Source organism: Paenirhizobium daejeonense (assembly GCF_014280875.1).
Lineage (GTDB): Bacteria > Pseudomonadota > Alphaproteobacteria > Rhizobiales > Rhizobiaceae > Allorhizobium > Allorhizobium daejeonense.
In genome coordinates this window covers 336,863-394,195 of record NZ_JACLAL010000005.1, presented here as the reverse complement: position 1 = coordinate 394,195, position 57,333 = coordinate 336,863, and the positions used below count along the sequence as shown (strand labels likewise).

Here is a 57,333-nt window from a genome sequence, read left to right as displayed (position 1 = left end):
ACGGGCTGGAGACTGCCGATGCGCATTGAACTCGAAAAGCGCGCCCGCATGTCGGGTCTGTTTGCCGTCGTTTCGCCACTTCTGGCGCTGGCGCTGACGGTGTTCTTCGGAGGCGTGATGTTCGCGCTGCTCGGCAAGGACCCGGTATCGGCGCTCTACAGCTTCTTCATCGAGCCGCTGCTCGAGGTCTGGTCGCTGCACGAGCTTGCGATCAAGGCCGGCCCGCTGATCCTGATCGCGGTCGGGCTGTCGATCTGTTATCGCTCGAACAACTGGAACATCGGTGCAGAGGGGCAGTTCACCATCGGTGCGATCACCGGTTCGTTCCTGCCGGTCGTCTTCTACGAATGGCATTCGCCGCTGCTTCTGCCGCTGATGATGGTGATGGGTGCGCTTGGCGGCGCACTTTACGCGGCCATTCCAGCGCTGCTCAAGACCCGCTTCAACACCAACGAGATCCTGACCAGTCTGATGCTGGTCTATATCGCGCAGCTCTTCCTTGACGGGCTGGTGCGCGGCGCATGGCGCGACCCGCAGGGCTATAACTTTCCCCAGAGCCGGAGCTTCGTGACGGAAGGCGTCCTGCCGGAAATGCTGGCGTCCGGCCGTGCCCACTGGGGCTTTGCCTTCGCCATCATCGCCGCCGTCGGCATCTGGTTCATGATGCGCTACACGCTGAAGGGTTTTCAGGTCGTCGTGCTCGGCCAGTCGGAACGGGCAGGGCGGTTCGCCGGGTTCTCGTCCCGTGGCATGGTGTGGTTCTCGATGCTGCTTTCGGGCGCCTTGGCCGGACTTGCCGGGATTTCAGAGGTTTCGGGCTCCATCGGCCATCTGCAGCCGTCGATTTCTCCGGGCTACGGCTTCACGGCAATCATCGTCGCCTTCCTCGGCAGGCTCAATCCGCTCGGCATCATCGCTGCCGGCCTCGTGTTGGCGCTGACCTATCTCGGGGGCGAGGCGGCGCAGCTTTCCATCGGGGTGTCCGACAAGGTGACCCGCGTCTTCCAGGGACTGCTGCTGTTCTTCGTGCTCTCCTGTGACACGCTGATCCACTACAAGATCCGGATCGTGGCCTCCAAGGTCCGGTCCGTGCTCGGCAAAGGTGCATGATGATCCTGGAAGCCATACTTCTCACCGTCATCACCGCCTCCACGCCGCTGGTCATCGCCGCGCTCGGCGAACTGGTGACCGAACGCTCCGGTGTCCTCAACCTCGGCGTCGAGGGCATGATGATCATCGGCGCTGTCTGTGCTTTCGCAGCCGCCCATACGACCGGCTCGCCGTTTCTCGGTATCCTTGCCGGCATCGTTTCGGGCGCCGCCTTTTCGCTGCTGTTCGGCTTCCTGACGCTTACGCTGGTCGCCAATCAGGTTGCGACCGGTCTCGCGCTGACCATTCTGGGCCTCGGCGTATCGGGTATGCTGGGCGAAAGCTTCGTCGGCGTGCCGGGCATCAAGCTGCAGCCAATCACCATTCCGCTGCTTTCCGACATTCCATTTCTCGGGCCGCTGCTGTTCAAGCAGGATCTGATTTTCTACCTGTCGATCCTTCTGGTCATCGGGGTCAACTGGTTCCTGTTTGCATCGCGGGCAGGGCTGAAGCTGCGGGCAATCGGCGACAATCATGCCTCGGCGCATACGCTCGGCATCCATGTCATCCGTACCCGCTATCTCGCCGTCATGTTCGGCGGCGCCTGCGCGGGTCTGGCGGGCGCACAGCTGTCACTCGTCTACACCCCGCAATGGGTAGAGAACATGTCGGCTGGACGCGGCTGGATCGCGCTGGCGCTGGTCGTTTTTGCGTCGTGGCGTCCGTGGCGGGTGCTGGCAGGCGGCTACCTCTTCGGGGCTGTCACGATCGGGCAATTGCATGCGCAGGCATTCGGCATTGGTTTACCCTCGCAATTTCTCTCCGCGCTGCCCTATGTCGCGACCATTGTCGTCCTGATCATAATTTCCCATAATCGGCGCACGACGCTGATCAACACACCGGCCTCGCTGGGCAAGCCCTTCGTGCCGGATAGGTAAAGCTCAACAAAATCAACACACAAGGATAGGGGTTATTATGAAGAAACTGTTTTTGGCACTGGCTGCAACGACAGCCGCGCTCGGCGGTCTCGCCGGCACTGCCTCGGCAGAAGACAAGACCAAGGTCTGCTTCGTCTATGTCGGCACCAAGACCGACGGCGGCTGGACACAGGCGCATGACATCGCCCGGCAGGAGCTGCAGGCTCACTTCGGCGACAAGATCGATACGCCTTTCCTCGAAAGCGTGCCGGAAGGACCGGATGCCGAGCGCGCTATCGAGCGTCTCGCCCGTTCGGACTGCAAGCTGATCTTGACCACCTCCTTCGGCTTCATGGACGCAACCATCAAGGTTGCCGCGAAGTTCCCCGACGTGAAGTTCGAGCATGCAACCGGCTTCAAGGCCGCCGACAATGTCGCGACCTACAACTCGCGCTTCTATGAAGGCCGCTACATTCAGGGCGTGATCGCCGGCAAGATGTCCGAGAAGGGCCTCGCAGGCTACATCGCCTCCTTCCCTATCCCGGAAGTGGTCATGGGCATCAACGCGTTTGAACTCGGCGCGAAGTCGGTCAACCCGAACTTCAAGATGAAGGTCATCTGGGCCAATACCTGGTTCGACCCGGGCAAGGAAGCAGACGCCGCCAAAGCTCTTATCGACCAGGGCGTCGACATCCTGACCCAGCATACCGACACCACCGCTCCGATGCAGGTTGCTCAGGAGCGCGGCATCAAGGCTTTCGGTCAGGCTTCCGACATGATCGCCGCCGGCCCGAACACCCAGCTGACGGCGATCAAGGATACCTGGGCCGCCTATTACATCAAGCGCACGCAGGCTCTTCTCGACGGCACCTGGAAGTCGCAGCAGAGCTGGGACGGTCTGAAGGACGGCATCCTGACCATGGCGCCCTACACCAACATGCCTGACGACGTGAAGGCGCTTGCCGAAGCGACCGAAGCCAAGATCAAGTCCGGCGAACTGCACCCGTTCACCGGCCCGGTCAACAAGCAGGACGGCTCGGCGTGGCTGAAGGAAGGCGAGAAGGCTGACGACGGCACGCTGCTCGGCATGAACTTCTACGTCGAAGGCGTAGACGACAAGCTGCCGCAATAATTTCAGGCCGCAATGATTTTTGAAAAGGGCGCCGTCCTGCGGCGCCCTTTTTGTTCTTTGTTCCGGTGAAGCGTTGCTGCTATGTACCGGGCCGAACAATAGTTTCCTGAATCGGAACCACGCCGGAGCAATCATGAGCCGCAGCTGTCTCGCCGTCATCCTCGCCGCAGGCGAAAGCACTCGCATGAAGTCCTCGATGTCGAAGGTGCTGCATCCTGTCGCCGGACGGCCGATGATCGCCCATGTAATGGCCACCATCGCGACTTCGGGCATATCGGATGTCGCCCTTGTGGTCGGCCGTGACGCCGACAAGGTCACAAAGGCGGCCAGCATCGAAGGTCTCGAGGTCACTCCCTTCGTACAGACGGAACGGCTCGGCACCGGTCACGCGGTTCTCGCGGCGCGCGAGGCGATTGCCCGCGGCTATGATGAAATCCTTGTTGCCTACGGCGATGTGCCGCTGATCACCGCTGGACCGCTGATCGCGGCGCGGGAAGCGCTGGCGAAGGGCAACGACATCGCCGTCATCGGCTTCCACACCGACAAGCCGACCGGCTACGGACGTCTGCTTGTCGAGAATGGCGAACTCGTCGCCATCCGTGAAGAAAAGGATGCGAGCGACGAAGAGCGCGCCGTCACCTGGTGCAATAGCGGCCTGATGGCGATCGACGGCCGTAAGGCGCTCGATCTGCTCTCCCGCATCGGCAACGCCAACGTCAAGGGCGAGTATTACCTGACCGACCTCGTGGAGATCGCCCGCTCGCTCGGCGGTCGCGCCGTCGCTGTCGATGCGCCGGAAGAAGAGCTAACCGGCTGCAACAATCGCGCGGAACTCGCAGCCATCGAACGCCTGTGGCAGGATCGCCGCCGTCACGAACTGATGATCTCCGGCGTCTCGATGATTGCGCCGGAAACCGTTTTCTTCTCCCACGACACGGTGATCGGGCAGGATGCCCTGATCGAGCCCAATGTCGTCTTCGGCCCCGGCGTGGTGATCGAAGGGGGCGCTGTGATCCATGCCTTTTCGCACATTGAGGGCGCCCATGTGGCGGCCGGCGCCACCGTCGGTCCGTTTGCGCGGCTACGGCCGGGCGCCAATCTGGCGGAAGGCTCCAAGGTCGGCAATTTCTGTGAAGTGAAGAAGGCCGAGATCGGCAAGGGCGCCAAGGTCAACCACCTGACCTATATCGGCGACGCGACGATTGGCGCGGACGCCAATATCGGGGCAGGTACGATTACCTGCAATTACGACGGCATCAACAAGCACGAGACCCATATCGGGGAACGTGCCTTCATCGGCTCCAACTCGGCGCTGGTCGCCCCCGTATCCATTGGTGAGGGCGCGTTTGTCGCCTCCGGCAGTGTCATTACCGAGGATGTTCCCGCCGATGCGCTGGCGCTCGGTCGCGCTCGGCAGGAAATCAAACCGGAACGCGCCAAAGTCATCCGCGAGCGCAATCAGGCACTGAAGGCAGCCCGCGCCGGTAAATCCTGAATGCTGCGGTTGCGTAACGCAGCGAAACCGAATGTGACCGCCGGTCCGATTGCGGAAATCTCGAAAAGCGATAGGACTGGCGCACGAATTCACCCAGACGGAGAAATCTATGTGCGGTATTGTCGGTATTGTCGGTAACCAGCCGGTTGCGGAGCGTCTGGTTGATGCGCTGAAGCGGCTCGAATATCGCGGCTACGATTCAGCCGGCGTCGCAACCATCGACAACGGCGTGATGGATCGTCGGCGTGCCGAGGGCAAGCTTTTCAACCTCGAAAAGAAGCTCGACGGAGAACCGCTCGCAGGTACCATCGGCATTGCCCATACCCGCTGGGCAACCCATGGCGTGCCGAACGAGACCAATGCCCACCCACATTTCGTCGGTGGCGTCGCGGTCGTGCATAACGGTATCATCGAGAATTTCTCCGAACTCAAGGACGAACTGATCGCTGATGGCGCGGTTTTCACGACCCAGACCGACACGGAGGTCGTCGCCCAGCTGATCGCGAAGTATCGCCGCCAGGGCCTCGACAACCGCGCCGCGATGCTCGCCATGCTGAACCATGTGAAGGGTGCCTATGCGCTGGTGGTGATGTTCGCCGACGATCCCGATACAATCATGGCTGCCCGCTTCGGGCCTCCGCTTGCGATCGGCTTCGGCAAGGGCGAAATGTTCCTCGGCTCGGACGCCATCGCGCTCGCTCCGTTCACCAATGAGATCGCCTATCTGGTCGATGGCGACTGTGCGATCCTGCACAAGGACAGCGCCGAGATCATCGACTTCGCCGGCAATCCGGTCGAGCGCCCGCACCAGATCTCTCAGGCGACCGCCTTCGTCGTCGACAAGGGCAATCACCGCCATTTCATGGAAAAGGAAATCTACGAACAGCCGGAAGTGATCTCCCACGCGCTCTCGAACTATGTCGATTTCCACGGCCACACCGTAAAGCCTGTCGATGCGGCCATCGACTTCAAGTCGTTGCGCGGGCTAGCCGTTTCCGCCTGCGGTACGGCCTATCTCTCCGGCCTTGTCGGCAAGTACTGGTTCGAGCGTTATGCCCGGTTGCCGGTCGAGATCGATGTCGCCTCGGAATTCCGCTACCGGGAGATGCCGCTCTACAAGGATCAGGCAGCGCTGTTCATCTCGCAGTCCGGCGAGACCGCGGATACGCTGGCTTCGCTGCGCTACTGCCATGAGCAGGGCCTGAAGATCGGCGCGATCGTCAACGTCAAGGAATCGACCATCGCCCGGGAATCCGATGCGATCTTCCCGATTCTCGCCGGCCCGGAAATCGGCGTTGCCTCCACCAAGGCCTTCACTTGCCAGCTCGCCGTGCTCGCCTCGCTTGCGATCGCCGCCGGCAAGGCGCGCGGCACCGTATCGCCCGAGGAAGAGAAGCAACTGGTCAAGAGCCTCGCGGAGATGCCGCGCATCATGAGCCAGGTGCTGAACAGCATCCAGCAGCAGATGGAAAGCCTCGCTCGCGACCTGTCGAAGTTCAAGGACGTGCTTTATCTCGGCCGTGGCACGAGCTTCCCGCTTGCCATGGAAGGCGCGCTGAAGCTCAAGGAAATCTCCTACATCCACGCCGAGGGCTATGCGGCCGGCGAACTGAAGCATGGTCCGATCGCACTGATCGATGAAAACATGCCGGTGATCGTGATTGCGCCTTACGACCGCTTCTTCGAGAAGACGGTTTCGAACATGCAGGAAGTGGCGGCCCGCGGCGGCCGGATCATCTTCATCACCGACGAGAAGGGAGCTGCCGCCTCCAAGCTCGATACCATGGCGACCATCGTGCTGCCCAACGTCGCGGAAATCATCTCGCCAATGGTGTTTGCTCTGCCGATCCAGTTGCTCGCCTATCACACGGCGGTCTTCATGGGCACGGACGTCGACCAGCCGCGCAACCTCGCCAAGTCGGTCACGGTGGAATGATCATCGGGGCGAGGCGGAAGGTGGTGAAATCGTGATAGGGGCCGTCACCGCTGCTGCCTTTGCCGGCATGCCTTTTTGCCCATGAAAGTGAAGGTGCGCGCCGGAATATTTACCGGCATTGCCCTTGCATGGTCCGGTACCCTCCGGCATTGTCGCCTTCCATCCGGGGTTTTACGGCGACGCAACATAGACGCAAGCGAGCGATGAACGAGATTTCCGACCGTATATCCGTCGCAACGCGGCTCAGAAACAATTTCCTGACCGGCCTCATCATCTGCGCGCCGGTGACCATTACCATCTGGCTGACATGGACCTTCATTCACTGGGCTGACAGCTGGGTGAAGCCGTATATTCCCACGCGCTACAATCCGGAAAGCTACCTGAAGTTTGCAGTGCCGGGGCTTGGCCTGCTGATCGCGCTGGTGGTCATCACGCTGATCGGCTTTCTCGGCAAGAACCTGATTGGCCGATCCATCGTCGATTTCGGGGAGCAGATCTTCCATCGCACTCCGCTGGTGCGCACGGTCTACAGGAGTGTAAAGCAGATCTTCGAGAGTGTGCTGAAGGACCAGTCCTCGTCCTTCAAGAGGGTCGGGCTAATCGAGTTTCCGAGTCCCGGCATGTGGGCGCTCGTATTTATCGCGACGGATGCCCAGGGGGAAATCGCCGCGAAGCTGAACGAGGACGGTGTGGAGATGGTCGCCGTCTTCCTACCGCCGACGCCGGTGCCGACCGCCGGATTCCTGATGTTCGTGCCGCGCGACAAGATCAAGATGCTCGACATGACGCCAGAGGAAGGGGCCAAGCTGCTGATTTCCGGCGGTCTTGTGATACCCGACTGGCCGGCCCCGCTTAACTCAAAAGCCGGGACCGATGCGGCTCCAAAGCTCAATTCCTGATATAGGTAGCCCGCCACTTTTCGACATCGATTGCGACGCCACTCCAGGCACAGACATCTTCGACTGCGTGGAGATATTTCATCTCCGGACTGCTGATGTAGATGTCCATTCTGGCAACTTCATCGCGATATGAATAGGCGATGTTATACAGGTTATCGATATCTACGGCCGTCCGGTAGATTTTGATGAAGTCGGCTTTGTCGTATTCGTAGATTGTCGCCTTGTTGTCGCGAATATCCGCAACAATCGCGTTGCTGAAACGTGGGAAAAGGGCGATACGGATCTGTCCCCGCCACTCCTCGATGTCTTTTCCCCAGCGCTCCAACTGCTCGGAAAACGTCTCGCATTCCTGCTTGAGAACACCGATCAGGAATTCCACCTCAACATCGGCCTTGCCACATTTCACCGTGACGTTGCCGCCTGTGCGCTCGATGACAGGACTGCAATTGCCTTTGGTCTCCTGCGATTGAGCCCTTGTCAGCGATGGCGGCGCCCCGGCGAGAAGAAGCAATATGCTGGCTTGCAGCGGGATCGTATATCGCATCATTTGCCGCCGATGTTCACGTCGCCGCCTGCGCCAACGACAACAGGGCTATCGCTCCCGGCGGTACTGATCCGATACTCGCTTCCGTTGTTGTTATTCGAGAATATCGCGGTGTAATCCACCACAACCGATGCGACTGCGGCAATCGCCCCAATAACGCCCGCGACAGCACTTGCCGTCTTAAACTTTTCCATGGCGGCTCTATCTCCTCAGCCGGAACGCCTTGAATAAAAGCAAAAGCGCTGAGAGGAATCGAGTTGCCACAAAGTGGTAGCGCGATCACCCCGCCCTGAGGAACCTTATCGCCTCGTCCCTGCGATGGAGGTAGAGAAGCACCCGGATCGCCCGACCTCGCGGGCCTTCCAAATCTGGATCGCGTTCCAGAAGATAGCTCGCATCCTTGCGGGCGATCTCCAGAAGATCGGCATGAGCCTCGAGGCTGGCGATCTTGAATCCGGGTGTGCCGGACTGCCTTGTACCCAGTAACTCGCCTTCGCCGCGCAGCTTCAGGTCTTCCTCCGCAATCAAAAAGCCGTCCTCGCTGTCGCGCAGCACGGAAAGGCGAGCGCGGCCGTTTTCCGAAAGCGGTCCTTTGTAGAGCAGGATACAAGTCGATGCCTCGTCGCCGCGGCCGACGCGGCCGCGAAGCTGATGCAACTGCGCAAGGCCGAACCGCTCGGCATGCTCTATCACCATGATCGTCGCATCGGGAACGTCGACGCCCACCTCCACGACCGTTGTCGCGACCAGAAGGCGGGTCTCGCCCGACTTGAAGGCGAGCATCGCCGAGTCCTTTTCCGGGCCGGTCATGCGGCCATGAACGAGGCCGATGGGCGCGCCGATGGCTTTCGACAGGACCGCATGGCGCTCCTCGGCCGACATCAGGTCGGAAACGTCCGATTCCTCGACCAGTGGGCAGATCCAGTAGGCTTTTTTGCCATCTGCAATGGCGGCGCGCAGACGGTCGATGATCTCGCCAGTGCGCTCGCTCGATACGGTCACCGTCTGGATCGGCTTGCGGCCGGCAGGTTTTTCCGTGAGCTTGGAAACGTCCATGTCGCCGAAGGCGGCCAGCACCAGTGTGCGTGGGATGGGCGTTGCCGTCATCACCAGCATGTGGGGCGAGATGCCCTTGGCGGTCAGCCGCAGGCGCTGGTGCACACCAAAGCGATGTTGTTCGTCCACGACCGCCAGCATGAGGTTCTTGTAACTTACCGTATCCTGAAAGAGCGCATGGGTGCCAATGACGATCTGGGCCTCACCCGAGGCGATGCGTTCGGTGATCGCGTCGCGTTCGCGGCCTTTGGTGCGACCTGTCAGAACTTCGATGCGCAGACCCGCGGCCGCGCCGAATTTCGAGATCGTCGCATAATGCTGGCGGGCAAGGATTTCCGTCGGCGCCATCAACACCGCCTGTCCGCCGCTCTCGACCACAGCCGCCATGGCAAGCAGGGCAACCAGCGTCTTTCCGGCGCCGACATCGCCCTGCAGGAGACGCAGCATGCGGGTATCGGATCCCATGTCCTTCAGCACATCGGCGATCGCTTCCGTCTGGCTGCGGGTCGGAGAAAAGGGCAGCGAGGACAAGATCTTCGACGAAAGTTCTCCGTTTGGACGGACCGGCGTGCCGGGTACCTTGCGCAGGCGCTGGCGGACGAGCGCCAGCGATACCTGACCTGCGAGGAACTCATCATAGGCAAGCCTGCGGCGGGCAGGAGCCTGCGGATCGACATCGGCCGCATCGCGCGGATGATGCAGCTGCTGGAAGCTTTCCCTCGGCGTCGGGAAGGACTGTTTGACTGTCAAAGCGGGATCCACCCATTCCGGCAGGTCGGGGACGCGGTCCAGCGCATGCTCCACCGCCTTGCGCAGCACCTTGGGCGACAGGCCGGCCGTCAGCGGATAGACCGGCTCGACGAGCGGCAGGTTCTCCGCCTCGCTCGCTTTCATCATCACGTCAGGGTGCACCATGGAGGGGCGACCGTTGAACCAGTCGATCTTGCCAGAGACGATGACGTCCTCGTCGATCGGCAGCGCCTTTTCCAGCCAGTTGCCCTTGGCGCGGAAGAAGGTCAGCGCCAGTTCGCCTGTCGGATCGTGCAGGAACACGCGGTAAGGCATGTTCGACTTGCCGGGAGGCGGCGGCTGGTGGCGATCGACGCGGCCGGTGACGGTGACGATCGCGCCTTGCGGCGCAAGCGCGATGCCGGGCTGGTTGCGACGGTCGATCAGCCGATGGGGCGCAAGGAACAGCAGATCCACGACGCGCGCGTCCTCGGCATCCTCCCTGCCAAGCAGGCTCGCCAGCAATTGCGCAAGCTTGGGCCCAACGCCGGAAAGCGAAGCAACGGAGGAGAACAGGGGATCGAGAATAGCCGGCCGCATGATGGGCGCCAAAATGGCCCGAGAATTACCGCCTTGGCAAGGCTGACATTTCCCGATCGAGCGGCTATAGAGGCGCATCAACAGGAAGGTGTTTCGACATGACAGGATTGATCCTCAGCAGTGCCGATCTCGATCCGCGCCGCCGGCGCATTCTGTTTCGCTGCTGGCATCGCGGCATTCGCGAGATGGACCTGATGCTCGGACAGTTCGCGGAAGCGGAAATCGGCACGATGGACGAGGCGACGCTCGACGAGCTGGAACGCATCATGGCCGAGGAAGATCAGGACCTGATCAAGTGGATCACCGAGGCCGCGCCGGTTCCCGATCACCTGAAGACCCCGCTCTTCGAACGAATCATGGCCTGTCGCCCGGATTTCTCGCCAGTCACCATGGATACCGCCGGACGCTCGTAATGATCTCGCTTCTCGATGCCAAGACGATCGCCGCCGCCAAGTCCGGGCTGACGATCTCGCATGTGCCGGATGGCATGGTCGCGTTTCTGATCGCCGAGATCGCGCGGCAGGGACAGCCGGTCGCCTACGTTTTGTCGGACGGCCAGCGCATGGCCGATATCGAGCAGATGCTGGGCTTTGCCGCGCCGGATATTCCGGTTCTGACGCTGCCCGCCTGGGACTGCCTGCCCTATGACCGCGTATCGCCGTCGGCCGATGTCTCGGCCCGCCGTCTCGCCGCACTGTCCGGGCTGATCGCGCATGCGAAGAAACCGCATCCGGCCATCGTTCTGGTCACCGTCAACGCCATGCTGCAAAAGCTTGCGCCGGCGGATGTGATCGAGAACCTCGCCTTTTCGGCCAGACCCGGCAATCAGGTGCGGATGGACGATATCGCCGCGAGGCTCGAGCGCAATGGCTTCGACCGGGTGCCGACCGTGCGCGAGGTCGGCGAATTCGCCGTCCGCGGCGGTATTCTTGACGTTTTCGTACCGGGCTCGGAGGAGCCGGTCCGCCTCGATTTCTTCGGAGATACGCTCGAGAGCATCCGCTTTTTCGATCCGGCCAGCCAACGCACCACGGGGCAGGCGCGTTCCCTCGATCTCAACCCGATGAGCGAAGTGACGCTGACGCCGGAAAGCATCAGCCGTTTCCGCAAGAACTACCTTTCGCTGTTTGGCGCGGCCACCCGCGACGATGCGCTTTATTCGGCGGTATCCGAAGGGCGCCGCTACGCCGGCATGGAACACTGGCTGCCGCTGTTCCACGATCATCTGGAAACGGTATTCGACTATCTCCGCGGCTTCCGCATGGTCACGGACCATACGGTGAAGGAAGCGGCGGAGGAACGCGCCAAGCTGATCCGCGACTATTATGAGGCGCGGTTGAATTCCGGCACGCCCGGCAAGGGGCATCTGGGGCAGGGCACGCCCTACAAGCCCGTACCGCCCGAAAGGCTCTATCTCGGTGCCGGCGAATTCGCCCGCACGCTGGATGCTCACGAACCGCTGCGGCTGACGCCCTTTGCCGAACACGATGGCGAATCCCGCCGGGTGATCGAGCTGCCGGCGCGGCCGGGTCCGCGATGGGCGAAGAATGCGGTCGAGGCCGGAGAGGGCGACGGGCAGACGCGCACCAACGTGTTCGATCAGGCGGTCAAATACATCGCCGACAAGCGGGCATCAGGCTCCAAAGTGCTGATCACGGGCTGGTCCGAAGGCTCGCTCGACCGCCTGCTGCAGGTGCTTGCTGAACATGGGCTTGCCAATCTCAAGCAGATCACAGCCCTCAAGGACATCGACGGCCTGAAAAAGGGCGAGGCGGCAACGGCCGTTCTCAGCCTGGAAGGCGGCTTCGAGGCCGGTGATCTCGTCGTCGTCGGCGAGCAGGATATTCTCGGCGACCGCATGGTGCGCCGTTCCAAGCGGCGCAAGCGCGCCGCCGACTTCATCTCGGAAGTGGCGGGCCTCGACGAAGGCTCCATCGTGGTTCACGCCGAGCACGGCATCGGCCGCTTCGTCGGCCTTCGCACCATCGAGGCCGTCGGCGCTCCTCATGCCTGCCTTGAACTGCAATATGCCGACGACGCCAAGCTGTTCCTGCCGGTCGAAAACATCGATCTTCTGTCGCGATACGGCTCCGAGGCGAGTGACGCGCAGCTCGACAAGCTGGGCGGCGGCGCATGGCAGATGCGCAAAGCCAAACTCAAGAAGCGGCTGCTCGACATGGCGGGTGCGCTGATCCGGGTCGCCGCCGAACGCATGACGCGAACCGCCCCGGTGCTGACGACGCAGGAAGGCCTTTACGACGAGTTTGCCGCCCGTTTCCCTTATGACGAGACGGAAGACCAGCTGAACGCCATCGAGGCAGTGCGCAGCGATCTCGGCGCGGGCCGGCCGATGGACCGGCTGGTCTGCGGTGACGTCGGCTTCGGCAAGACGGAAGTTGCGTTGCGCGCCGCCTTCGTCGCCGCCATGAACGGCATTCAGGTCGCCGTCGTGGTGCCCACAACGCTTCTTGCCCGCCAACATTTCAAGACCTTTTCCGAGCGCTTCCGCGGCTTGCCGATCCGAGTGCAGCAGGCATCCCGCCTAGTCGGCACGAAAGAGCTTAACCTCGTCAAGAAAGAGGTTGCGGAAGGCAAGACCGACGTCGTGGTCGGCACCCATGCGCTGCTGGGCGCGGGCATTCAGTTCGCCAATCTCGGCCTGCTCATCATCGACGAGGAGCAGCACTTCGGCGTTAAGCACAAGGAACGGCTGAAGGAACTGAAGTCCGACGTGCATGTGCTGACGCTGTCTGCAACGCCGATCCCACGCACCCTGCAGCTTGCCATGACCGGCGTTCGCGAACTTTCGCTGATCACCACGCCGCCGGTCGATCGCATGGCGGTGCGCACCTTCATCTCGCCCTTTGACCCGCTCGTCATCCGCGAGACACTGATGCGCGAGCATTATCGCGGTGGCCAGAGCTTCTATGTTTGCCCGCGGCTTGCCGATCTTGCCGATATTCAGGCGTTCCTGCAGTCCGACGTGCCGGAACTGAAGGTCGCCATCGCCCATGGCCAGATGCCGGCGAGCGAACTCGAAGACATCATGAATGCCTTCTATGACGGCAAGTACGATGTGCTGCTATCAACCACCATCGTCGAATCCGGTCTCGACGTCCCGACTGCCAATACACTGATCGTACACCGCGCCGACATGTTCGGGCTGGCGCAGCTCTATCAGCTGCGCGGTCGCGTTGGACGCTCCAAGGTACGTGCCTTCGCGTTGCTCACGCTACCGGTCAACAAGGTGCTGACGACGACGGCCGAGAGACGCCTCAAGGTGCTTCAGTCGCTCGACACGCTCGGTGCCGGTTTCCAGCTTGCAAGCCACGACCTCGACATCCGCGGTGCGGGCAACCTGCTTGGCGAGGAACAGTCAGGCCATATCAAGGAAGTCGGCTTCGAGCTTTACCAGCAGATGCTGGAGGAGGCCGTCGCGGAAGTGAAGGGCGTGGACGAAGTGGCCGATACCGGCTGGTCGCCGCAGATCTCCGTCGGCACCTCGGTCATGATACCGGACGACTATGTGCCGGATCTTCATCTGCGTCTCGGTCTTTATCGTCGTCTCGGCGAGCTCAACGAACTCGGCGATATCGATGCCTTCGGCGCGGAAATGATCGACCGCTTCGGGCCGCTGCCTGCCGAAGTCCAGAGCCTGCTCAAGGTGGTCTACATCAAGGCGCTCTGCCGCAAGGCCAATGTCGAGAAGCTGGAAGCTGGTCCGAAGGGCGTGGTCGTGCAGTTCCGCAACAAGGAATTCCCGAACCCCGCCGCATTGGTCGGCTTCATCGCCAAGCAGGGCACCATGGCGAAGATCCGCCCGGATCAGAGCGTGTTCCTGACGCGCGACCTGCCGACGCCGGAGAAGCGGCTGGCAGGGGCGGCCATGGTCATGACCCAGTTCGCGCAGCTCGCGGCCGCAAGCTGACACCCATCAAGACAGGCAAAGGGGAGAGGGCCGTGTAACGCCGCGGCTTTCCAGACGCATGGTGCTAGAGAATTTTCGCTTTTATCCGAAGCGCGAAGATTCTCTATCTCTTTGTTTTTACCTATTTCCGGACGCAAAACCGCGGCACACTTTTGCTGGAAATGCTCTATTCGTGGCGGAGTGCCTCGATGGGATTCATCTGCGCTGCTCGCCTTGCCGGGAAATAGCCGAACACCATTCCAATCGCAGCCGAGAAGGCGAAGGCGAGCAGGATGACCGAGGGACTGGCGACGAAGGGTACGCTCATGTAGCTCACCGCAGCATAGGCAAGGCCGAGACCGAGCAGAATGCCGATGATCCCGCCGGCGAGCGAGAGCGTCACCGCCTCGACGAGGAACTGCATGAGCACCTGCTTTTCCAGTGCGCCGATAGCAAGGCGGATGCCGATTTCTCGCGTTCGCTCCGTCACCGAGACCAGCATGATGTTCATGATGCCGATGCCGCCGACTAGCAGGCTGACGGCAGCGACTGCGCCGAGCAGGCCGGTCATCAGCGTCGTCGTACCGGTGAGCGTCGCGGCCATCTGGGTCATGTCGTTGACGGAAAAATCGTCCTGACGGCCGGCAATGATCTTGCGCCGCTCTCGCAGCAGGCGCTCGACATCGGCCTGAACCTTGGAGGTCGACACGCCATCGCGGGCAGACAGGATCATGCTCGAAACGTCACTTGAACCGCTGATGCGGCGCTGGAAGACCTTGAGCGGCATGACGATGACATCATCCTGGTCGTTGCCCATGCCACTCTGGCCCTTGCGTGCCAGAACACCGATCACCTGACAGGAGATCGCGCCGACGCGGATGTTCTTTTCAAGCGGCGGCGTGGAACCGAAGAGTTCGCGCCGGATCGTTTCGCCGATGACGCAGACCGCCTGACCGCCGCGCTCTTCCGACACGAGGAAGGTGCGGCCGCTGGCGAGATCCCAGTCCTGCGCAACGAAATAATCGCCGGTGGTGCCGGTGACCGAGGTCGAGTGATTTTCCCCGCCATAGATCGCCGTCTGGGTCGACTGGTTGACGCCGGCAACCGCGCGAAGGCCAGCGATCTGGTCGCCGATCGCCTGCACGTCGCGCTCGTTGAACTTCTTGGCTTCGGCGCTTGCCCGACCGGGTCCGAACTGGCCCGGCCGCACGAACAGAAGGTTCGTGCCAAGCTTCGAGATTTCCGCCGTGACCTGCGCAGTCGTGCCGTTGCCGATGGTCACCATGGCGATGACCGCAGCAACGCCGATGACGACGCCGAGAACCGTCAGGAAGGAGCGCAGCATGTTGCGGAATATCGCTCGCGAGGCGAGTTTTACCGTTTCAAGGAACATCGGAATGCACTCCGTTCAGGCTGTCGCTGTGGAGATGTCCGTCGACGAAACGCAGGTTGCGCCTAGCGTAGGCCGCAATATCATCCTCATGGGTCACCATGATGACCGTGATGCCCTGATCGCGGTTGAGGCCGGTAATCAGTTCCATGATCTCGCGGCTGGTCTTGGTGTCGAGATTGCCGGTCGGTTCGTCGGCCAAAAGCACGGCAGGGCTAGTGACGATCGCCCTAGCGATCGCGACGCGCTGCTGCTGGCCGCCGGAGAGTTCCTGAGTGGTGTGATGCTCGCGTCCCGAAAGTCCGACCTTCGCCAGCGCGCTTTCGGCAAGGCGTCGGCGCTCGCGTGCTTCCATGCCGCGATAGACCAAAGGCAGTTCGACATTTTCCACCGCCGAGGTCCGGGCTAGCAGGTTGAAGCCCTGGAACACGAAACCCAGCATGTGGCGGCGCAGAAGCGTATGCTGGCTGCGGTCCAGACCCGACGTCGAGATGCCCTGGAACAAATATTCGCCGGATGTCGGCACATCCAGCCAGCCGAGGATGTTCATGGCCGTCGACTTGCCTGAACCCGATGGGCCCATGATCGCCACGAATTCATGCTTCTCGATGGTCAGGTCGATGCGATCCAGCGCCCGGATCGTCGCCTCTCCGCGACCATAGGTCTTCGAAATCTGCTTGAACTGGATGAGGGGAGGGGTTGCCATCGGCCGCCCTCAACCGCTCTTCGCCGTGGCGTCGATGATCAGCTGGTCGCCCTCGGAAATATCGCCCTTGGTTACGACCGTGTTTTGGCCGTCGCTCGCGCCAATCTCGATATTGACCGCGGTCGGCACGTTGTTGCGCATCACCCACACGGTGCGTTCGCCACCTGCCGGTTCCGGCGCGGTGATCGATCCCATGCGGGGCGGACGAAACAGGCTGAACATGCCGCTGCTCCTGCGCTGTGCGCCAAGGCTTTCCGGCGGCGTATAGCGTAGAGCCGCATTCGGCACCAGAAGCGAATCCTTGATCGCCTGCACCACGATGTCGGCCGTGGCGGTCATGCCCTGGCGCAACAGTAGATCGTCGTTGCGCACCGTCAGGATGCCCATGTAGGTGACGACGTCGTTGATCGTTTCGGAGGCATAGCGGATCTGGGTGATTTCCGCGGGAAACCGCTTGTCGGGGAAAGCATCCACGGTGAAGGTCGCCTGCTGGCCGACGGCCACGTGACCGACATCGGCCTCATCGATATCGACCTGCAGCTCCATCTGGCGAAGGTCACCGGCGATCTTGAAAAGCGTCGGCGCCTGCAGGGAGGCGGCGACCGTTGCGCCCGGATCGACATCGCGCGACAGCACGATGCCGTCGATCGGCGACATGATCGTCGCCTTGGCAAGGGTCACCTTCGACTGTTCGAGCGAAGCCTCGGCCGCCTGCACATTGGCTTCGGCGCTCTCCTTCGTCGCAACCGCCGCCTCGTAGTTATAGCGCGCAGAATCGAGATCCTGCTGGGTGGAAACGCGATTACCGACGAGGGTCCTCTGTCGCTCCATGGAAACCCGCGCGGAATTCATGTCGGCTTCCGCCTTGGCAACGGCCGCATTGGCTGCGAGAAGGGCGGCTTCAGCGCTTTTAACGTCCGCCTCGAAACGGGCGGTATCGAGACGGGCGATTACCTCGCCCTTCCTGACCGTGCTGTTATAATCGACCAGCACCTCTCGCACAGTGCCGGACTGTTCGCTCGACACATCCACCTGAACGGTCGGCTCGACCGAACCCGTCGCCGTTACAAGAACGGTCAGGTCTCCCTTCTTGGCCGGCGAGGTAGCGTAAGTATAGGCCGTCGCCTCGCTGCTGTAGACGTAATAGCCATAGCCCGCGCCGGCGAGGACGATAATCGCGGCCGCCCTCCAGAGCCAGCGACTGCTCTTCTTCCGCGCGCCACCGGAAGCAAGAATGGCTGCGAGGTCGCTGCTGTCGCCAGAGGATTGATTGGCCTTGTTGCTGTTATCGTCGCTGCTCATTTCCGATCCGTCTTCGTTGTCTCGCGTGCTGGTATCAATTGAAACCGCGTCGCCGGTATTGACCCGTGTCAATTCCTCGCAGAAATCGTCGTCGGTCAACTACAGATCAGCATGCCATCACTGCTTCGCGCGTCTTACGCTGTGTCCCACAGTCGCCTGCGAGATTGAAGTGAATTCTTGGTAATGCGCGAAAGCAGCGCCAGTTTCCATCTACGGATACTTGCGCGGGGACAGCGCCGTCTTTCAAAACATGCTGCAACGGCCCAGGAGCTGTTAGACGGCTGCCTTGGGATAGGCCCGCTCGAGACCACCCGAGCGGGTCAGGCCGGTGCGGAAAGCCACGTAAGCCGGGTGCTGGCTTGACCGCGACGCTTCCATCAGCCGGATCTGCAGCCGCGCCGGCGCATTGAGGCCGGTCCATTCACCCGAGCGCTCGAGCTTCAGGCTATTCAGAAAACGGGCTTCGGCCGCCTGTTCGAGATAGAGCTGCATGCCCTCAAGCAGGCATTCGTCCTGTTGCGGGTTCTCGAAAAGCAATGCAAGAAAGCTCTGGTCAGCCTCGTTCAAGGTCGAAAACTTGTCGGCAACGGTCTCGCGATCCGGGAAGGGCGTGTGCTGGGCGGACATGGACCTGTCTCCCTCTTTGCTGGCAGGTTGAAGGCAATACTGATTGCCTGAAGACCATCCGAAGATTGCCCGAGCCTTGCCGCATGCCCATCCCGCGGCACAATGACGCCGGCCGAACCGGCGTCATTGCAGTCTATGATTTATCCGCGGCGGCGATTGCGCCGACTGCCTTCCTGTTCACCCGACTGGGAAGCCGTCTTGTTGCGCAGAGGCCCGATGCGCTCGACAATGGTCTCGATGGTCGGGCGGGGACCCGGCGTGTAGCTGTCAAGAGCCGCCCGCATGGCCGCAAGGTGGTTGCAGGACGTGCCGCAGCAGCCACCGATGATCTTTGCACCGGCGTCGCGGGCCAGCGTCGCATAGTCGGCCATCAGCGGTGGTGTACCGGAATAGTAGATCTCGGAACCTCGGAATTCGGGGATGCCGCAATTGCCCTTGACGATGACCGTCGCGGACGGATCTGCCGCCGTCATGTCCAGCAGGCTTGCCAGAATATCGGAAGCGCCGACGCCGCAATTGGCACCGACAGCCAGCGGGCCACCGCCAATATCCTTAGCCACGCCGTGAATATCCTTGGGATCGAGGCCCATCATCGTACGGCCCGCCGTATCGAAGGAGCCGGTGTAGATGTAGGGCAGGCCAACCTTGACGGCCGCTTCGGCAGCCGCGCGGATTTCCTCCGGCGAAGACATGGTTTCGATCCACGCGACATCGATGCCACCGGCTTTGAGGCCTTCCATCTGCTCGGCAAAGGCCGCCACGGCATCGTCATAAGTCAGCGCACCGAGCGGCTGCAGCAGTTCGCCCGTCGGTCCGACGGAGCCGCCGACTATGACCTTGCGCTGCGCCTTGTCAGCGACGGAACGAGCGATTTCAGCGGCCTTTTTGTTGAGCTCGAAGACCCGATCCTCGGCCTTGTGCAGTTTCAGGCGATGACGCGTCCCACCGAAGGAATTGGTGAGGATGATGTCCGCGCCCGCGTCGACAAAATCCTGATGCAGCTTGACGATCTTCCCCGGCTGGCTCTCGTTCCACAGCTCCGGCGCTTCACCTGCTTCAAGCCCCATGGCGAAGAGGTTGGTGCCAGTCGCGCCGTCGGCGAGCAGGACGCCCTTTTCGGCAAGGAGTGCGGAAAGCGGATTGGTGGCGGTCGCCATGGTTTTGTCCTCTGATCGTAGCTTCATTTTCATATAAAGAAATCTTTATATCACTTCAATGGCCTCGCCGAAAAAGCCCCGCCCGCGCGGAGCGGACGGGGCCTGCGATTTGCCAATTACCGCGCCGACGACTACTCGGCGGCGATAGGCTGATCGAGATGGCTGCTCGGTGTCACCATCGATGCGATGATCGCCTGCAGGTCGATCGATCCGATCGGCTGCCCAGACGTATCGACGACATGGGCGACGGACTGGCCGGCGGCCGTCATCGTCTGCGCGGCAGACTCCAGCACAGCAGTTGCCTCCAAAGCGGGACCTTGGGGCGGACCAGCCAGCGGCGACATGATGGTCGCCACCCGGATGACGCGGCCACGGTTCACTTCCTTCACGAAGGCGGTGATGTAGTCATCGGCCGGCGACAGCACAATCTCCTGTCCGCTGCCCTGTTGAACGACCTCGCCATCGCGCAGGATGGCGATCTTATCTCCGAGCCTGAGCGCCTCATCGAGATCGTGGGTGATGAAGACGACCGTCTTCTTAAGTTCCTTCTGCAAGTCGAGCAGAACCGTCTGCATGTCGACACGGATCAGCGGGTCTAGAGCCGAATACGCCTCATCCATCAAGAGAATGTCTGCATCATTGGTCAAAGCACGTGCAAGCCCGACGCGCTGCTGCATGCCACCTGAAAGCTGGTTGGGATAATGCCGTTCGAAGCCGGACAGGCCGACGCGATCGATCCAGTGGCGAGCGGTCTTTTCACTGACGGAGCGGTCGATGCCCTGGATATCGAGACCGTATAGTGTGTTCTCCAGAACCGTCCGGTGTGGTAGTAGAGCAAACTTCTGGAACACCATGGCCGTCTTGTGGCGGCGGAATTCCCTGAGTTCCTGCTGGTTCATCCGGCAGATATCGACACCGTCATAAAGCACCTCGCCTGCCGTCGGATCGATCAGGCGATTGATGTGGCGGATCAGGGTCGACTTGCCCGAACCGGAAAGGCCCATCACGACGGTGATACCACCGGCTGGCATCGAAATGTTGATGTCCTTGAGGCCGAGGACATGTCCGTGCGTGCCGTTCAGCTCGGTCTTGCTCATGCCGCGATAGACGGCCTCGATATAGTCCCGGCCACGAGGACCGAAAATCTTGTAGAGGCCGCGGATTTCAATGCCCTGACTAGCCATGGATGACCTCCGTATGCTTCTGGAGCCGCTTGCCGTAGGCCTGGCTCGTCCGGTCGAAGATGATGGCGATAGCAACCAGCGAGAAACCATTCAGGAAACCGACGGTGAAGAACTGGTTGGCGATGGCCTGGAGGACATTCTTGCCGAGACCGCCCACACCGATCATCGATGCGACCACGACCATGGCGAGCGACATCATGATCGTCTGGTTGATGCCCGCCATGATGGTCGGAAGCGCCAGCGGGATCTGTACGTTCCTGAGCTTCTGTCCGGGGGAGGAGCCGAACGCATCGGCGGCTTCCAGCACCTCCTTGTCGACCAACCGGATACCGAGATTGGTCAGGCGGATCATCGGCGGAACCGCGTAAATCACCACCGCGATCAGGCCCGGCACCTTACCGATGCCGAAGATCATGACGACCGGGATCAGGTAAACGAAGGTCGGCATGGTCTGCATGACGTCCAGTACCGGATTGACGATGCCCTGGATCCGGTCAGAACGCGCCATCAGGATGCCGACCGGAATGCCGATCACGATAGAGATCAGCGTACAGACGGTGACCATCGACAGCGTCACCATCGTATCCTGCCACAGGCCGACGAGGCCGATCGCCATCATCGACAGGGCTGCGCCGATGGTGATCTTGATGTTTCGGCTGGCGAGCCAGACGATCGCAACCATCAGGACAAGGATGATGAACCACGGCGTGTTGACGAAGAAGGATTCCAGCGAGTTCAGGAACCACTGAAGCGGCTGTTTCACCACGTCGATGAAATTGGTGTAGTTGCGCACGAAAGCCTTGAAGCCGATATCGACCGTCTTCTTGAACTCGCGCATGAGGTTTTCGTCTATCGACGGAAATTTACAGAGCAGTTCCGGGAGGTAACTGCAAATAGCTGAAGCCATCTTGTTCCCCTTTTTTACCCCATCCAAGCGACGGGTGGTTCCACGTATCGGGAACCTTACCGCCTTTTCGCGACCGCCGCGAAAAACGGGAAAGACCACAGACAATTGCTTAGAGGATTCCACAGCGGGAATTCGTGCTGTCTGCGACCTTGCAGGCGCCTGAATGGCGGTAAGCGGCATATGCGCCTGCGAAGCAAGACTGGACGGGCGCACCTCGCGCCCGTCACAATTACCTTAAAGATCAGAGGCCGGCCTTGACCTTTGCAGCGACCTCGGGGCTCACCCAAGTCGTCCACATGTCACCGTAGTTTTCGAGGAAATACTTTGCAGCATCCTCGTTGGTGCCCTGGTTCTCGTCCATCCAGGCGAGAACCTTGCCGACCGTCTGGTTGTCCCACTTACGGGTCTTCAGGTAGTCGACGGCAATGGCATTGGTTTCGGCGAACTTCTTGGTCACGACTGTGAACACGTCGGAGACCGGGTAGGCGTTGACCTTCGGATCGGCGCAATCCGGAACGGCGGTGCACCTGTCCCACTCGGCCTTGTCATTTTCGACGCCGAAGGACAGTTTCACCATCTCATACTTGCCGAGGATGGCGGTCGGTGCCCAGTAATAGCCGAGCCAGCCGGTCTTCTTTTCGAAGGCGTTGGCAATCGAGCCATCAAGACCTGCAGCGGAACCCGTATCGATCAGCTCGAAACCCTTTTCCTTGGCACCGAGCGCCTTGTAGAGGTTGGCAGTCGAGATCTGGCAGTTCCAGCCCGACGGGCAGTTCGTGACAGCGGCCTTGGACGGATCTTCCGGTGCCGGGAAGAGTTCCGGATGGCCCAGCGCATCCTGCACGGTCTTGATGTCAGGATGCGCATCGGAAAGGAACTTAGGAATCCACCAGCCTTCTACGCCACCGTCGCTAAGCAGCGGGGCAAGCTGCAGCAGGCGACCCTCCTTGATTGCCGCATCGAGCGGCGTGCGCACGGCATTGACCCAGAGTTCGGGAGCGATATCCGGCTCGCCCTTCTCATTCATCGAGGTGAAAGTCGGCATGGTGTCGCCAGTGACGACGGTCACGTTGCAGCCATAGCCGTTTTCAAGGATCATCTTGTCGACATAGGCGGCAACGCCCGCCGATGCCCAGTTCATTTCCGCGATGGAAACATCGCCGCACTCGGCAGCCTGAGCGGATCCGGCCGCGGCGTAAAGGCCGGCAGCGAGGATGGTGGAGGCAAGGAGCTTCTTCATGATTTAAGACCTCCCAGTCTTAATCTCTTGCAGCGTTCTGGACGGGCATGTCGGGCTACTGCGGATCCCGATCAGGCCAATAGCGAGAGGGCCGGTCGCACAGCCGGGTCAAGAACGGCAGGGCTTCCGCATAGCGGCCTCGGCGATTATCGTTGGGGCGCGCAACCTTGTGGGTGCAGCCCGTTCAAGCCGTAGGACAACTGCAGGCAGCCTACGGGTTCCCGAAAAGAAATCAACCTCCCGCAATGGAGTCCCGGACATGACATGCCCGTCGCAACCCATTGTAACGCCTCATTTTGCTTCAAATTGCCGTCACAAAACACTACCGGCCGCACAATGGATAGGCGGCGACCTGCCGGAGAACGGAGCCCCCTGGAAATGCCCTGCAAAATGAGACCTTATCTGTCCCACAAACGGCATTTTTGCCGCGCTCTGGCGTTCAACGCGCGGCTGTAAAAAAAGAGAAAAAAACAGAGAGGATTCTCAAAAAATAACGCTTGGGTAACCTGCTGCCGGTATTTCTGACCACACGCGGTGCGTTTCAGCCGCCTGCGTCCCGGATCTGGTTTTGCGTACCGGGGCGCCAAAGTTTTTGAAAAAGCGGCACCAACCATTCGGTTGCGCCGCTTTTTTTCATTCATACCATCCCAATAAGGCAGACCGGCGATCGCCTATTTGGAGTCTCGGCTTGCAGACTTCGTGATCCGCGGAAAAAGTTCTTCCCAATGGAGAAGCGAAGGTTTCTTCGGAGCGCGACCGTTCCAGGCGATATTCAGGCCCTTGCCGTTCTGCAGGATATAAAGCATTGGATGTCCTCCGGACGCGTGGCCTTTCGGCCTTGTGTTGTCTTTTCGCTCTGGCTCATAATCCTCTTTGAACGCGCCACTGTGACTATGACCGTCATCCCGTGTCGCAAAAAGAAAAGTGGACAACCATCCTCGGCGGCAAGCTGTCGCAGCGCCGTCATAGCATTAACATTCGGCGCAGACGCGCGGCTAAAACATGGCAAAACAATGACTTTGCGATTTGCGAAACACGAGCGAAGGGCGCGATGAGCAAGACCGTCATGCTACAGGGAACCGGCTCCGATGTCGGAAAGACGATACTGGTGGCGGGACTTTGCCGGCTTGCCGCGAACCGAGGTCTGAAAGTGCGGCCGTTCAAGCCGCAGAACATGTCCAACAACGCCGCCGTTTCCGATGATGGCGGGGAGATCGGACGGGCACAATGGCTGCAGGCGATGGCCGCCCGGGTGCCGTCATCCGTCCACATGAACCCGGTTCTCCTTAAGCCGCAGTCCGAAACCGGCAGCCAGATTATCGTGCAGGGCAGAGTGTTCGGGCAGGCAAAGGGCAGGGATTACCAGCGGCTCAAGCCACAACTCCTCGACGCTGTGATGGAAAGCTACGAGAATGTGCGGCTTGGCGCGGACCTCGTAATCGTCGAGGGCGCAGGCTCTCCTGCGGAAATCAACCTCAGGGCAGGCGACATCGCCAATATGGGTTTTGCCCGGCGTGCGAATGTGCCGGTGGTGCTGGTCGGCGATATAGACCGCGGCGGCGTGATCGCCTCTCTGGTCGGTACGCATACGATCCTTCCGGAGGAGGACCGGCAGCAGATTGCCGGATACATCATCAACAAGTTCAGGGGCGACATATCCCTGTTTTCCGAAGGGATAGAGGCGATCGGCCGGTTCACGGGTTGGCCGTGCTTCGGCGTTATTCCATGGTTGAAGGCCGCGGGACGGCTGCCGGCGGAGGATTCGGTCGTTCTCGAACGGTTGACGGGAGGCAAGACTGGCGCATTGAAAGTTGCCGTACCGGTTCTGTCCCGTATCGCCAATTTCGATGACTTTGACCCCTTAGCCTCGGAACAGCAGGTGGAACTGGTCTTCGTGAAGCCCGGAGAGCCTCTGCCTGCCGACGCCGGCCTTGTTATTCTGCCCGGATCAAAGGCGACCATAGGGGATCTGGAGGATTTTCGTGCACAAGGCTGGGAGAACGATCTTGCGGCACATGTGCGCCGTGGCGGACGCGTGATCGGCATTTGCGGCGGCTATCAGATGCTGGGCCGCATCGTATCCGATCCACTGGGACTGGAAGGAGAGAGCCGGTCGGTACCGGGGCTTGGCCTTCTCGACATAGAAACGGAAATGGCACCGGAAAAGACGGTGCGAAATAGCAGTGCTCGCTCGATTGAATATGATGCGCCGCTTTCGGGTTACGAGATTCATCTCGGCGTTACCCGCGGACCGGATTGCTCTCGCCCCGCCGTTGCCATCGACGGACGACCTGACGGTGCGGTGTCCTCAGACGGTCGGATCAGCGGAACCTATCTTCACGGATTGTTTTCGAGCGACGTTTATCGTGCCCGCCTGCTCGCGAGTTTCGGAATCGATGGCGGAGGGCATGACTATCGAGAAGGGGTCGAAATGGCACTCGACGCCGTTGCGAGCGAACTGGAGCAAAGGCTTTCCCCAGAATGGCTCAAGACCTTCCTGGGGTAACAATACGCAGGCTCTGAGCGCTCAGGAACGCCCGGCGACCCCGAGCGGCGATGCCATCAACTCACCGGTTCCAAGCGAATTGTCGGAATATTTGAAGATCAGGATGCTGAGAACCGAAGCAATCAGCACGATAAAGATGGCTCTCATTTTGCATTGACCCCGCAGACCGAGCAATATGTTGATTACTCCGCGCCGGTTCCCGCACGGCTAAATCACTCGCTAAAATGCGAAACAATCGTTCTTTCTCTCGCAGAACGCCGCTGTCCCGCGAAATAATGCTCTTGGGCAACAAACCTAGTGGGGGCCGGCCGTCTCGATTGGGGAGGCAAGAAGCTCCGACCGTCCGATCTGGTTGTTGGAATACTTGATCACCAGGATGCTGAGCACCGAAGCAATAATGACGATGACGATGGCACGCATCTGCCCTGACCCTCGGCTATGGACAACACTCCTTCAGGCTGCGTCATCTTCGCGCAAGACCTGTCGTGAGCGACCGGCGACTGTTCCTGACAGCATTTGGTGTCTCCCTCATGCAAGCACCAGTGGAGCGGACATCTCATCAACACGATTTCGACATTATCTTAGCGAAACAGCTGATAAGATCACAGTGCAAAACACTCGTTTCGGAGACCGCCGCCATGCCGATCAGCCGCCGTTCCCTCCTGGCCGGAGCCGGGGGGCTTCTTGTTGCAAATGGCATCAGCACCCCACTCGCAATGGCACAATCTGCTGGCGGACTGTCTTTTCTCGTGGTTGGCGACTGGGGCGAGCCCGATAATCATGCGGGTGCGCTTAAGGTAGCGAACGCGATGGCAAAGGTTGCCGAACAGGAGAGTATCTCTTTCGTTATTTCAACAGGCGACAATTTCTACGAACGGGGTGTGAAGGACGTAGCCGATGCTCTCTGGCAGGATACCTTCGAAAAGATCTATTCCGCCCCTTCGCTACAATGTCCCTGGTATGTGGTGCTCGGCAATCACGACCACACCGGCAGTATTCAGGCTCAGATCGACTATAGCGCCCAGAGCGAGCGCTGGCGCATGCCGGCCGTCTATTACAGCGTCAGCAAACCAGTGACGCCGACGGCGACTGTCGACTTCTTCTTTCTCGACACAGAACCGCTCAGGGAAGAATCCTGGTGGGAACGGATGACAGGCCTGGAACGAGACCCGGCAAAACAGCTTGCCTGGCTGGAGTCCTCCCTCGCCAAGAGTACGGCGAAATGGAAAATACTCGTGGGGCACCATCCGATCTTTTCAGGCGGCGAGCATGGCGATACCTCGATCATGGTCGAGCGTGTCAAACCTCTGATGGAGCAATACGGCGCGCAAATCTACATGAGCGGCCATGATCATGACCTCGAAGCCATCAGGCAGGGACCTGTGACCTATCTTGTCTCAGGTGCGGGTTCTCGAACGAGACCCATTGGAAGGCACTCCGGCGATACGTTTTCTGCATCGCAACTCGGTTTCATGCTGATGGAGCTCGGTGACGACAAGGCCACTGCCACGTTTCTCGACGAAGACGCGAACATTCTTCACAAGGAAGAGATAGCAGCAACGGGGAAGGCATAGGCAATCCGGCCTCGTTCGTATGCAAATGAGCCGACATCTAGGTCGGCGAATGCGGAAAACGGCGCCCCGACTGGCGGGGCAGGGCGCCGGTCTCGTCATTTTGTGGTGTAGCCACCGTTAACGAGAATGGTCTGGCCGGTCATCCACCAACCCTCAGTAACAAGGAATCGAATATAGGGGGCTATGTCCTCAATATCGGTCAGACCTGTCTTCGAGAACTTCGATAGAGCTGCTGCGCTCTTGTGGTAAGCCTGAGCATCGGTGCTTTCCTGGCCATAGAAGAACGCGGTGTCCATCGGTCCGGGACCGATTGCAGTTACAGAAATACCCCGGTCACCAAACTCCTTGGCGGCTGCACGGGTGAAGTGCTCAACTGGGGCCTTGGTGCCGGCATAGCTTGAGTAGAAGGGGGTAAAGGCCCCAAGCAGCGACGTCACCAACGTAACGATAGCACCGTTGTCATTGAGATGGCGTCCGGCTTCCTTGAGGAAGAAGAAGGCTGTCTTGGCATTCACCGCACTCATCTCGTCATATTCAGCCTCGGAGATATCGAGGATGGGCTTCTTCAGCACCTTGCCGACGGTGTTGATCGCGATGTCGGGCCTGCCGAAGGCGGCGACCACATCTGCAAACAGCTTTTCCATTGCTCCAGCGGTGGTGAGATCTGCCTGAAACGCAGCCGCCTCGGCCCCGGCCGCCTTAACCGCAGCGACCGTTGCATCCGCATCGGCCTTCGTCGCCGAACTATTGTAATGAAGGGCGATTGCTTTCGCTCCGTTTGCCGCGAAATCGCGGGCGATCAGGCCGCCGAGGTTTTTCGCGCCGCCGCCGATGATGATGGTCTTTCCCTTAATGCTATGGGTAGCCATGGAACGCTTTCCTTTGCTTTTCACGGTTCGAAATGACCGCTTTCGTCGAGGAAAGATATCGTCTAGAAAATCCCGATAAAGCGACGCACTTCGACATCACTTGTCAGAAAAATCGACCAATCGGAGCATGGAATCGTGGATCGCATTGACCTGTTTCGCATTTTTATGCGCGTCGTCGACTGCGCGAGTTTCACCCGTGCCGCAGACACAATCGGCATACCCCGCTCCTCTGTCTCGGCAGCCATTCAGGAGTTGGAGGGCCGTGTGGGGGCGAGCCTGCTCCATCGTACCACCCGCAAGGTCTCGCCAACGCAGGACGGGCTCGTCTTCTATGACAGGTGCCAACGAGTCGTGTCCGATGTCGAGGATACGGAAAACCTTTTCAAGCAGACGGCCGCGCAACCGTCCGGCAGGCTCCGGATCGACGTGCCGGGCAGGATAGGGCGGCTGATCATTGCACCTGCGCTGCCGGGTTTCCTCAAGCGCTACCCGCAGATCCATGTGGATCTCGGGGTCACCGATCGTTCCGTGAACTTGGTCGAGGACGGCCTCGACTGCGTACTACGGGTAGGGCCGCTCGACGATTCAGGCCTGATCGCAAGACCGATCGGCAAGCTGCCGCTGCTCAACGTCGCGAGCCCTGACTATCTGGCACGGCACGGTGTCCCGAACTCGCCGGAAGATCTCTCTAGCCACTTCGCCGTCAACTACGCGTCGCCGTCTACCGGTAGGGTGGAGGACTGGGAATGGCGCGAGCATGGAGCCCTGCGGACGATGCCCTTGCATGGTCGCGTTACCGTCAACAGTGCCGAAGCCTATATCGCATGTTGTCTGGCCGGTCTCGGCCTCATACAAATCCCGGCCTATGACGTTAAGGGACACCTTGGCGCCGGCGAACTCGTGGAAGTCATGCCCCATCATCGGGCAGACCCCATGCCCATGACGCTGCTCTATCCGCACCGACGGCATCTCTCCCGCAGACTGCAGGTATTTGCCGACTGGCTGGAGTCCCTGCTGAGACGGGAGCTTCTCTGAGGAATCCGATCGAAGAAGGATGGAAGGACGGGAAGGCGTTCAAAAAGGCCGCAGACGATCGGAACTATGACGAATGCAGGACATAGCCGCAGGCCATGACGTCATGAACACCCTCCAGTCCATATGGCAATCGGCTGTCTCGGCGCCGATTACCCAGGCGAGGCGATCAAATCGATGTTGGAGCGGAAGTGCGGTGCCCGAAAGCCACGGCAATGGCAACCAGCATCATCCCGCCGGCGGAAAGGAAGGTCAGCCGCATCCCGGCGCCGATGGCTGAAGCGGAGGCGGTGGTGAACTCCCCGGTCCCGACACCAAGAGCGAAAATGCCCCCCATCAACGATGCACCCGCGATCAGGCCGATGTTGCGCGACAGGTTGAGGATGCCGGAAACCGTGCCGCGGCGGTCCTTGGATACATCCGCCAGTGCGGCGGTATTGTTGGCGGACTGAAACAGCTGATAGCCCGGAGTGAGGACAACGATAGACAATATATAGCCAACGATGCCTATCAGGTTCGGCAAGAATGCCAGGAGGAAGGCTCCGACAGCCAACAGAATAAGCCCGATGACAAGCACGCGGTCGCTTCCCAAGACGTCGACGATCCGGCCAGACGGAACGCCGCTTAGAATTGAAACGACCGGACCGACTGCCATGATGAACCCGACATGGCTTGCCTCCAGTCCCAGCCCGAGGCTGAGGTAGAATGGGCCGACCACAAGCGTGGTCATCATGACCGCAGCGACTAATACGTTAATGAAAAGGTTGGGCAGGAGGCTCCGATTCATCGCCGACCACAGGCTTGCAGACGGCGTCTTTCCTTTTTCCCCGTCACCCGGCAGCATCTTGACGGCGAGGATCAGCGCCAAAAGGGCCAACGGTATCTGCACCCAGAAGATTCCGCGCCACCCGGTGACGGGGATCAATAGGCCGCCGAGTGCAGGACCAAGTGCTGTTCCCAATGCAGACACAGTGCCGAGCAGGCCCATGGCCTGCCCCATGCGCGCATCCTTTGCCGTCTGACGCGTCAGAGCCATGGCGAGCGTCATGAGAAAAGCGGCACCGACGCCCTGTATGAGACGTGAGCCTATCAACAGCCACAGGCTCGGCGAGAGCGCGCAGAGCAGAGATCCTACAGTGAAAAGGATCAGACCTGAAACAAGCATGGATTTCAGTCCGTAACGGTCGCCAAGCCGCCCGGCGATAACAACGGAAACCGTCAGGGCCGCGAGATAGGCGACGACCACCGCCTGCACCTGAGCAAAAGGCGCGGAGAACGCTATCGCCAGCATGGGCAAGGCGATATTGGCAATGCTGGTGCCGAGCGCCGCCAGCAGCATGGCGAGTGTCAGCGTGATCGTGATACCTGCGTGCGAATTCGTTGATAAGCGCGGTTTAGTCTGTTCCATCATAATGACCTCTTGCTTGAAATTCGGTTCGAGAGCAGGCTGCCACTTCAAGCCAACTTGAGGTCAAGCATGAAATTTCTGGATATCGGAGAGGTTGCGGCACGAAGCGGGATGAAGCCTTCCGCGCTGCGCTATTACGAGGAAGAAGGTTTGATTTCGTCGGTTTCCCGGCATGGACTGCGACGGCAGTTTCCGCCCGAAGTGCTGTTGCAACTCAAGCTCATAGCGATGGGAAGATCGGCGGGCTTCTCGCTTGATCAAATTGCCGGCATGTTCGGCCGAAACGGCATGCCGGAACTGTCACGCGACGTGTTTCGCGAGAAGGCCGACGAGGTCGACCGACAGATCCACGAACTGACCGCGCTGCGCGAAACACTCCGCCACATCGCCAACTGCCGCGCGCCCTCACATATGGAATGCCCAAGCTTCCGGCGATTGCTGGATGAGGCAGGTCAATCCGTTGGGAAACGCACTAACGCGGCAAAGCTGAAATGATTTAAAGCTGGAGGCTGGCAGACTTTACCCAGCCACGAACGTCACGGATCAGCCCCGCCGAGATCGCGGATCTCGAAATGCTTCCGAAAAGCTGGGGTAAGAGGCAAGCGACGACAGTCGCTCACAGATATGAACTATTGAACCCGAATGGCGGAGAGGGTGGGATTCGAACCCACGGTAGGCTCTCACCTACGCCGGTTTTCAAGACCGGTGCCTTAAACCGCTCGGCCACCTCTCCAGCAATTCGCGTTATGCGCAAAGCCACAGCACTTGGCAAGCAGGATTTCTGTCCTGGTCAAATGAACAGAGACGGTGTCCCGTTGATAGCCGCCGCGAACCCGTAGCGAGGAGGCAGCAAGTAACAGTCCATTGTGACGGAGTATTCGATTTACCGCTTATTAACCATGAACAAACAATGGCGACGGTGTGCACAGATTTTTCTCAATTCCGCCACGTTGTCAAAGCTTTCTTCTTACCATTGCAGTTAGCCAGTCGGGTGGAAACGTCGTTTCTTTCCGGCAGCGGTCGGGGACGCCGCGGCAAGACTTATGGAATAAGTGGGACACATGAAAATCAAGACAGGCAGCGGATCTCTGGTCATCGGAGCCAAATGGCTCGCTTTGTCACTTCTTTGTGTTTCCGTTGCCTCATGCTCCACGACCAGCAACGAGAAAAAGCCGAAAAAACACGGCAAGGAATACTTCTCCGAATCGGAATACGGCGTGAAGGCAAGCCCGCGCCTCGTCGCCGGCGGCCCGGTGCCAAAGGGCGGTGGCCGCTACATGGTCGGCAAACCCTATACCGTGAAGGGCAAGGTCTATGTTCCCGACGACAATCCGAATTACGACAAGGTCGGTATGGCGTCCTGGTACGGTTCAGCCTTTCACGGCCGCCTAACAGCGAATGGCGAACTCTACGACCAGTATTACCTCTCAGCTGCGCATCCCACGCTGCCACTGCCAAGCTATGCCCGCGTAACCAATATCGATAACGGCACGTCAGTCATCGTGCGAATCAACGACCGCGGTCCGTTCCATTCGGATCGCATCATCGACCTGTCCAACAAGACTGCCGACATGCTGGACATGGCCCATAGCGGCACCGGCAAGGTCCGCGTGCAATATGTCGGCCCGGCACGCATGGACGGCAACGACATGCCCTACCTGATGGCCTCCTACAGCAAGAAGGGCGATCGCTTCCCGGCCATCAATCCGCAGGGCCAGATTGCCAGCGGCGTGATGGTTGCTTCCGCCCAGAACACCATGCCGCAGAGCATGACGCTTCAGGCGCCCGCGATCCAGACAAGCCTTGCCGGACCGACCCCGTCCAGCAGGCCGGTTCCGGTCGCTCAGGCGGCTGCTCCAGCCGTGGCAGCCTTCGACCAGTTTGTCCTCCTGCCTGAATTCGGCCCCACGCCCTATCCGCGTCCGCTCGACGGCCATTACCTGCGTCTGCCGGCCGGTGTTCCCGCGTCTGCCTATGCGGAAGGCGCCACCGTTCCTCGCTCCGCGCTTGCCTTCGACGCCATTATGGTGCGCAATGACGGTCTGACAGAGGCATCGATTCTCGCATCGGTCAGACGCGGCGCCACCAAGCTTTCTGGCAGTCGCTAAGCGCTATCGTCGAGTATGCCTGTCGCTGATGCAGGCAGGAGCAGCAGAAGAGGACCATGCGACAGAGCCTTGCCCTTGCCGTCCTCATCTTGGGCTTTCTCTTCCCGATAGGCGCCATGGCGCAGAAAGCGCCTAGCCCGACTTTCGAGACGAAGGCGGCTCAGGTTCTGCTGATCGAGGCATCGACCGGCACAATCCTGCTTTCCAAGGGAGAGGAGACGCCTTTCCCTCCCGCGTCGCTTGCCAAGATGATGACACTCGAAGTGGTGTTCGATGCGCTGAAGCGCGGCGAAATCAGCCTCGATACAGTCTATCGTGTTTCGGAATATGCGTGGCGCACTGGCGGCGCACCTTCGCGCACCTCGACGATGTTTGCCGCGCTGAAATCGGACATCCGCGTCGAGGATCTCGTGAAGGGCATCGCCGTGCAGATGGCCAATGACGGTTGCATCATTCTTGCCGAAGGCATGACGGGTAGCGAAGCGAAGTTTACCGAACGCATGAATGAGCGGGCGAAGGCTCTCGGTCTGACGGGCAGCCATTTCGCCAATTCCACCGGTCTGCCTCATCCGGATAACAAAACAACGCTAACCGACATGGTGCGGCTGGCGCGCCATCTGCAGGCGACCTATCCGGATTTCTACCGGTTGCTTTCGCAGCCTGAATTCGAGTGGAACAAGATCCTCCAGCGCAACCGCAACCCGATGTTGGCATCCGGCGCAGACGGCCTCGCGACCGGCTTTGCCGAGGGGTCCGGCTATTCCATCGTGACATCTGCGGAACGGCAGGGCAGGCGGCTTTTCCTGGCGATGAACGGCGTCGCCAGCGACAAGGAGCGAACGGAGGAAGCCAATCGGTTGCTCGACTGGGGCTTCACGACCTTCGAGATGCGCAGCCTGTTCAAGGCCGGGGAAACGGTCGGCGAGGCAAGCGTCTATGGCGGAGACAAGGGCAAGGTGGCGCTGGTGACACCGCTTCCTGTTGATGTCTACGTGCCGATCAACAACCCCGAACGGCTGCAGGCGAAGATCGTCTATCACTGGCCGCTCAAGGCACCGGTGGCCAAAGGCGCGGATGTCGGCAACCTGACGATCTATTCGGGCGAACGGCCGTTGCGTGAACTGGCGCTAAAGAGTGCAGAACCAGTGGGTGAGGGCACATTGCGTCAGAAAGCCTTCGACGCGATATTCGAACTTCTGTTCTTCTGGCTTTGACCGGACAGAAAATTTTCCAGAACGGTTTATAGTTTAACTAAGATGGCGATTACGCTATTGACGCATGGACCACCTATATTAGCTTTTATTCGCAAAGGTCGGAGCAGATAGTGTCGAGCGGTAAGGGATTGTTCGTGAGTTTCGAGGGCGGAGAGGGGGCAGGCAAGTCCACCCAGATCCGCCGGCTCGCAGACGCGCTTAGACGCCGCGGTCTCGATGTGATCACCACGCGCGAGCCCGGCGGATCGGCCGGCGCGGAAGCATTGCGCCATGTGCTGCTGTCCGGTGCGGCCGAATCCTATGGCGTGCGCATGGAAGCCCTGCTTTTCGCAGCCGCCCGCAACGACCATGTCGAGACGGTCATTCGACCGGCGCTCTCCAAAGGCTTCGTCGTGCTCTGCGACCGCTTCATGGATTCCTCGCGCGTCTACCAGGGTGTCACAGGTAATCTCCAGCCGGACTTCATCGACGCGCTGGAACGCGTCGCCGTCGATGGCATCGTGCCGGACCTGACGCTGATCTTCGATCTGCCGGCATCCGTTGGCCTCGAACGTGCGCGCGGCCGATTGCAGCCGCATCTCGGCAATGCCGCCGAACCGGACCGCTTCGAGAAAGAAGAGGTCGAGACCCATGAAAAGCGGCGTCAGGCCTTTCTCGATATCGCCGCCGCCCAGCCCGAACGCTGCCGCGTTGTCGATGCCCAACGCCCCGTCGCCGAGATCGGCGAATATGTTCTCGGGCTGATCGAACCACTTCTGACCTTGAAGGCGCGGGCCGTCACAGAGCAGGTCGGTGCACAATGAGCGAAGAACGCTATGGGGTGCTGGAAGGGGCAATCGCGCCGGCCCTGAACACGAAGCTCTTCGGCCACGAGGAGGCGGAGAGCTTTCTCGCCGGAACATACAGGTCGGGCAAGGGGCATCATGCAATACTGATCGAAGGCCCGGAAGGGATCGGCAAGGCGACGCTCGCCTTCCGCTTCGCCAATCACGTTCTCTCCAATCCCGATCCATTGAACGCGCCGGAGCGGATCGCCGATCCTGATCCGCAGTCATCGATCAGCCGGCAGATCGCAGGCGGGGCAAGCCACAACCTCCTGCATCTGACGCGGCCGGTAGACGAGAAGACGGGACGCGCCAAGAGCGCGATCACGGTGGACGAAGTCCGGAGGGCAGGCCACTTCTTCTCGCAGACATCAGGCACCGGCAACTGGCGCATCGTCATCATAGACCCCGCCGACGATCTCAACCGCAACGCGGCGAACGCCATTCTCAAGATCCTGGAGGAACCGCCGAAGCGGGCGATGTTCCTGGTGCTTTCGCACGCGCCGGGCCGCCTGCTGCCGACGATCCGTTCCCGCTGCCTTCCACTGAAACTTGACGCTCTTCCGGAGAATGCGATGCGGCAGGCGCTCGGGCAGCTCGGTCTTTCGATCGGCGAAGCGCAGGCCGGAGCGGTCCTATCCCTTGCCAAGGGAAGCGTTGCGCAGGCGCTCAAGATCGTCAATTACGGCGGGGCCGACATCATAGAGGCCTTCGAAAAGGTTCTGACCACAGAAGGCCCGACGGCGCGCAAGACGATGTACCAGCTTGCAGACGCACTGAGCGGCAAGGACCGCGAGGTCGCCTTTGGCTTCTTCTCGGAACACCTGAGCGAATATCTGGTGGAAACTGCCCGGCGGCTGGCGCTCGGCGGCGATCTTGGCCGGGCGGAGCGCTATGCGCGCCTTTCGACCTCGATCAACGAACAGTTTGCGACGGCCGGCGCCTACAATCTGGATCGCAAACAAACCATTCTCGAAGCCCTGACGGCCATATCGCAGGCCTGAATGGCGGCAGTACACCGGGACTTATGCGCCTGCGCCACGTCTGCCGTTCACAAAACTTGCTGTTTCTAAAGGCGCAAGAATGCTCTAAGAGCGGCATGATTTCATAAAAGCGCAATCGACGCGGACAACAAGATCAGCCATGACCGAAAAGTTCTACATCACCACCGCTATCGCCTATCCGAACGGCAAGCCGCATATCGGCCACGCCTACGAACTGATTGCGACCGACGCCATGGCGCGGTTCCAGCGGCTCGACGGGAAGGACGTCTTCTTCCTGACCGGAACGGACGAACATGGCCAGAAGATGCAGCAGACGGCGCGGGCAGAAGGTATCTCTACTGAAGAACTGGCCGAGCGGAATTCCAATGAATTCCGGGCGATGGGAAAGATGCTGAACGCGTCCAACGACGACTTCATCCGCACGACCGAGTCCCGCCACCACGAGGCATCGCAGGAGATCTGGAAGCGGATGGCCGCCAATGGCGACATCTACAAGGACAGCTATGCCGGCTGGTACTCCGTGCGCGACGAGGCTTACTATGCCGAGGACGAAACCCAGCTGCGCGCCGACGGCGTTCGCTACGGACCACAGGGCACGCCGGTCGAATGGGTAGAAGAGGAGAGCTACTTCTTCAAGCTTTCCGCCTATGAGGATAAGCTGCTGAAGCTCTATGAAGACCAGCCCGATTTCATCGGTCCGGTCGAGCGCAAGAACGAGGTCGCTTCCTTCGTGAAGTCGGGCCTCAAGGACCTTTCGATCTCGCGCACGACGTTCGACTGGGGTATCAAGGTGCCGGATGATCCGAAGCACGTCATGTATGTCTGGGTCGATGCCCTGACCAACTACATCACGGCGACCGGCTACCTGACCGACCAGAACGGCCCTCGGGCGAAATACTGGCCGGCCGACGTTCATGTCATCGGCAAGGACATCATCCGCTTCCACGCCGTCTACTGGCCGGCCTTCCTGATGTCCGCCGGCCTGCCGCTGCCGAAGAAGGTCTTTGCCCATGGCTTCCTGCTCAACAAGGGCGAGAAGATGTCGAAGTCTCTCGGCAATGTGGTCGATCCGGCAAATCTGGTGAACCATTTCGGCCTCGACCAGGTGCGTTACTTCCTGCTGCGCGAGGTCTCCTTCGGGCAGGATGGCAGCTATAGCGAGGAAGCGATCGCGACCCGCATCAATGCGGACCTTGCCAACGGCATCGGCAATCTTGCCAGCCGTTCACTGTCGATGATCGTCAAGAACTGCGATGCGAAAATCCCGGAACCGGGCGAACTGACGGATGCCGACAAGGCCATGCTGGCGACCGCCGATGCGATGATCGCCACCTGCCGAGAAGAGATGAGCCGTCTGGCGATCCACAAGATCGTTGCGACCATCATCGGCACGGTGAACGAGGCCGACCGCTATTTCGCCGCTCAGGAGCCCTGGGTTCTGCGCAAGACCGATACGGCCCGCATGGCGACCGTGCTCTACGTCACGGCCGAAGTCGTGCGCCAGATCTCCATCCTGTTCCAGCCGATCATGCCGGCGTCCTCGGCCAAGCTGCTGGATCTCGTCGCGGTACCGGAAGACAAGCGCAGCTTCGCCTTCCTCGGCGAGGCTGGCCGGCTGACGCCCGGAACCTTGCTCGAGACCCCGACGCCGGTCTTCCCGCGCTATGTGGCGCCCGAAACGGACGTGAAGGCCTGACCGCCATGCTGATCGATACTCATTGCCACCTCGACTTTGCCGACTTCGAAGCCGAGCGCGACGAACTGGTCGCGCGGGCGCACGCAGCCGGCGTATCGCAGATGGTAACGATCTCGACCCGTGTCAGAAAACTCGACGCGCTGCTGGCGTTGACCGAGCGTTTTCCGACCGTGTTCTGCTCGGTCGGAACCCATCCGAACAATGCGGACGAGGAACTGGATATCACCACCGAGGATCTGGTGCGGCTGGCCGCCCATCCGAAGGTCGTGGCGATCGGTGAAGCGGGTCTCGATTATTTTTACGACACCCAGAAGCCCGAGGATCAGAAGACCGGGCTTCTGCGCCACATCGCGGCTGCGCGCGAAACCGGGCTGCCGCTGGTGATCCACAGCCGCAGCGCCGACGACGACATGGCGGCCATCCTGACAGAAGAAACAGGGAAGGGGGCCTTCCCTTTCATCCTGCATTGCTTTTCCTCCGGCGAAGCGCTGGCGAAGACCGGCATTGAACTTGGCGGTTACGTCTCGTTCTCTGGCATCCTGACCTTCCCGAAATCGACGGAACTGCGCGATATCGCCAAGGTCCTGCCACTCGACCGGTTGCTGGTCGAAACCGACGCGCCGTACCTTGCGCCGAAGCGCTGGCGCGGAAAGCGTAACGAGCCCTCATACGTGGTCAATACCGCCGAAGTGCTGGCTGAAACCATGGGCGTCAGCTTCGAAGAGATGGCCCGGATCACGACCGACAATGCATTCCGCATCTTCTCCAAGATGCCGAGGCTTGCATGAGTTATCGGCAGCGCTTCACCATCCTTGGCTGCTCGTCGTCTCCGGGCGTACCACGCATCAATGGAGACTGGGGCGCATGCGATCCGAACAACCTGCGCAACCGGCGCACCCGCGCGTCCTTCCTGATCCAGCAGATCGGTCCTGACGGTGGTATGACGACGGTGGTGGTCGATACCGGACCGGATTTCCGCGAGCAGATGATTGCCGCACAGGTCCAGCATATCGACGCCGTCTTCTACACCCACGCCCATGCGGATCATTTGCACGGGATCGACGATCTGCGCGGATATTTCGTCTCGCACAACAGACGCATTCCGATCCATGCCGAACCAGAAGCCATGCGGCGCATTCGCATGGGTTTCGGCTATTGCCTCGAAACACCTGCAGGCAGCAACTATCCACCGATCGTCGAACCGGTCGTCATCGAGGATCTCGACAGGCCGATCGAGATCAGCGGCGCCGGCGGCACCATTCGGCTGCAGCCGTTGTTGCAACAGCATGGCGATATCGTCTCGCTTGGCCTCAGGATCGGCGACGTTGCTTATTGCTGCGATGTCAGCGCGTTTCCGGACGAAACCGTCGCAAGACTCGACGGTCTCTCGGTCCTGATTATCGACGCGCTGCAATACCGGCATCATCCGAGCCATTTTTCGCTGGAACAGGCACTTGGCTGGATCGACCGGCTGAAGCCCGGCCGTGCCATCCTTACGCACATGCATGTTCCACTCGATTACGAGACCGTGCTGGCCGAGACACCGCCGCATGTGGAACCGGCCTACGACCAGATGACATTTGAAGTCGACGTTTAGGCGTCAATGTCGAACGCGCCTGAGAATATGACCCGATCACATTGATTTCAAACAACTTCCGTTCATCGGAGGAAGCAATCTTGGCCTGGATCATTCTTGTCGCAGCCGGCGTCCTTGAAGTCGTATGGGCTTATTTCATGAAGCAATCCGCTGGCTTTACACGCCTAGTGCCGACGGCCATCACGGCGGTCGCGATGGGCGCCAGCATTCTGCTGCTGTCGTTTTCCATGCGAACGCTACCGCTTGGTACGGCCTATACGATCTGGACCGGCATCGGAGCCGTCGGCGCGTTTCTCGTTGGAATCATCATGCTTGGCGAACAAGCAAGCGCCATGCGCATCCTTGCGGCAGTCCTGATCGTTGCGGGTCTGGTCCTGATGAAGGTGTCCACGGACAGCTGATCTGCAGGTGCGCAGCTGTATGCATCTGGCTCGATTTATGGATTTAAGTTCCATAATCTATCTTATGCGATCTATGTTCGTGTGATTGAAATGGCGGCGCGGCGTTCTCGCCTCTTGATCCGCGCGGCACGCTGGACGAATTCCCTGAGCGGTTCTGATGATATCATGAAACCGATTCTGATGGGATCCGGACGTGTTCCGACCGGATCCCGCGTAGTGCAGAACGCTAGATAGCCTGCCCGACGTCAATGCGGTTGCCATCCGGGTCTTCGAAGACGAAGGCGCGCAGACCGTAGTCCTGGTCCTTGAGGCCTTTTATGATCCGCGCGCCGTTCTGCTTGCAACGGGCATGCAGAGCATCAATATCGTCCACCATCAGGTGCGCGACGTTGAAGTCGGTTGCCTTGTGGTTTCGCTGCAATGTCAGATGCAGCTCTCCGGCATCGCGTTTCAGGATCATGAAACCGACGGGATTTCCGTTCTCGAAAACCTTGGTGAAGCCCAGAACTCTGGTGTAAAAGTCGTAGGCCTTGTCCATATCGGTAACCGGCAGCGTAGCGGCAATTCGTCCGAAACGGACTCCGTGATCAGCGATCTCTTTCATCGCTTATCTCCATCATGGAAGCCATAACACATTTCCGACGGTGCGGAAAAAACGCGCTGCGCTTCGTTGTTTTCATCAGATGGACGGTGCCAACGCAGAATCTTTAGCTGCAAACGACTGAAATCCCAAGTTAATTTGCCGCTGGCTAGTAGACCTTGGCGCCGGCCGAGCCCTTGGCGGCCTCGATAACATGAAAATCAGCCAGCAACTTTGCGGCGGCTTCCGCGAAGAGCGTCACGTCATTGCCGATAGCAACGAAGGTCGCGCCGAGCTCGACATAGCGCTTCGACAATGCGAGATCGCCGATCAGGATGCCCGCCGCCTTGCCGAGAGACTGGATCTTCGCAATGGCCTTCTCGATTTCCTCCTGCACCTCCGGCGCGCCGGGGTTACCGAGATAGCCCATATCGGCGGCCAGATCAGCCGGACCGATGAAGACGCCGTCAACGCCCTCAGTCGCGGCGATTTCATCAAGTGCCGCAAGACCCGCGCGGGTCTCCACCTGAAGCAGCAGGCAGATTTCGTCATTGGCGGTCTGCACGTAATCTTCAATACGGTTGAAATCCGAAGCCCGCGCAATGGCTGCGCCGACACCGCGCTCGCCGTGTGGTGGATAACGAACCGCACGCACCATTGCCTCCGCCTGCTCCCGGCTCTGTACCATGGGCACGAGCAGGCTCTGGGCGCCGATATCGAGCAACTGCTTGATGATCCATGTTTCTCCGATTGGCGGGCGGATCACCGCATGGCTCTTCGAGCCCTTCATCGCCAGAAGCTGGGATACCATCATCGGGATATCGTTCGGCGCATGCTCACCATCGATCAGCAGCCAGTCGTATCCGACGCCCGCGGATATCTCCACTGTGTAGGGATTGGCAAGCGCCTGCCAGAAGCCGATCTGGGTCCGCTTTTCCTTGAGAGCCTGTTTGAAATGGTTTTTCGGCGCAGGCATGGAATATCCTCGAATCTGATTGTCGCGATGCTTGGGAACGGTCTACACCTTTCCCACCAAGCTTCCTATTTGCAGATGCAAGCAACCTGCCCGGCTTCCTCACCCCAATGGCAGCTCGGCAAGCAATTCCTCGGCCTCCTCGAACGACATGTTCATGATCCTGGTGCCGAATTCGAAGCTGAAGCCGTTGCGGGCGAATGCGGAAAATTCTTTTGCCTTGCGCTTCTCATCGAGTTCGACACGACGAAATGGGCCGAACGCCCGCTTGCGCGCAAAGACGAGCGCTGCGCGAAAATCGTCGGTGTCCTCCAGAGCGTCGGCGATGATCTGGCGGTCGACGCCCTTTTCCGCGAGTTTGCGCGCAATGATGCGCCGTGATTTACCCGCAGCCGTGGAGGAACGTACCCTCACCTCGGCATAGGACTGATCATCCAGAGCGCGCATCTGACGGCCGAATTCCACGGCGGCAAGCGACAGCGCCTTGATCTGCGCTTCAGAAATGACCTCAAACTTCTGGCGGGCCTTGCGAGCAATCGCTGTCGAGAGCTCGTGTTCGGTCATCATCTTGCGCGACAAACGGTAGGCAGCGGAATTCTTCACCCATGCCAGCATGCGTGAAGTGGGAACCGTTGCCTCGGCCTGCGTGTCATCGCTTTCGTTCATCGCGTCTCTTGTCCGACGTTCTCATCTCTTTGAAGGCCACGCCCCTCAGACACCGGCGCCATGAAGAACGCAAGCAGCGTCAGAGGCAGGATCGCCACGAAGCTGGTGGTGATTCCGTAGAGTTCGGCGACACTGCCGAGCAAAGGCGGAATGCCGATGGTCGCGATCAGCATCACCATGGACAGCGCCGCAAGGTTCTCCGCCGGCGAGTTGACGCTGCGCATCGAAATGATCGTGGAGACGGCCAGCGGATAATTGAAGGCAACCCCGCAACCGATCAAGGCCAGTGCGATTGCCGCAAGCCACTCGTTCTCGAAATTGAGGATGATGCCGAGCCCCAGCGCAACGGAGACGGCGGAGGCGCGCAGCAGGATAGCGGGGCGGAAAATCTCGCGCAACCAGTCACCGGAAAGGCGGGTTACGCCCATGCCGATGGTGAAGAAGGCGAAGAGCAGCCCTGCCCTTGCCGGATCTGTCGTGATGCGCTCGCGGATCAGAAACATGCCCCAGTCGTAAATCGCGCCTTCGATGATGGCCAGCCCAAACAGCATGAGCGCGACCAGAAGAATGCCACGTGTAGGCCGGATGAAGGTCGGCGTGTTTCCGCTCGATCTGGCCACCGTCAAGCTGCTCATCTCCGGGGTGATCCTGAGAACCACCAGCGCACAAACGAAGACAAAGACACCGATTGCGGCGAGATGCCCGACCGGCGTTATGCCCTGCCCTGCGGCCCAGCTCGAGGCCATCGTGCCCAGAAGCAGGCCAACCGACCAGAAACCATGGCTGCGCGACAACACCTTGACGCCACTCGACTGCTCGATGCCGGTGGAAATCATGTTCTGCGCCACGTCGAGCATGGTGCGGATGAAGGCGAAGAAGACGAAGCAGGCGACAAAACCGGCATAGGGCACCATCGCCAGTAACGGCATGACGAAGCTCAGGATCATCAGGCTGAGCGCGGCGGTGCGTCTTGGGGAGAGCCAGTTGTTGATCTTGCCCGCAATCGGTAGCGCCAAGACTGTGCCAAGCGCTCCACCGAGAAGCGCGAGACCAAGCGTCGCCTTGTTCACCTGCATCGACGCCTGAATGCTTGGAAGGCGGGTAAACAGGGAAATGAACAGGACGGAATTACAAAAGAAGATCAGCGCCGGCGGCGCGAGAATAGGCATGGGGGAGGACCGAAAAACGGGAGGCGAACACGGAATGTGCGTGCATTGCGTCGCACAAACCGTGGTTGCGGGCAAGCCCCCGCAACCCGTCTACATCCCCGGTTTCATGAAGTGAAAATCCTGCTACCCGTTGTTCGGGAAGCGCTTTTTGTCCGCCTCCCGAAAATCACTTTTTCACGACCGGATTTCAGCGGGCGTCGATATCGCCCTTCGCCCACATTTCCATGGTCTCCGCCATAAAATCCGCAAAGCGCCCTTCCTCGATCGACTTGCGGATGCCCTGCATCAGCTCCTGATAGTAGGAGAGATTGTTCCACGACAGCAGCATGCCGCCGAGCGCTTCGTTGGAGCGGACGAGATGATGGAGATAGGCGCGCGAATAATCGCGGGAAGCCGGGCAGTTCGATTCCTCGTCCAGCGGCCGCATGTCCTCGGCATGGCGGGCATTGCGTATATTGACCTTGCCGCGCCGGGTGAAGGCGAGCCCATGGCGACCGGAGCGGGTCGGCATTACGCAGTCGAACATGTCGATGCCCTGCGCGACGGATTTCAGGATGTCATCGGGTGTACCGACGCCCATCAGGTAACGCGGCTTTTCCGTCGGCAGCACCGGCAGTGTGATGTCGAGCATCTTCAGCATGACCTCCTGCGGCTCGCCGACCGCGAGACCGCCGACGGCATAGCCCTTGAGGTCGAGCTGCTTCAATCCCTCGGCCGAACGGACACGCAGGTCCGGGACGTCGCCGCCCTGAACGATGCCGAACATCGCCTTGCCAGGTTGTTCACCGAAGGCCACGCGGCAGCGCTCGGCCCAGCGCAGCGACATTTCCATCGCCCGCTCGATTTCCTTCGGCTCCGCCGGGAGCGCCACACATTCGTCGAGCTGCATCTGGATGTCGCTGTCCAGCAGGCCCTGGATCTCGATCGAGCGCTCCGGCGACATATGATGGGTCGAGCCATCGACATGGCTCTTGAAGGTCACACCCTTTTCGTCGAGCTTGCGCAGGCCCGACAGCGACATGACCTGAAAGCCGCCGCTGTCGGTGAGGATTGGATGCGGCCAGCGGATCAGTTCATGCAGGCCACCAAGGCGAGCGACGCGCTCCGGGCCGGGCCGCAGCATCAGATGATAGGTGTTGCCGAGAATGATGTCGGCGCCCCCTTCCCTGACCTGATCGAGATACATGGCCTTGACGGTGCCCACCGTGCCGACCGGCATGAAGGCAGGGGTGCGGATCACGCCACGCGGCATGGAAACCTCGCCAAGGCGAGCCTTGCCGGATGTGGCCTTGAGGGTGAACTGGAACTTCTCGTGCATCGGTTCAGGGGTCTTTCCGGAACAGCAGGCTTGAATCGCCGTAGGAATAAAAACGGTAGCCGGTTTCGATCGCGTGGGTGTAGGCGGCCCGCATGGTCTCAAGGCCAGCAAAGGCCGACACCAGCATGAACAGAGTCGAACGCGGCAGGTGGAAATTGGTCATCAGGACATCGACGGCTCGGAAACGGTAACCCGGCGTGATGAAGATATCGGTCGCGCCGGACCATGCCAACACCTCGCCCGCCTCGGTCGTGGCGCTTTCCAGCAGCCGGAGCGACGTGGTGCCGACGCAGACGATGCGCCCGCCCCTCGCCTTTACGGCATTGAGTGCGGCGGCGGTCCCGGCAGCAACATGGCCGATCTCGTGATGCATTTTGTGGTCGGCGGTATCGTCCGCCTTGACCGGCAGGAAGGTGCCTGCACCGACATGCAGGGTCACGAAATGCCGTTCGACGCCGGCGGCATCGAGCTTTTCGAATAGTGCGGGCGTGAAATGAAGCCCGGCGGTCGGAGCGGCAACAGCCCCCTCTTCCCGGGCATAGATGGTCTGATAGTCCTTGCGGTCCTGGCTGTCTTCCGGTCGCTTGGCGGCGATGTAGGGCGGCAACGGAATATGACCGACGGAGGCGATGGCCTGGTCAAGGTCCGGCCCCGACAGGTCGAAAGCCAGTTCGATTTCGCCGGCTTCGCCTTTTTCCGCCACGGTCGCCGCGAGCGTGCCGAGCAGGCAGGTTTCTCCAGAATGGCCGAATTCGATGCGATCACCGGCCTTGATACGCTTGCCGGGACGGGCAAAGGCCCTCCAGCGATTGGCGGCAACGCGCATATGCAGGGTGCAGGACACGGGAGTGCGCTCCGCCCCTTCCCGCAGACGAACACCTTCGAGCTGGGCCGGTATGACCTTGGTATCGTTGAAGACCAGAGCGTCGCCCGGCTTGAGGAAAGAGGCCAGATCATAAACGTTCCGGTCTTCCAGGATGGGAACGCCATCGGGACGCACGACCAGCAGGCGCGCGTGATCACGCGGGCTCGCAGGCCTCAGCGCAATGCTTTCTTCCGGAAGGTCGAAGTCGAATTCGTCTACACGCATGGCAACATCATTTCATCAAACGCGAAAACCCGCCCGGGCGCAAAGCGCCGGGGCGGGTTCCGTTTTTCCGGACGATCAGGCGTCGGCAGCGACCTTCATCGAAACGATGGAGTCGGGATCGCGCACGGGTTCGCCGCGCTTGATCTGGTCGATGACCTCCATGCCTTCGATAACCTGACCCCAGACCGAGTACTGCTTGTTCAACCACGGTGCATCGGTGAAGCAGATGAAGAACTGCGAGTTTGCGGAGTTCGGGTTCTGCGACCGGGCCATGGAGCACGTGCCGCGCACATGCGAGGTAGCGGAGAATTCAGCCTTCAGGTCCGGCTTGGAAGAGCCGCCCATGCCGGCGCGTGCCGGGTTGAAGCTTTCGCCGCCCTGCTTGCCGAACTGTACGTCGCCCGTCTGGGCCATGAAGTCCTCGATGACGCGGTGAAAGACGACGCCGTCATAGGCGCCTTCGCGCGACAGCTCCTTGATCCGCTCGACATGGCCGGGAGCCAGGTCCGGGAAAAGGGAAATCACGACGCGACCCTTCGTGGTTTCCATGATGATGGTGTTTTCCGGATCCTTGATCTCGGCCATAGTCTTACTCCCTGTTTGCGGGCCTCAGCCCTCAGTTTCTGCCGACGGTTACCTTGATCATGCGATCCGGATCGGAAACTTCGCCGTTTCCGCCCTGGCCGCGCTTGATCTTGTCGACATATTCCATGCCCGCCACGACCTTGCCGACGACCGTGTACTGGCCGTTCAGGAAGCCGCCCTCGGCGAACATAATGAAGAACTGCGAGTTGGCCGAGTTCGGATCCTGAGCGCGCGCCATGCCGATGGTACCGCGCTCGAAGGGAACGTTGGAGAACTCGGCCGGAAGGTCCGGCAGGCTGGAACCGCCCGTGCCGGCAAGCTTCGGATCGTAACCGTCGTTCATGTCGCCGTACTGGACGTCGCCGGTCTGAGCCATGAAGCCATCGATCACACGGTGGAAGGCGACGTTGTCGTATTCGCCCTTTTTCGCAAGTTCCTTGATCTGCGCGACATGCTTCGGCGCCACGTCCGGCATGAGTTCGATGACGACCGGACCGTCCTTGAGCTGGATCGTCAGATAGTCGTCGCTGGATGCGGCACTTACCGAACCGGCGGTCGCGAAGGCCACGACGAGCGCGGCGGCAATACGAAAGAGTTTCATGGTCACTCCAAAGACTAAAACAAGAAAGGGCCTCAGCGGCCGAGCTTTGATTTCAGTGCTGCCAGCACTGCCGGCGGCACGAAAGCACTGACGTCGCCCCCCATCGCAGCGATTTGGCGAACCAATGTGGCGGTAATAGGCCGCGAGGCGGTTCCGGCAGGCAGGAAAATGGTCTGCAGATCAGGCGCCATCTGGTAGTTCATGCCAGCCATCTGCATTTCATAATCGAGATCGGTACCATCACGCAGGCCGCGCAGCAGCAGGGTTGCGCCGTTGGCGCGCGCCGCATCCACCGCGAGGTTGTCGAAGGAAACCACATCGATGTCGGCTGCGCGTCCCGGAAGTGCATCTGCCAGCGAATGGCGGATCAGTTCGGCCCGTTCATCGTAGCTAAACAGCGGTGTCTTTCCAGGATGAATGCCGATCGCCACGATCACCCTGGAGACAACGTTCAGCGACTGGACCAGCACGTCGAGGTGTCCATTGGTCATCGGATCGAAGGAACCTGGATAAAAAGCGGTCGTCATGGCAGCCCGATGGTTGAGTCGTCGCCTTTTGTCACGGAAGAGCGCCCGCCGCAAGTGATTTGGCTAGGCACTCCAGCGCCTCGCAACCACGTCGACAAGATGAACAGCCGCTGAATGGAGCATTCAAAGGCGCTTCAGCCTGGGAGATCCATAGTGGCCATACTGGTTCATCGGAACCAGCCCACCTGAGGCCCCTTTTCATGCTCGCTGTCCTGTCCATCCTCGCAATCGCCATCTCCTACTTCCTGGAAATGGCTGTCCTTCTCGTCCGCGCCTTTCTGGCCACCGGCAAAGCTCCCTTGGACGGTTGCGGGAAAGATGAACGCCAGATGAACGGCCCGTTAAGGCGTGTTTCAGATGCACCTCTTTATTAACAGCGTCCAGTCGCTGCGGAACCATAGAGCCGCCAGCGCATTTTCACGGCAAAACTGCCGTTTTCGAAAGGATCTCGACTATGCCCGACAAAGTAACTCTGATCAATGTGGTCTGGATGTTGATGATGACGGCAATGGTTGCCACTTCCATGACCTTCTACATGGCTGACAACAGCAAGGGCCAGTTCGGCCCGCCGATGACGGCGCGCTATCACACCTTCGGCCATTAATCCGAAATAAAAACATTCGCGCTAAACGTTCAACCGCCGCGGAGAAGAGAGGAAGTCCATGTTTTTAACACTGACAGTACTTGCTGCCTTGATCAGCGGCATGTTCGTTGCCTCGGTCGCCTCGACGATTTCCGCGCTTCAGCGCGAGAGTGATCATTACAAGGCCCTGATCGAACGCCACCGGGCGTTCTGATCCGGCGAGATCTGTCTTGCCGATAAAAGCCGGTCGGATCCACACGAGCGGCGCGAAGAAAAATCAACAGACCTCCAAAGATAAAGCCCGCCGGATTGTCCAGCGGGCTTTTCTTTTATTCTTTATGGCGCCGGGCGTCGAAGTGGACGCCTGCGCCATAACATCTTCAATCTACCCATAGAGGCTTCCAAAAATCGATTTCGATTTTCGGGCCGATCCGCCAGGTTCCTTATTCCTCGGAGCCATCCGGAGAAGCATCAGACGTCTCGGTCACGCCATCCGTTTCCTCGCCGAGCGTCGCATCCTCTTCCTCATCGGATTCCGGCTCCGAAATCCGTTCGACGGAAACGACCTTCTCGTCCTTGGCGGTTGAGAAGATGGTGACGCCCTTGGTGGCACGGCTTGCGATGCGGATGCCGTCCACAGGGACGCGGATCAACTGGCCGCCGTCGGAGACCAGCATGATCTGATCCTTTTCGTCCACCGGGAAGGCAGCGACCTGTTCGCCGATTTCCGAAGTCTTCGAGGTGTCGGTGGCGCGGATACCCTTGCCGCCACGGCCGGAGGTGCGGAAATCATAGGAGGACGAGCGCTTGCCATATCCCTTTACGGAGACGGTCAGCACGAACTGTTCGCGCTCCTTGAGATATTCGTAGCGTTCGTCGGACAGCTGTCCTTCTTCCACCACTTCCTCGCCAACGAGAGCGATATCCTCTTCATCGACGCCGGCAGCGCGGCGTTCGGCGGCCGAGCGCTTCAGATAGGCGGCACGCTCCCACGGTTCCGCATCGACATGGTTGACGATGGTCATCGAGATGATGCGATCGCCATCGGCCAGCGAAATGCCGCGGACACCGATCGAATTGCGGCCCGCAAACACGCGCACCTCATCGACAGGAAACCGGATCGCCTGACCAAGCGCGGTCGTCAGCAAGACGTCGTCACCGGGGATACCCAAATCATGGTTCGGCGCCGTGCAGGTCTCGACGGAGAGGATCTCATCACCCTCCTCCTCAAGCTTCATGGCGATCTTGCCGTTGCGGTTGACCTGCACAAAGTCGGACAGCTTGTTACGGCGCACCGTACCTCGCGTGGTCGAGAACATCACATCCAGATTGTCCCAGGTGCTTTCGTCCTCGGGCAGCGGCATGATGGTGGTAATGCGTTCGCCGGGCTCCAGCGGCAGCATGTTGATGAGCGCCTTGCCGCGCGACGTCGGGGTACCGATCGGCAGACGCCAGACCTTCTCCTTGTAGACGATGCCGCGCGACGAGAAGAACAGAACCGGCGTGTGCGTGTTCGCAACGAATAGCCGGGTAACAAAATCCTCGTCACGAGTCGCCATGCCGGAACGGCCCTTGCCGCCGCGGCGCTGCGCCCGGTACGTCGTCAGCGGCACGCGTTTGATGTAGCCGAGGTGCGAAACCGTCACGACCATATCTTCGCGGGCGATCAGATCCTCGTCGTCCATCTCCAGGCCGCCATCGATGATCTGGGTGCGGCGCGGTGTGCCGAACTCGTCGCGAACCGCGGCGAGCTCTTCCTTGACGATGGTCTGAATGCGAAGGCGAGAAGACAGGATATCGAGATAATCCGAGATTTCCGCGCCGATCTTATTGAGTTCGTCGTCGATTTCGTCGCGACCGAGGGCCGTCAGGCGGGCCAGACGCAGCTCGAGGATTGCCCGCGCCTGCTCTTCCGAGAGGTTGTAGGTATTGTCCTCGTTGATACGGTGACGCGGATCGTCGATCAGTCGGATCAACGCTTCCACGTCATGGGCCGGCCAGCGGCGCTCCATCAACTGCTCACGCGCCGTCTGCGGATCCGGCGCGCGGCGGATCAGGTTGATAACTTCATCGATATTGGCAACCGCAATCGCGAGGCCGACCAAGACATGGGCTCGGTCACGCGCCTTGCGCAGAAGATATTTCGTTCGCCGGCTAACGACGTCCTCACGGAAAGCAACGAAGGCGCGCAGCATGTCGAGCAGCGAGAGCTGTTCGGGCTTGCCGCCATTCAGCGCCACCATGTTGCAACCGAAAGAAGTCTGCAGCGGGGTGTAACGATAGAGTTGGTTCAGGATGACGTCGGCATTGGCATCGCGCTTGAGTTCGATCACAACGCGATAACCTTCGCGGTCGGACTCGTCGCGCAGGTCGGAAATGCCCTCGATGCGCTTGTCACGCACCAGTTCGGCCATCTTCTCGATCATCGTCGACTTGTTCACCTGATAGGGAATTTCGCTGATAATGATCTGCTCGCGATCGCCGCGCATCGGCTCAATACGCGCAACGCCGCGCATGATGACCGAACCGCGACCCGTCTCATAGGCAGACTTGATACCAGAGCGGCCGAGGATCAGGGCGCCGGTCGGAAAGTCCGGTCCCGGAATGATCTGCATAAGTTCCGGCAGTTCGATCGCCGGATTGTCAATGACCGCAATACAGCCGTCGACGACTTCAGAAAGGTTGTGCGGCGGAATGTTCGTCGCCATACCGACGGCGATGCCGCCTGCCCCGTTGACGAGCAGGTTCGGAAACTTGGCGGGAACGACGACCGGCTCCTGCAAGGTGCCGTCGTAGTTCTCGCGGAAATCGATGGTTTCCTTGTCAAGGTCATCTAGAAGGGCGTGAGCCGCCTTCTCCAGACGGCATTCCGTGTAACGCTGGGCTGCTGGCGGGTCGCCGTCGACGGAGCCGAAGTTGCCCTGACCATCGATCAGCGGCAGGCGGAGCGACCAGTCCTGCGCCATACGCGCGAGCGCGTCATAGATCGCGGCATCGCCGTGCGGATGGTATTTACCCATCACGTCGCCGGTAACGCGGGCCGACTTCACGTATTTCTTGTTCCAGTCGACCCCCATCTCGCTCATCGAGAAGAGGATACGACGGTGTACCGGCTTCAGTCCGTCTCGGACATCGGGAAGCGCGCGGCTCACGATTACGCTCATTGCGTAGTCGAGATACGACCGCTGCATTTCTTCCATGATGGAAATCGGCTCGATGCCTTGCGGGAACTTACCGCCGCCGGGAGTGCTTTGCTCAGTCAAATCAGGTCACGATCTCTGTTCGGAATCACTGGAGAGTTTATAGCCGAAAGGGCACGAAAGCGCCAATTTCGCCCCGGGTTTTGAACAGCTTTTGCGGCGGTGGAAAGGCAAAACGATCAAGAACTTGCCGTATCGCTTGCCAAGCGGGGCAGGCTCGCATTTAAATCGCCGGAAAACGGGGGGACGAGATGGCTGGCGCAGACGCGATGATCAACGCTTTCACTACTCTTCTGGTGACTGTCGACCCGCCGGGGCTCGCTCCGCTGTTTCTCGCAATGACCCAGGGCATGAGTACGGCACAGCGCAGACAGGTGGCCGTTCGCGGCTCTGCCATCGCCTTTACCATCCTTGCCGTCTTCGCCCTCTTCGGAGCCGGAATACTTGCGGCACTCGGCATTTCCATGGGTGCCTTCCGCATTGCCGGCGGGTTGATGCTCTTCGCCATTGCGTTCGAAATGATCTTCGAGAAGCGTAATGAGCGAAAAGAAAAGACCACGGACAACGCCATCACCAAGGACCACATCCACAACCTCGCAGTCTTCCCGCTGGCCATACCGCTGATCGCCGGACCGGGCGCCATATCGGCCACAGTGCTAATTGCCGGCACTATGGAAGGCGTTGCCGGCAAGGCACAGTTAATAGGTGTCATCGGCGTCTGTCTGGCGCTTGTATTGATGGCGCTCAGCCTAGCCGAACGCCTCAATCGCTTCCTCGGCGTGACGGGTCGGGCGCTCCTCACCCGACTTCTCGGTGTGCTGCTCGCAGCCCTTTCGGTACAGTTCGTGGTTGATGGGGTGAAATCGGCCTTCGACGTCTGAACGACCTACAGGCAGCGTTAGCACCTGAACGGCAAAGCAGCCTCACCAGACGCTCCGGTGACCCTCTATCGCCTTCTCGCGGGGCAACATCTCGCCACGCAAAAGAACCGCCCACGACATCATCGTGAAGCGGCCTTTCCACTCTACAGACAAAACTCTGCCGGATGTCAGCGTGCCTCAGAACGGGATGTCATCATCCATGTCGCGGGAGAAACCACCGCCGCCGGACGGTGCGCTCGAACCACCGCGACCGCCGGACGATCCACCGCGCGAGGGAGCGGAAGAACCGTAATCGTCGCCATAACCGCCGCCGCCGAAGTCACCACTGCGGGAAGCGCCCTGCCCGCCGCCTTCGCCGCGACCGCCGAGCATGGTCAGGTTCGAGTTGAAGCCCTGCAGCACCACTTCGGTCGAATAGCGATCCTGGCCGTTCTGGTCCTGCCACTTGCGGGTCTGAAGCTGACCTTCGACATAGACCGTCGAGCCCTTGCGCAGATACTGTTCGGCCACCTTGCAGAGACCTTCATTGAAGATCACAACGGTGTGCCATTCGGTCTTTTCCTTGCGCTCGCCGGAATTGCGGTCGCGCCAGCTTTCCGACGTCGCGATGCGCAGGTTGGCAATCGGTCGACCGTCCTGGGTACGGCGGATTTCCGGGTCAGCCCCGAGATTGCCGATCAAAATTACCTTGTTGACGCTACCAGCCATATTACTCACCTTGCTGCCGCTCAAGCGGCGTCCGAAAACCTAGTCGATTTTTACCTTATCCCATCCGAAGGCGCGAATGAGTTGTCATCCTCTGTAATCCACAACGAAAATGTTCTTTATTTGTTCTAATTAATCACTAGGATGGTGTCAATAGAATCGCATTCCGGCCAACAAAACATCCTTCCGCCTCGACAGGGGCCGACAGATCACTAAATAAGGACTGCTCTCCTCCCGAGAGACCCTTTTTCCATCCGAGCCTTGTCCATGAGCGAACTGAAGAGCATCTCCATCCGCGGCGCGCGCGAGCATAATCTTAAGGGGATCGACCTCGATCTGCCGCGCAACAGCCTGATCGTCATGACCGGCCTGTCCGGTTCTGGCAAGTCATCGCTTGCCTTCGACACCATTTATGCGGAGGGGCAGCGCCGCTATGTAGAAAGCCTTTCGGCCTACGCGCGCCAGTTCCTCGAGATGATGCAGAAGCCGGATGTCGACCAGATCGACGGGCTTTCGCCTGCAATCTCCATCGAACAGAAGACAACCTCGCGCAATCCGCGCTCGACCGTCGGCACAGTTACAGAAATCTACGACTACATGCGCCTTCTTTTCGCGCGCGTCGGGGTTCCCTATTCTCCGGCGACCGGCCTGCCGATCGAGAGCCAGACCGTGTCGCAGATGGTCGACCGCATCGTTGCCTTCGAGGAAGGTACTCGTCTTTATATTCTGGCGCCGATGATCCGTGGCCGAAAGGGCGAGTACAAGAAGGAACTCGCCGAGCTGATGAAGAAGGGCTTCCAGCGCGTCAAGGTCGATGGGCAGTTCTATGAAATCGCGGATGTTCCAGCGCTCGACAAGAAATACAAACACGACATCGACGTCGTGGTCGACCGCGTTGTGGTGCGGCCGGATATCGCCGCCCGTCTCGCGGACAGTCTTGAGACCTGCCTGAAGCTCGCAGACGGTCTGGCTGTTGCCGAGTTCGCCGACAAGCCGCTGCCGCCGGAAGAAACTGCGGCCGGCGGTTCGGCCAACAAGTCGCTGAACGAGACCCATGAAAGGGTGCTGTTCTCGGAAAAGTTCGCCTGCCCCGTTTCCGGTTTCACCATTCCGGAAATCGAGCCGCGGCTGTTTTCCTTCAACAATCCCTTCGGCGCCTGCCCAACCTGCGACGGTCTGGGCTCGCAACAGAAGATCGACGAAGCGCTGATCGTGCCGGAAATCAACCGGCGACTCAACGACGGGGCAATCGCGCCCTGGGCGAAGTCGTCGTCGCCCTACTACAACCAGACGCTGGAAGCGCTGGGCAAGGCCTATGGCTTCAAGCTTTCCAGCAAATGGTCCGATCTGAACGCCTCGGCACAGAAGGCTATTCTTCACGGTACCGACGAGAAGATCGAGTTCCACTACGCCGATGGCGCGCGCTCTTATTCGACGACAAAAACGTTCGAGGGCATTGTTCCCAATCTTGAGCGCCGCTGGAAGGAAACCGACAGCGCCTGGGCGCGCGAGGAAATCGAACGCTTTATGTCGGCAGCCCCCTGCCCCTCCTGCGCCGGCTTTCGACTGAAGCCTGAAGCGCTGGCGGTGAAAATCAACGGTCTGCATATCGGCCAGGTGACGGACATGGCGATCCGCATCGCCGGCGGCTGGTTCGAGGGGCTTCCTGCCAAGCTTACCGACAAGCAGAACGAAATTGCGGTCCGTATCCTCAAGGAAATCCGCGAGCGGCTGCGCTTCCTCAATGATGTCGGTCTCGACTATCTCAGCCTGTCGCGCAATTCCGGTACGCTGTCGGGTGGCGAGAGCCAGCGCATCCGGCTGGCGTCGCAGATCGGCTCGGGGCTGACAGGCGTTCTCTATGTGCTCGACGAACCGTCGATCGGCCTTCACCAGCGCGACAATGCCCGACTGCTCGATACGCTGAAGCACCTGCGTGACATCGGCAATACGGTGATCGTCGTCGAACATGATGAGGACGCGATCCTGACGGCCGACTATGTCGTCGATATCGGACCGGCCGCCGGCATCCATGGCGGTCGGGTGGTGGCCGAAGGGTCGCCGTCGGAGATCATGGCCAATCCGAATTCGCTGACCGGCAAGTACCTCACCGGCGAACTCGGGGTTGCGGTGCCTGAGAAGCGGCGCAAGCCGAAGAAGGGCCAGCAGATCAAGGTGGTTGGCGCCAAGGGTAACAACCTCAAAAATGTTACCGCCTCCATTCCGCTCGGCGTCTTCACCGCCGTGACAGGTGTTTCGGGCGGCGGCAAGTCGACCTTCCTGATCGAGACGCTCTACAAGGCAGCGGCACGCCGCGTCATGGGTGCGCGCGAGAACCCGGCCGAACACGAGCGGATCGACGGTTTCGAATTCATCGACAAGGTGATCGATATCGACCAATCGCCGATCGGCCGCACGCCGCGCTCCAACCCTGCGACCTATACCGGCGCCTTCACGCCGATCCGTGACTGGTTCGCAGGGCTTCCCGAGGCAAAGACGCGTGGCTACCAGCCGGGCCGGTTTTCGTTCAACGTCAAGGGCGGTCGCTGCGAGGCCTGCCAGGGCGACGGCGTGATCAAGATCGAGATGCACTTCCTGCCCGACGTCTACGTCACCTGTGACGTCTGCCACGGAAAGCGCTACAATCGCGAAACCCTCGACGTGTTGTTCAAGGGCAAGTCGATTGCCGACGTGCTCGACATGACGGTGGAGGAAGGCGTCGAATTCTTCTCCGCCGTCCCGGCAGTGCGCGACAAGCTGCAAGCGCTCTTCGATGTCGGTCTCGGCTACATCAAGGTCGGCCAGCAAGCGAACACGCTTTCCGGCGGCGAGGCGCAGCGCGTCAAGCTTGCCAAGGAACTGTCGAAGCGCTCGACCGGCCGCACACTCTACATTCTCGATGAGCCAACTACCGGCCTGCATTTCCACGACGTCGCCAAGCTTCTGGAAATGCTGCAGGAACTGGTCAATCAGGGCAATTCCGTGGTGGTCATCGAGCACAATCTCGAGGTCATCAAAACGGCCGACTGGATCATCGATTTCGGTCCCGAGGGCGGCGACGGCGGCGGCACCATCGTTGCCGAAGGTACGCCGGAGGACGTGGTTAAGGCCGAGAAATCCTATACCGGCCAGTTCCTCAAGGAACTGCTGGAACGCCGCCCAGTGAAAAAGCGCCAGGCGGCGGAGTAAGGAAAACACGAGGAGGAGGACAGGCATGTCGACAGGAACAATCCGCACCGGTATCGGTGGCTGGACCTTCGATCCGTGGGAAGGCACCTTTTATCCTTCCGACCTCGCAAAGAAACGGCAGCTCGAATATGCGAGCCGCCAGCTTACGGCGATCGAGGTGAACGGCACCTATTATTCCAGCCAGAAGCCCGCGACCTTTGCGAAATGGGCTTCCGAAGTGCCTGAGGATTTCATCTTCTCCCTCAAGGCCAGCCGCTTCTGCACCAATCGCAAGATACTGGCGGAGGCCGGACCTTCCATCGAGAAGTTCCTCACCCAGGGCATCACCGAACTCGGCAAGCATCTCGGACCGATCCTCTGGCAATTCATGGGCACGAAGAAGTTCGAGCCGGAGGATTTCGAAGCATTCCTCGCGCTCCTGCCCAAGGCGCAGGATGGCATTGCGCTCCGTCATGTGGTGGAGCCGCGCCACGACAGTTTCCGCACCCCGGAATTTGTCGACCTGCTGGCGAAGTACAATGTCGCGGCCGTCTGCGCCGACCATCACGACTATCCGATGTTTCCGGATGTCACCGCGGATTTCGTCTATTCCCGTCTCCAGAAAGGAACGGACGAAACGCCAAGCTGTTATCCTGAAAAGGAAATCGGCGAATGGGCAAAGCGTTTCAAGGCCTATGCGGATGGCGGCGTTCCCAGCGATCTGCCATTGATCGCGCCGAAGCGGAGCGTCGAAAAGAAACCGCGCGATGTCTTCGCCTTCTTCATTACAGGCGGCAAGGTGAATGCCCCGAACGGCGCGCGCCTCCTGCAATCGAAACTAAGCTAAAGCCTTGAACGGCACCAATCGGCGGCAAATTGTGACAATGGCGAATCTGGACTAGGTTCAGTCGCAGAGACGATCACATTCACCTTAAAACGGTTGAAACTCGCGCTCTTTGGCCGATACGCTGTTGCGGCGTCGGCTGTCGCTTCTGTCATCGAGGTATCATGTCGGGCATTGCCGTTTTCATCAATCTTGCCGGCGCGGTCGCCCTGCTTCTGTGGGCAACGCGAATGGTGCGGACCGGTATCGAGCGTGCCTATGGCAATGTTCTCAAGGAAAAGCTGCGGCTCGCGCTCGGCAATCGCGTCACGGCGGCCGTTGCCGGCTTTTTCTTTGCGATTGCGTTGCAAAGCGCGACCGCGGTCGCGCTGATCATTTCCTCCTTCGTGGCTGGCGGCTATGTCAGTTCGGCCATCGGCATCGCCACGCTGCTCGGCGCAGATCTCGGTTCGGCCTTCGTGGTTAGAGTCCTGCGCTATGACCTCTCCTTGCTGATCCCGGTCTTGCTGTTGATGGGCACAATCGCCTTTCGCGCTTCGGAAGCACGCGACTGGCGTCAGGCAGGCCGCATCCTGTTCGGGCTTGGCCTTCTACTGCTTTCGCTCCGCCTGATAGGAGAATCCTCGGAACCGCTGCGCAGCAGCGAGATCCTGCCGATCATCTTCAACTACCTCTCGCGCGACTGGATTACGGCCTTTCTGCTTGCGGCGCTGCTCGCCTGGGCCTTCCACTCCAGCGTCGCGACGATCCTGCTTTTCGCCTCGCTCGCAGACAAGCATCTGCTGCCGCCGCCGCTGATCATTCCGCTGGTACTGGGCGCGAATTTCGGTGCCGCCGTGATCGGTGCCATCCTGACGAAAAATGCAGAAAGAAGCGCTCGTGTCGTGCCGCTTGGCAATGTGGCGATCCGCGGGTTCGGAACGCTCGTCGCGCTGGCCCTGCAATATGCCCTGATCCTTCATCCCGAGCGCTTCTCCAGTCAACCGGGTGATGCGGTCGTTTACGTGCACCTCGCCATCAACGCCGCCGTGCTTGTCTTCGGCCTGCCGTTCAGCGGCATCGTGGCGAAGTGGCTGGAAAGACTGCTTGCAGCCCCCGCAGCCAAGACCAGCGAGCAGACACGGCTTTCGGCGCTCAATCCGGCCGACCTCGCCAATCCGCGGCAGGCGATCAGCAACGCCACTCGTGAGGTTCTGACCGTCTGCGAAAAGACGGAGGTCATGCTGAACTGGATCTTCGAACTCTATGAACATTGGGATCCAAAGAAGATGCAGCGGATCGAGGCGCTTGACGACGAGATCGACGCGATCCATCGCGACATCAAGTTCTATCTCGCGCGCATTTCGCAAACGGCATTGGACGAGCAATCGGCCGCGCAATGCCAGAACCTGCT

General features: G+C 60.1%; 53 protein-coding genes and 1 tRNA gene (2 of these 54 only partly in view). 27 read left to right on the top strand and 27 right to left on the bottom strand.

The features are described 5' to 3' along the window. The 7 genes from H4I99_RS14460 to H4I99_RS14430 form a co-directional block, all read left to right on the top strand. Positions 1-29, top strand: partial view of an ABC transporter ATP-binding protein gene (locus H4I99_RS14460; RefSeq protein WP_186663335.1) — the 3' end only. 1,519 nt of this gene lie to the left of the window's left edge; only the last 29 of its 1,548 coding nucleotides appear in the window; its start codon lies off the left edge, out of view; it ends in the stop codon at positions 27-29. Further along, on the top strand, positions 19-1,110 hold the full coding sequence (locus H4I99_RS14455) for an ABC transporter permease (protein ID WP_163905618.1): 1,092 nt from the start codon (positions 19-21) through the stop codon (positions 1,108-1,110). The genes H4I99_RS14460 and H4I99_RS14455 overlap by 11 nt, the downstream gene beginning before the upstream one ends. Then, entirely contained in the window at positions 1,107-2,027 is a 921-nt protein-coding gene (locus H4I99_RS14450; protein ID WP_163905617.1) for an ABC transporter permease, read from the top strand. Before H4I99_RS14455 ends, H4I99_RS14450 begins: the two co-directional genes overlap by 4 nt. A 37-nt stretch (positions 2,028-2,064) precedes the next feature. Continuing rightward, positions 2,065-3,138 carry a BMP family ABC transporter substrate-binding protein gene (locus tag H4I99_RS14445; RefSeq protein ID WP_163905615.1) on the top strand — a complete coding sequence of 358 codons (1,074 nt, stop codon included), beginning with the start codon at positions 2,065-2,067 and terminating at the stop codon, positions 3,136-3,138. 133 nt (positions 3,139-3,271) lie between these two features. Further along, entirely contained in the window at positions 3,272-4,633 is a 1,362-nt protein-coding gene (gene glmU, locus H4I99_RS14440; RefSeq protein ID WP_163905613.1) for a bifunctional UDP-N-acetylglucosamine diphosphorylase/glucosamine-1-phosphate N-acetyltransferase GlmU, read from the top strand. 109 nt (positions 4,634-4,742) lie between these two features. Beyond that, positions 4,743-6,569 carry a glutamine--fructose-6-phosphate transaminase (isomerizing) gene (glmS, locus tag H4I99_RS14435; protein WP_163905611.1) on the top strand — a complete coding sequence of 609 codons (1,827 nt, stop codon included), beginning with the start codon at positions 4,743-4,745 and terminating at the stop codon, positions 6,567-6,569. 203 nt (positions 6,570-6,772) lie between these two features. Next, positions 6,773-7,468: a DUF502 domain-containing protein gene (locus tag H4I99_RS14430; RefSeq protein ID WP_163905609.1), complete on the top strand. Its 696-nt coding sequence runs from the start codon at positions 6,773-6,775 to the stop codon at positions 7,466-7,468. On the opposite strand, the gene H4I99_RS14425 is transcribed toward H4I99_RS14430, so the two are convergent. The 3 genes from H4I99_RS14425 to recG all read right to left on the bottom strand — a co-directional run bounded on the left by H4I99_RS14425 (position 7,458) and on the right by recG (position 10,397). Beyond that, the gene (locus tag H4I99_RS14425; RefSeq protein WP_163905607.1) at positions 7,458-8,015 is read right to left on the bottom strand and encodes a hypothetical protein; all 558 of its coding nucleotides are present in this window, start codon (positions 8,013-8,015) and stop codon (positions 7,458-7,460) included. The genes H4I99_RS14430 and H4I99_RS14425 overlap by 11 nt on opposite strands. Then, a complete protein-coding gene (locus tag H4I99_RS14420) occupies positions 8,012-8,206 on the bottom strand; it encodes a hypothetical protein (protein ID WP_163905605.1) in 195 nt (64 codons plus the stop codon). The genes H4I99_RS14425 and H4I99_RS14420 overlap by 4 nt, the downstream gene beginning before the upstream one ends. A gap of 85 nt (positions 8,207-8,291) precedes the next feature. Beyond that, complete coding sequence (gene recG, locus H4I99_RS14415; RefSeq protein WP_163905603.1) at positions 8,292-10,397, bottom strand: ATP-dependent DNA helicase RecG; 2,106 nt, start codon at positions 10,395-10,397, stop codon at positions 8,292-8,294. Between the two features lie 98 nt (positions 10,398-10,495). Here recG and H4I99_RS14410 point away from each other — a divergent pair, with 98 nt between their 5' ends. Both H4I99_RS14410 and mfd read left to right on the top strand, forming a co-directional pair. Next, a complete protein-coding gene (locus H4I99_RS14410; protein WP_163905601.1) occupies positions 10,496-10,810 on the top strand; it encodes a succinate dehydrogenase assembly factor 2 in 315 nt (104 codons plus the stop codon). After that, entirely contained in the window at positions 10,810-14,325 is a 3,516-nt protein-coding gene (gene mfd, locus H4I99_RS14405; protein WP_163905599.1) for a transcription-repair coupling factor, read from the top strand. The genes H4I99_RS14410 and mfd overlap by 1 nt, the downstream gene beginning before the upstream one ends. Positions 14,326-14,491: 166 nt before the next feature. Here mfd and H4I99_RS14400 read toward each other — a convergent pair whose 3' ends face one another. From H4I99_RS14400 to H4I99_RS14365, 8 genes are all read right to left on the bottom strand, one after another. Next, positions 14,492-15,697: an ABC transporter permease gene (locus H4I99_RS14400; RefSeq protein ID WP_163905598.1), complete on the bottom strand. Its 1,206-nt coding sequence runs from the start codon at positions 15,695-15,697 to the stop codon at positions 14,492-14,494. Beyond that, positions 15,687-16,400, bottom strand: a complete 714-nt coding sequence (locus tag H4I99_RS14395) for an ABC transporter ATP-binding protein (RefSeq protein WP_163905596.1) — start codon at positions 16,398-16,400, stop codon at positions 15,687-15,689. The genes H4I99_RS14400 and H4I99_RS14395 overlap by 11 nt, the downstream gene beginning before the upstream one ends. Before the next feature lie 9 nt (positions 16,401-16,409). Next, entirely contained in the window at positions 16,410-17,702 is a 1,293-nt protein-coding gene (locus H4I99_RS14390; RefSeq protein WP_163905594.1) for an efflux RND transporter periplasmic adaptor subunit, read from the bottom strand. Between the two features lie 273 nt (positions 17,703-17,975). Next, positions 17,976-18,329, bottom strand: a complete 354-nt coding sequence (locus tag H4I99_RS14385; RefSeq protein WP_163905592.1) for a hypothetical protein — start codon at positions 18,327-18,329, stop codon at positions 17,976-17,978. A gap of 140 nt (positions 18,330-18,469) precedes the next feature. Next, complete coding sequence (bmt, locus tag H4I99_RS14380; RefSeq protein WP_163905590.1) at positions 18,470-19,486, bottom strand: betaine--homocysteine S-methyltransferase; 1,017 nt, start codon at positions 19,484-19,486, stop codon at positions 18,470-18,472. A 131-nt stretch (positions 19,487-19,617) separates the two neighbouring features. After that, positions 19,618-20,670 (bottom strand): quaternary amine ABC transporter ATP-binding protein, encoded by a 1,053-nt coding sequence (locus H4I99_RS14375; RefSeq protein WP_163905588.1) that lies wholly within the window; start codon positions 20,668-20,670, stop codon positions 19,618-19,620. After that, positions 20,663-21,577 (bottom strand): ABC transporter permease, encoded by a 915-nt coding sequence (locus H4I99_RS14370; protein ID WP_163905586.1) that lies wholly within the window; start codon positions 21,575-21,577, stop codon positions 20,663-20,665. Before H4I99_RS14370 ends, H4I99_RS14375 begins: the two co-directional genes overlap by 8 nt. A gap of 241 nt (positions 21,578-21,818) precedes the next feature. Further along, the gene (locus H4I99_RS14365) at positions 21,819-22,817 is read right to left on the bottom strand and encodes an ABC transporter substrate-binding protein (protein ID WP_163905584.1); all 999 of its coding nucleotides are present in this window, start codon (positions 22,815-22,817) and stop codon (positions 21,819-21,821) included. A gap of 1,051 nt (positions 22,818-23,868) precedes the next feature. Here H4I99_RS14365 and H4I99_RS14360 point away from each other — a divergent pair. Continuing rightward, positions 23,869-25,323, top strand: a complete 1,455-nt coding sequence (locus H4I99_RS14360) for a cobyric acid synthase (protein ID WP_163905582.1) — start codon at positions 23,869-23,871, stop codon at positions 25,321-25,323. 21 nt (positions 25,324-25,344) lie between these two features. On the opposite strand, the gene H4I99_RS24720 is transcribed toward H4I99_RS14360, so the two are convergent. Together H4I99_RS24720 and H4I99_RS24715 are read right to left on the bottom strand one after the other, a co-directional pair. Continuing rightward, positions 25,345-25,470, bottom strand: a complete 126-nt coding sequence (locus H4I99_RS24720; protein WP_280513874.1) for a hypothetical protein — start codon at positions 25,468-25,470, stop codon at positions 25,345-25,347. Positions 25,471-25,617: 147 nt separating this feature from the next. Beyond that, positions 25,618-25,743 (bottom strand): hypothetical protein, encoded by a 126-nt coding sequence (locus H4I99_RS24715; protein WP_280513873.1) that lies wholly within the window; start codon positions 25,741-25,743, stop codon positions 25,618-25,620. Between the two features lie 110 nt (positions 25,744-25,853). On the opposite strand from H4I99_RS24715, the gene H4I99_RS14355 reads away from it, so the two are divergent. Continuing rightward, positions 25,854-26,897 (top strand): purple acid phosphatase family protein, encoded by a 1,044-nt coding sequence (locus H4I99_RS14355; RefSeq protein WP_163905579.1) that lies wholly within the window; start codon positions 25,854-25,856, stop codon positions 26,895-26,897. Between the two features lie 95 nt (positions 26,898-26,992). On the opposite strand, the gene H4I99_RS14350 is transcribed toward H4I99_RS14355, so the two are convergent. After that, on the bottom strand, positions 26,993-27,766 hold the full coding sequence (locus tag H4I99_RS14350; protein WP_163906319.1) for an SDR family oxidoreductase: 774 nt from the start codon (positions 27,764-27,766) through the stop codon (positions 26,993-26,995). Positions 27,767-27,901: 135 nt separating this feature from the next. Between H4I99_RS14350 and H4I99_RS14345 the strand changes: the two genes are divergently transcribed. Continuing rightward, on the top strand, positions 27,902-28,801 hold the full coding sequence (locus H4I99_RS14345) for a LysR family transcriptional regulator (RefSeq protein ID WP_163905578.1): 900 nt from the start codon (positions 27,902-27,904) through the stop codon (positions 28,799-28,801). Positions 28,802-28,967: 166 nt separating this feature from the next. On the opposite strand, the gene H4I99_RS14340 is transcribed toward H4I99_RS14345, so the two are convergent. Further along, complete coding sequence (locus H4I99_RS14340) at positions 28,968-30,206, bottom strand: MFS transporter (protein WP_163906316.1); 1,239 nt, start codon at positions 30,204-30,206, stop codon at positions 28,968-28,970. A 69-nt stretch (positions 30,207-30,275) separates the two neighbouring features. Between H4I99_RS14340 and H4I99_RS14335 the strand changes: the two genes are divergently transcribed. Then, a complete protein-coding gene (locus tag H4I99_RS14335) occupies positions 30,276-30,701 on the top strand; it encodes a helix-turn-helix domain-containing protein (protein ID WP_163906314.1) in 426 nt (141 codons plus the stop codon). A 148-nt stretch (positions 30,702-30,849) separates the two neighbouring features. On the opposite strand, the gene H4I99_RS14330 is transcribed toward H4I99_RS14335, so the two are convergent. Further along, positions 30,850-30,939 (bottom strand) — tRNA-Ser (locus tag H4I99_RS14330). Positions 30,940-31,267: 328 nt separating this feature from the next. Between H4I99_RS14330 and H4I99_RS14325 the strand changes: the two genes are divergently transcribed. The 8 genes from H4I99_RS14325 (at position 31,268) to H4I99_RS14290 (ending at position 39,050) form a co-directional block, all read left to right on the top strand. Beyond that, positions 31,268-32,314 (top strand): septal ring lytic transglycosylase RlpA family protein, encoded by a 1,047-nt coding sequence (locus H4I99_RS14325; RefSeq protein WP_163905576.1) that lies wholly within the window; start codon positions 31,268-31,270, stop codon positions 32,312-32,314. A 56-nt stretch (positions 32,315-32,370) separates the two neighbouring features. Next, positions 32,371-33,528 (top strand): D-alanyl-D-alanine carboxypeptidase family protein, encoded by a 1,158-nt coding sequence (locus H4I99_RS14320; RefSeq protein WP_163905574.1) that lies wholly within the window; start codon positions 32,371-32,373, stop codon positions 33,526-33,528. Positions 33,529-33,638: 110 nt separating this feature from the next. Beyond that, entirely contained in the window at positions 33,639-34,331 is a 693-nt protein-coding gene (tmk, locus tag H4I99_RS14315) for a dTMP kinase (RefSeq protein ID WP_163905573.1), read from the top strand. Then, the gene (locus H4I99_RS14310) at positions 34,328-35,356 is read left to right on the top strand and encodes a DNA polymerase III subunit delta' (RefSeq protein ID WP_163905562.1); all 1,029 of its coding nucleotides are present in this window, start codon (positions 34,328-34,330) and stop codon (positions 35,354-35,356) included. The genes tmk and H4I99_RS14310 overlap by 4 nt, the downstream gene beginning before the upstream one ends. 139 nt (positions 35,357-35,495) lie before the next feature. Then, positions 35,496-37,052 carry a methionine--tRNA ligase gene (gene metG, locus H4I99_RS14305; RefSeq protein WP_163905560.1) on the top strand — a complete coding sequence of 519 codons (1,557 nt, stop codon included), beginning with the start codon at positions 35,496-35,498 and terminating at the stop codon, positions 37,050-37,052. Positions 37,053-37,057: 5 nt separating this feature from the next. Continuing rightward, positions 37,058-37,840 carry a TatD family hydrolase gene (locus tag H4I99_RS14300; RefSeq protein ID WP_163905558.1) on the top strand — a complete coding sequence of 261 codons (783 nt, stop codon included), beginning with the start codon at positions 37,058-37,060 and terminating at the stop codon, positions 37,838-37,840. Further along, positions 37,837-38,649, top strand: coding sequence for an MBL fold metallo-hydrolase (locus H4I99_RS14295; RefSeq protein WP_163905556.1), 813 nt, complete (start codon positions 37,837-37,839; stop codon positions 38,647-38,649). The genes H4I99_RS14300 and H4I99_RS14295 overlap by 4 nt, the downstream gene beginning before the upstream one ends. 80 nt (positions 38,650-38,729) lie before the next feature. Then, positions 38,730-39,050, top strand: a complete 321-nt coding sequence (locus H4I99_RS14290) for a DMT family transporter (protein WP_163905554.1) — start codon at positions 38,730-38,732, stop codon at positions 39,048-39,050. A gap of 226 nt (positions 39,051-39,276) precedes the next feature. Here H4I99_RS14290 and H4I99_RS14285 read toward each other — a convergent pair whose 3' ends face one another. The 9 genes from H4I99_RS14285 to coaD form a co-directional block, all read right to left on the bottom strand. Continuing rightward, entirely contained in the window at positions 39,277-39,654 is a 378-nt protein-coding gene (locus tag H4I99_RS14285; RefSeq protein WP_163905552.1) for a glyoxalase superfamily protein, read from the bottom strand. Between the two features lie 145 nt (positions 39,655-39,799). Next, the gene (gene hpaI, locus H4I99_RS14280; RefSeq protein WP_163905550.1) at positions 39,800-40,606 is read right to left on the bottom strand and encodes a 4-hydroxy-2-oxoheptanedioate aldolase; all 807 of its coding nucleotides are present in this window, start codon (positions 40,604-40,606) and stop codon (positions 39,800-39,802) included. A 99-nt stretch (positions 40,607-40,705) separates the two neighbouring features. Continuing rightward, positions 40,706-41,269, bottom strand: coding sequence for a recombination regulator RecX (gene recX, locus H4I99_RS14275; protein ID WP_163905548.1), 564 nt, complete (start codon positions 41,267-41,269; stop codon positions 40,706-40,708). After that, positions 41,266-42,438 carry an MFS transporter gene (locus tag H4I99_RS14270; protein ID WP_163905546.1) on the bottom strand — a complete coding sequence of 391 codons (1,173 nt, stop codon included), beginning with the start codon at positions 42,436-42,438 and terminating at the stop codon, positions 41,266-41,268. Before H4I99_RS14270 ends, recX begins: the two co-directional genes overlap by 4 nt. A 187-nt stretch (positions 42,439-42,625) precedes the next feature. Further along, positions 42,626-43,756, bottom strand: a complete 1,131-nt coding sequence (tgt, locus tag H4I99_RS14265; RefSeq protein ID WP_163905544.1) for a tRNA guanosine(34) transglycosylase Tgt — start codon at positions 43,754-43,756, stop codon at positions 42,626-42,628. A gap of 4 nt (positions 43,757-43,760) precedes the next feature. After that, positions 43,761-44,846: a tRNA preQ1(34) S-adenosylmethionine ribosyltransferase-isomerase QueA gene (gene queA / locus H4I99_RS14260; protein WP_163905542.1), complete on the bottom strand. Its 1,086-nt coding sequence runs from the start codon at positions 44,844-44,846 to the stop codon at positions 43,761-43,763. A gap of 75 nt (positions 44,847-44,921) precedes the next feature. Continuing rightward, positions 44,922-45,431 (bottom strand): peptidylprolyl isomerase, encoded by a 510-nt coding sequence (locus tag H4I99_RS14255; protein WP_163905540.1) that lies wholly within the window; start codon positions 45,429-45,431, stop codon positions 44,922-44,924. Between the two features lie 31 nt (positions 45,432-45,462). Further along, on the bottom strand, positions 45,463-46,032 hold the full coding sequence (locus H4I99_RS14250; protein WP_163905537.1) for a peptidylprolyl isomerase: 570 nt from the start codon (positions 46,030-46,032) through the stop codon (positions 45,463-45,465). A gap of 32 nt (positions 46,033-46,064) precedes the next feature. Continuing rightward, complete coding sequence (gene coaD, locus H4I99_RS14245) at positions 46,065-46,559, bottom strand: pantetheine-phosphate adenylyltransferase (RefSeq protein ID WP_163905535.1); 495 nt, start codon at positions 46,557-46,559, stop codon at positions 46,065-46,067. 454 nt (positions 46,560-47,013) lie between these two features. Between coaD and H4I99_RS14240 the strand changes: the two genes are divergently transcribed. Together H4I99_RS14240 and H4I99_RS24710 are read left to right on the top strand one after the other, a co-directional pair. Beyond that, positions 47,014-47,163, top strand: coding sequence for a hypothetical protein (locus H4I99_RS14240; protein WP_164490805.1), 150 nt, complete (start codon positions 47,014-47,016; stop codon positions 47,161-47,163). 58 nt (positions 47,164-47,221) lie between these two features. Next, the gene (locus H4I99_RS24710; protein WP_280513872.1) at positions 47,222-47,356 is read left to right on the top strand and encodes a hypothetical protein; all 135 of its coding nucleotides are present in this window, start codon (positions 47,222-47,224) and stop codon (positions 47,354-47,356) included. A 229-nt stretch (positions 47,357-47,585) separates the two neighbouring features. On the opposite strand, the gene gyrA is transcribed toward H4I99_RS24710, so the two are convergent. Continuing rightward, positions 47,586-50,405, bottom strand: a complete 2,820-nt coding sequence (gene gyrA, locus H4I99_RS14235) for a DNA gyrase subunit A (protein WP_163905533.1) — start codon at positions 50,403-50,405, stop codon at positions 47,586-47,588. A gap of 188 nt (positions 50,406-50,593) precedes the next feature. Here gyrA and H4I99_RS14230 point away from each other — a divergent pair, with 188 nt between their 5' ends. Then, entirely contained in the window at positions 50,594-51,223 is a 630-nt protein-coding gene (locus H4I99_RS14230; RefSeq protein WP_163905531.1) for a MarC family protein, read from the top strand. Between the two features lie 177 nt (positions 51,224-51,400). Here the strand turns inward: H4I99_RS14230 and H4I99_RS14225 are convergent, their stop codons facing one another. Further along, positions 51,401-51,931 carry a single-stranded DNA-binding protein gene (locus tag H4I99_RS14225; RefSeq protein ID WP_163905529.1) on the bottom strand — a complete coding sequence of 177 codons (531 nt, stop codon included), beginning with the start codon at positions 51,929-51,931 and terminating at the stop codon, positions 51,401-51,403. Positions 51,932-52,195: 264 nt separating this feature from the next. On the opposite strand from H4I99_RS14225, the gene uvrA reads away from it, so the two are divergent. The 3 genes from uvrA to H4I99_RS14210 form a co-directional block, all read left to right on the top strand. After that, positions 52,196-55,117 (top strand): excinuclease ABC subunit UvrA, encoded by a 2,922-nt coding sequence (uvrA, locus tag H4I99_RS14220; RefSeq protein WP_163905527.1) that lies wholly within the window; start codon positions 52,196-52,198, stop codon positions 55,115-55,117. A 25-nt stretch (positions 55,118-55,142) separates the two neighbouring features. Further along, positions 55,143-55,943: a DUF72 domain-containing protein gene (locus H4I99_RS14215; RefSeq protein ID WP_163905525.1), complete on the top strand. Its 801-nt coding sequence runs from the start codon at positions 55,143-55,145 to the stop codon at positions 55,941-55,943. A gap of 161 nt (positions 55,944-56,104) precedes the next feature. Continuing rightward, positions 56,105-57,333, top strand: partial view of a Na/Pi cotransporter family protein gene (locus H4I99_RS14210; protein ID WP_163905523.1) — the 5' portion only. Its footprint extends 418 nt past the window's final position; the window shows 1,229 of its 1,647 coding nt (coding positions 1-1,229); it begins with the start codon at positions 56,105-56,107; its stop codon lies off the right edge, out of view.

Coding starts and splice junctions, on each gene's coding strand:
- H4I99_RS14295 (WP_163905556.1), top strand. CDS start 37,837: ATGAGTTATCGGCAGCGCTTCACCATCCTTGGCTGCTCGTCGTCTCCG.
- glmU (WP_163905613.1), top strand. CDS start 3,272: ATGAGCCGCAGCTGTCTCGCCGTCATCCTCGCCGCAGGCGAAAGCACT.
- H4I99_RS14445 (WP_163905615.1), top strand. CDS start 2,065: ATGAAGAAACTGTTTTTGGCACTGGCTGCAACGACAGCCGCGCTCGGC.
- bmt (WP_163905590.1), bottom strand. CDS start 19,486: ATGGCGACCGCCACCAATCCGCTTTCCGCACTCCTTGCCGAAAAGGGC.
- H4I99_RS14270 (WP_163905546.1), bottom strand. CDS start 42,438: ATGCCTATTCTCGCGCCGCCGGCGCTGATCTTCTTTTGTAATTCCGTC.
- H4I99_RS14285 (WP_163905552.1), bottom strand. CDS start 39,654: ATGAAAGAGATCGCTGATCACGGAGTCCGTTTCGGACGAATTGCCGCT.
- H4I99_RS14225 (WP_163905529.1), bottom strand. CDS start 51,931: ATGGCTGGTAGCGTCAACAAGGTAATTTTGATCGGCAATCTCGGGGCT.
- H4I99_RS14385 (WP_163905592.1), bottom strand. CDS start 18,329: ATGTCCGCCCAGCACACGCCCTTCCCGGATCGCGAGACCGTTGCCGAC.
- glmS (WP_163905611.1), top strand. CDS start 4,743: ATGTGCGGTATTGTCGGTATTGTCGGTAACCAGCCGGTTGCGGAGCGT.
- H4I99_RS14370 (WP_163905586.1), bottom strand. CDS start 21,577: ATGGCTTCAGCTATTTGCAGTTACCTCCCGGAACTGCTCTGTAAATTT.
- H4I99_RS14410 (WP_163905601.1), top strand. CDS start 10,496: ATGACAGGATTGATCCTCAGCAGTGCCGATCTCGATCCGCGCCGCCGG.
- H4I99_RS14355 (WP_163905579.1), top strand. CDS start 25,854: ATGCAAGCACCAGTGGAGCGGACATCTCATCAACACGATTTCGACATT.
- queA (WP_163905542.1), bottom strand. CDS start 44,846: ATGCGTGTAGACGAATTCGACTTCGACCTTCCGGAAGAAAGCATTGCG.
- coaD (WP_163905535.1), bottom strand. CDS start 46,559: ATGACGACCGCTTTTTATCCAGGTTCCTTCGATCCGATGACCAATGGA.
- H4I99_RS14400 (WP_163905598.1), bottom strand. CDS start 15,697: ATGTTCCTTGAAACGGTAAAACTCGCCTCGCGAGCGATATTCCGCAAC.
- H4I99_RS24720 (WP_280513874.1), bottom strand. CDS start 25,470: ATGAGAGCCATCTTTATCGTGCTGATTGCTTCGGTTCTCAGCATCCTG.
- H4I99_RS14320 (WP_163905574.1), top strand. CDS start 32,371: ATGCGACAGAGCCTTGCCCTTGCCGTCCTCATCTTGGGCTTTCTCTTC.
- H4I99_RS14310 (WP_163905562.1), top strand. CDS start 34,328: ATGAGCGAAGAACGCTATGGGGTGCTGGAAGGGGCAATCGCGCCGGCC.
- H4I99_RS14390 (WP_163905594.1), bottom strand. CDS start 17,702: ATGAGCAGCGACGATAACAGCAACAAGGCCAATCAATCCTCTGGCGAC.
- recX (WP_163905548.1), bottom strand. CDS start 41,269: ATGAACGAAAGCGATGACACGCAGGCCGAGGCAACGGTTCCCACTTCA.
- tgt (WP_163905544.1), bottom strand. CDS start 43,756: ATGCACGAGAAGTTCCAGTTCACCCTCAAGGCCACATCCGGCAAGGCT.
- H4I99_RS14255 (WP_163905540.1), bottom strand. CDS start 45,431: ATGGCCGAGATCAAGGATCCGGAAAACACCATCATCATGGAAACCACG.
- H4I99_RS14455 (WP_163905618.1), top strand. CDS start 19: ATGCGCATTGAACTCGAAAAGCGCGCCCGCATGTCGGGTCTGTTTGCC.
- H4I99_RS14325 (WP_163905576.1), top strand. CDS start 31,268: ATGAAAATCAAGACAGGCAGCGGATCTCTGGTCATCGGAGCCAAATGG.
- H4I99_RS14215 (WP_163905525.1), top strand. CDS start 55,143: ATGTCGACAGGAACAATCCGCACCGGTATCGGTGGCTGGACCTTCGAT.
- H4I99_RS14250 (WP_163905537.1), bottom strand. CDS start 46,032: ATGAAACTCTTTCGTATTGCCGCCGCGCTCGTCGTGGCCTTCGCGACC.
- metG (WP_163905560.1), top strand. CDS start 35,496: ATGACCGAAAAGTTCTACATCACCACCGCTATCGCCTATCCGAACGGC.
- H4I99_RS14300 (WP_163905558.1), top strand. CDS start 37,058: ATGCTGATCGATACTCATTGCCACCTCGACTTTGCCGACTTCGAAGCC.
- H4I99_RS24710 (WP_280513872.1), top strand. CDS start 47,222: ATGTTTTTAACACTGACAGTACTTGCTGCCTTGATCAGCGGCATGTTC.
- H4I99_RS14365 (WP_163905584.1), bottom strand. CDS start 22,817: ATGAAGAAGCTCCTTGCCTCCACCATCCTCGCTGCCGGCCTTTACGCC.
- H4I99_RS14340 (WP_163906316.1), bottom strand. CDS start 30,206: ATGGAACAGACTAAACCGCGCTTATCAACGAATTCGCACGCAGGTATC.
- H4I99_RS14335 (WP_163906314.1), top strand. CDS start 30,276: ATGAAATTTCTGGATATCGGAGAGGTTGCGGCACGAAGCGGGATGAAG.
- H4I99_RS14230 (WP_163905531.1), top strand. CDS start 50,594: ATGGCTGGCGCAGACGCGATGATCAACGCTTTCACTACTCTTCTGGTG.
- H4I99_RS24715 (WP_280513873.1), bottom strand. CDS start 25,743: ATGCGTGCCATCGTCATCGTCATTATTGCTTCGGTGCTCAGCATCCTG.
- H4I99_RS14375 (WP_163905588.1), bottom strand. CDS start 20,670: ATGGCTAGTCAGGGCATTGAAATCCGCGGCCTCTACAAGATTTTCGGT.
- H4I99_RS14420 (WP_163905605.1), bottom strand. CDS start 8,206: ATGGAAAAGTTTAAGACGGCAAGTGCTGTCGCGGGCGTTATTGGGGCG.
- H4I99_RS14350 (WP_163906319.1), bottom strand. CDS start 27,766: ATGGCTACCCATAGCATTAAGGGAAAGACCATCATCATCGGCGGCGGC.
- recG (WP_163905603.1), bottom strand. CDS start 10,397: ATGCGGCCGGCTATTCTCGATCCCCTGTTCTCCTCCGTTGCTTCGCTT.
- H4I99_RS14450 (WP_163905617.1), top strand. CDS start 1,107: ATGATGATCCTGGAAGCCATACTTCTCACCGTCATCACCGCCTCCACG.
- H4I99_RS14360 (WP_163905582.1), top strand. CDS start 23,869: ATGAGCAAGACCGTCATGCTACAGGGAACCGGCTCCGATGTCGGAAAG.
- H4I99_RS14425 (WP_163905607.1), bottom strand. CDS start 8,015: ATGATGCGATATACGATCCCGCTGCAAGCCAGCATATTGCTTCTTCTC.
- H4I99_RS14395 (WP_163905596.1), bottom strand. CDS start 16,400: ATGGCAACCCCTCCCCTCATCCAGTTCAAGCAGATTTCGAAGACCTAT.
- hpaI (WP_163905550.1), bottom strand. CDS start 40,606: ATGCCTGCGCCGAAAAACCATTTCAAACAGGCTCTCAAGGAAAAGCGG.
- uvrA (WP_163905527.1), top strand. CDS start 52,196: ATGAGCGAACTGAAGAGCATCTCCATCCGCGGCGCGCGCGAGCATAAT.
- H4I99_RS14240 (WP_164490805.1), top strand. CDS start 47,014: ATGCCCGACAAAGTAACTCTGATCAATGTGGTCTGGATGTTGATGATG.
- H4I99_RS14430 (WP_163905609.1), top strand. CDS start 6,773: ATGAACGAGATTTCCGACCGTATATCCGTCGCAACGCGGCTCAGAAAC.
- mfd (WP_163905599.1), top strand. CDS start 10,810: ATGATCTCGCTTCTCGATGCCAAGACGATCGCCGCCGCCAAGTCCGGG.